The organism is Parachryseolinea silvisoli (assembly GCF_021190955.1).
Lineage (GTDB): Bacteria > Bacteroidota > Bacteroidia > Cytophagales > Cyclobacteriaceae > Ohtaekwangia > Ohtaekwangia silvisoli.
Genome location: NZ_JAIOAO010000002.1, coordinates 1 through 57,671 on the forward strand (window position 1 = coordinate 1; position 57,671 = coordinate 57,671).

37 protein-coding genes (1 of these 37 running past the window's edge) are annotated in these 57,671 nt (G+C 52.7%); 7 read left to right on the forward strand and 30 right to left on the reverse strand.

The window, feature by feature from the left end; genetic code table 11:
* Positions 1–390 precede the first annotated feature (390 nt).
* The 11 genes from K7P01_RS09820 to K7P01_RS09870 all read right to left on the reverse strand — a co-directional run bounded on the left by K7P01_RS09820 (position 391) and on the right by K7P01_RS09870 (position 11,052).
* Positions 391–909, reverse strand: a complete 519-nt coding sequence (locus K7P01_RS09820) for a DUF2480 family protein (protein ID WP_267292412.1) — start codon at positions 907–909, stop codon at positions 391–393.
* Positions 910–930: 21 nt separating this feature from the next.
* Complete coding sequence (tsaB, locus tag K7P01_RS09825; protein ID WP_267292413.1) at positions 931–1,641, reverse strand: tRNA (adenosine(37)-N6)-threonylcarbamoyltransferase complex dimerization subunit type 1 TsaB; 711 nt, start codon at positions 1,639–1,641, stop codon at positions 931–933.
* Positions 1,641–3,290 (reverse strand): S41 family peptidase, encoded by a 1,650-nt coding sequence (locus tag K7P01_RS09830; protein WP_267292415.1) that lies wholly within the window; start codon positions 3,288–3,290, stop codon positions 1,641–1,643. The genes tsaB and K7P01_RS09830 overlap by 1 nt, the downstream gene beginning before the upstream one ends.
* Positions 3,291–3,402: 112 nt before the next feature.
* Positions 3,403–3,780, reverse strand: coding sequence for a ribonuclease P protein component (rnpA, locus tag K7P01_RS09835; RefSeq protein WP_267292418.1), 378 nt, complete (start codon positions 3,778–3,780; stop codon positions 3,403–3,405).
* 51 nt (positions 3,781–3,831) lie between these two features.
* Complete coding sequence (rpmH, locus tag K7P01_RS09840) at positions 3,832–3,993, reverse strand: 50S ribosomal protein L34 (protein ID WP_254084973.1); 162 nt, start codon at positions 3,991–3,993, stop codon at positions 3,832–3,834.
* Between the two features lie 138 nt (positions 3,994–4,131).
* A complete protein-coding gene (locus tag K7P01_RS09845) occupies positions 4,132–5,127 on the reverse strand; it encodes an adenosine kinase (protein ID WP_267292420.1) in 996 nt (331 codons plus the stop codon).
* 262 nt (positions 5,128–5,389) lie between these two features.
* Positions 5,390–6,304, reverse strand: a complete 915-nt coding sequence (locus K7P01_RS09850; RefSeq protein ID WP_267292422.1) for a glycerophosphodiester phosphodiesterase family protein — start codon at positions 6,302–6,304, stop codon at positions 5,390–5,392.
* Between the two features lie 123 nt (positions 6,305–6,427).
* Positions 6,428–8,005, reverse strand: coding sequence for a DHA2 family efflux MFS transporter permease subunit (locus K7P01_RS09855; RefSeq protein ID WP_267292424.1), 1,578 nt, complete (start codon positions 8,003–8,005; stop codon positions 6,428–6,430).
* A gap of 9 nt (positions 8,006–8,014) precedes the next feature.
* Entirely contained in the window at positions 8,015–9,094 is a 1,080-nt protein-coding gene (locus K7P01_RS09860) for an HlyD family secretion protein (protein WP_267292426.1), read from the reverse strand.
* A gap of 25 nt (positions 9,095–9,119) precedes the next feature.
* Positions 9,120–10,442: a TolC family protein gene (locus K7P01_RS09865; protein ID WP_267292428.1), complete on the reverse strand. Its 1,323-nt coding sequence runs from the start codon at positions 10,440–10,442 to the stop codon at positions 9,120–9,122.
* A gap of 19 nt (positions 10,443–10,461) precedes the next feature.
* Positions 10,462–11,052: a TetR family transcriptional regulator gene (locus K7P01_RS09870; protein ID WP_267292430.1), complete on the reverse strand. Its 591-nt coding sequence runs from the start codon at positions 11,050–11,052 to the stop codon at positions 10,462–10,464.
* 246 nt (positions 11,053–11,298) lie between these two features.
* On the opposite strand from K7P01_RS09870, the gene K7P01_RS09875 reads away from it, so the two are divergent.
* Genes K7P01_RS09875 through K7P01_RS09885 form a run of 3 tightly spaced genes read left to right on the forward strand, consistent with a single transcriptional unit; the run spans position 11,299 to position 13,519 of the window.
* Positions 11,299–11,880 (forward strand): RNA polymerase sigma factor, encoded by a 582-nt coding sequence (locus K7P01_RS09875; RefSeq protein WP_267292432.1) that lies wholly within the window; start codon positions 11,299–11,301, stop codon positions 11,878–11,880.
* A complete protein-coding gene (locus K7P01_RS09880) occupies positions 11,877–12,419 on the forward strand; it encodes an anti-sigma factor family protein (protein ID WP_267292434.1) in 543 nt (180 codons plus the stop codon). Before K7P01_RS09875 ends, K7P01_RS09880 begins: the two co-directional genes overlap by 4 nt.
* Complete coding sequence (locus tag K7P01_RS09885; protein WP_267292436.1) at positions 12,416–13,519, forward strand: hypothetical protein; 1,104 nt, start codon at positions 12,416–12,418, stop codon at positions 13,517–13,519. The genes K7P01_RS09880 and K7P01_RS09885 overlap by 4 nt, the downstream gene beginning before the upstream one ends.
* A gap of 79 nt (positions 13,520–13,598) precedes the next feature.
* Here the strand turns inward: K7P01_RS09885 and K7P01_RS09890 are convergent, their stop codons facing one another.
* From K7P01_RS09890 to K7P01_RS09935, 10 genes are all read right to left on the reverse strand, one after another.
* The gene (locus K7P01_RS09890) at positions 13,599–17,936 is read right to left on the reverse strand and encodes a T9SS type A sorting domain-containing protein (protein ID WP_267292438.1); all 4,338 of its coding nucleotides are present in this window, start codon (positions 17,934–17,936) and stop codon (positions 13,599–13,601) included.
* Between the two features lie 48 nt (positions 17,937–17,984).
* Positions 17,985–22,319 (reverse strand): T9SS type A sorting domain-containing protein, encoded by a 4,335-nt coding sequence (locus K7P01_RS09895; RefSeq protein WP_267292440.1) that lies wholly within the window; start codon positions 22,317–22,319, stop codon positions 17,985–17,987.
* 10 nt (positions 22,320–22,329) lie between these two features.
* Positions 22,330–24,405 (reverse strand): fibronectin type III domain-containing protein, encoded by a 2,076-nt coding sequence (locus K7P01_RS09900; RefSeq protein WP_267292442.1) that lies wholly within the window; start codon positions 24,403–24,405, stop codon positions 22,330–22,332.
* Between the two features lie 8 nt (positions 24,406–24,413).
* A complete protein-coding gene (locus tag K7P01_RS09905; RefSeq protein ID WP_267292444.1) occupies positions 24,414–29,039 on the reverse strand; it encodes a hypothetical protein in 4,626 nt (1,541 codons plus the stop codon).
* Positions 29,040–29,073: 34 nt separating this feature from the next.
* On the reverse strand, positions 29,074–30,024 hold the full coding sequence (locus K7P01_RS09910) for a hypothetical protein (protein WP_267292446.1): 951 nt from the start codon (positions 30,022–30,024) through the stop codon (positions 29,074–29,076).
* A gap of 17 nt (positions 30,025–30,041) precedes the next feature.
* Positions 30,042–30,767: a hypothetical protein gene (locus K7P01_RS09915; protein WP_267292448.1), complete on the reverse strand. Its 726-nt coding sequence runs from the start codon at positions 30,765–30,767 to the stop codon at positions 30,042–30,044.
* Between the two features lie 6 nt (positions 30,768–30,773).
* A complete protein-coding gene (locus K7P01_RS09920; protein ID WP_267292450.1) occupies positions 30,774–36,428 on the reverse strand; it encodes a fibronectin type III domain-containing protein in 5,655 nt (1,884 codons plus the stop codon).
* A gap of 43 nt (positions 36,429–36,471) precedes the next feature.
* A complete protein-coding gene (locus K7P01_RS09925) occupies positions 36,472–38,187 on the reverse strand; it encodes an outer membrane beta-barrel family protein (RefSeq protein WP_267292452.1) in 1,716 nt (571 codons plus the stop codon).
* A 272-nt stretch (positions 38,188–38,459) separates the two neighbouring features.
* Positions 38,460–39,581, reverse strand: coding sequence for a hypothetical protein (locus K7P01_RS09930; protein ID WP_267292454.1), 1,122 nt, complete (start codon positions 39,579–39,581; stop codon positions 38,460–38,462).
* Complete coding sequence (locus tag K7P01_RS09935) at positions 39,581–40,210, reverse strand: ABC transporter ATP-binding protein (RefSeq protein WP_267292456.1); 630 nt, start codon at positions 40,208–40,210, stop codon at positions 39,581–39,583. Before K7P01_RS09935 ends, K7P01_RS09930 begins: the two co-directional genes overlap by 1 nt.
* Positions 40,211–40,384: 174 nt before the next feature.
* Between K7P01_RS09935 and K7P01_RS09940 the strand changes: the two genes are divergently transcribed.
* The gene (locus tag K7P01_RS09940; protein WP_267292458.1) at positions 40,385–40,987 is read left to right on the forward strand and encodes a YceI family protein; all 603 of its coding nucleotides are present in this window, start codon (positions 40,385–40,387) and stop codon (positions 40,985–40,987) included.
* A gap of 35 nt (positions 40,988–41,022) precedes the next feature.
* Positions 41,023–42,402 (forward strand): hypothetical protein, encoded by a 1,380-nt coding sequence (locus K7P01_RS09945; RefSeq protein ID WP_267292460.1) that lies wholly within the window; start codon positions 41,023–41,025, stop codon positions 42,400–42,402.
* A 69-nt stretch (positions 42,403–42,471) separates the two neighbouring features.
* Here the strand turns inward: K7P01_RS09945 and K7P01_RS09950 are convergent, their stop codons facing one another.
* From K7P01_RS09950 to K7P01_RS09970, 5 genes are read right to left on the reverse strand one after another with little or no spacing between them, the layout of a single operon-like run.
* Positions 42,472–43,938, reverse strand: coding sequence for a hypothetical protein (locus K7P01_RS09950; protein WP_267292462.1), 1,467 nt, complete (start codon positions 43,936–43,938; stop codon positions 42,472–42,474).
* Between the two features lie 22 nt (positions 43,939–43,960).
* A complete protein-coding gene (locus tag K7P01_RS09955) occupies positions 43,961–46,006 on the reverse strand; it encodes a glycoside hydrolase family 36 protein (protein WP_267292464.1) in 2,046 nt (681 codons plus the stop codon).
* 34 nt (positions 46,007–46,040) lie between these two features.
* Entirely contained in the window at positions 46,041–46,862 is an 822-nt protein-coding gene (locus tag K7P01_RS09960; RefSeq protein ID WP_267292466.1) for a class II fructose-bisphosphate aldolase, read from the reverse strand.
* A 2-nt stretch (positions 46,863–46,864) separates the two neighbouring features.
* Positions 46,865–47,812 carry a carbohydrate kinase family protein gene (locus tag K7P01_RS09965; RefSeq protein ID WP_267292468.1) on the reverse strand — a complete coding sequence of 316 codons (948 nt, stop codon included), beginning with the start codon at positions 47,810–47,812 and terminating at the stop codon, positions 46,865–46,867.
* Between the two features lie 6 nt (positions 47,813–47,818).
* Positions 47,819–48,985, reverse strand: a complete 1,167-nt coding sequence (locus K7P01_RS09970; RefSeq protein WP_267292470.1) for an SIS domain-containing protein — start codon at positions 48,983–48,985, stop codon at positions 47,819–47,821.
* Between the two features lie 198 nt (positions 48,986–49,183).
* On the opposite strand from K7P01_RS09970, the gene agaR reads away from it, so the two are divergent.
* Entirely contained in the window at positions 49,184–49,963 is a 780-nt protein-coding gene (gene agaR, locus K7P01_RS09975; protein ID WP_254085001.1) for a transcriptional repressor AgaR, read from the forward strand.
* Between the two features lie 72 nt (positions 49,964–50,035).
* Here agaR and K7P01_RS09980 read toward each other — a convergent pair whose 3' ends face one another.
* Positions 50,036–51,493, reverse strand: a complete 1,458-nt coding sequence (locus tag K7P01_RS09980) for a RagB/SusD family nutrient uptake outer membrane protein (RefSeq protein WP_267292474.1) — start codon at positions 51,491–51,493, stop codon at positions 50,036–50,038.
* A 12-nt stretch (positions 51,494–51,505) separates the two neighbouring features.
* On the reverse strand, positions 51,506–54,517 hold the full coding sequence (locus tag K7P01_RS09985) for a SusC/RagA family TonB-linked outer membrane protein (protein ID WP_267292476.1): 3,012 nt from the start codon (positions 54,515–54,517) through the stop codon (positions 51,506–51,508).
* A 113-nt stretch (positions 54,518–54,630) separates the two neighbouring features.
* On the opposite strand from K7P01_RS09985, the gene K7P01_RS09990 reads away from it, so the two are divergent.
* Entirely contained in the window at positions 54,631–55,494 is an 864-nt protein-coding gene (locus K7P01_RS09990) for a DMT family transporter (RefSeq protein WP_267292478.1), read from the forward strand.
* A gap of 112 nt (positions 55,495–55,606) precedes the next feature.
* Here K7P01_RS09990 and K7P01_RS09995 read toward each other — a convergent pair whose 3' ends face one another.
* Positions 55,607–56,965: a Gfo/Idh/MocA family protein gene (locus tag K7P01_RS09995; protein WP_267292480.1), complete on the reverse strand. Its 1,359-nt coding sequence runs from the start codon at positions 56,963–56,965 to the stop codon at positions 55,607–55,609.
* A 40-nt stretch (positions 56,966–57,005) separates the two neighbouring features.
* Positions 57,006–57,671, reverse strand: partial view of a PKD domain-containing protein gene (locus K7P01_RS10000; protein ID WP_267292482.1) — the 3' portion only. It continues 216 nt past the right edge of the window; only the last 666 of its 882 coding nucleotides appear in the window; its start codon lies off the right edge, out of view; its stop codon occupies positions 57,006–57,008.

Sequence of the window (57,671 nt, forward strand, 5' to 3'; positions counted from 1 at the left end):
TGGTCGTAAACCTTTCACAGTTTCTTAACCTTTCAATCTCTCTTCGATAACCCTTCCGATTTTCGAAGCCCTCTTTCGTTTTGGGAGTGCAAAGGTAAGAAGCTTTTTTCTCTTTGCAACTTTCTGGTCAAATCTTTTTTTCTTTTTTTAAACCTCTTTCAAAGCCTAATTCACTTCCATTCCAACCAGAATTCCTCAATACGTCAAGTCTATTTTTCTGCTTTCTCAGCCCTCGCCTTCTGCATCCCCGCCGCTCTTCTAGCGATTGGGGATGCAAATGTAGTCCAGGTTTGATAAGATGCAAAACATGGCGCTGAGATTTTATCCACAATACACTTGCGACAACGGCTAAAGTCTGATTGTAAAGAAGTTACACTCCAGTAAATTTTTTCAATTTTTTGGTCGCTTGTAGAGTGGAACTGTACTACACGGCTCACCAAACATTAAACTCGCCGTGAACGGTCTCAATTTGTTGGTTGCCTCCACGTATGCCGCAATGGGAACAGCCACTTTACTGCAGCCTTTTATCACGACTTTTGCATCTTTAAAAACCTGCCAATCGATTTGCGCCAGACGCTCCTGGTACAACGCCACTTCCAATGCTTCTGTCGAACCAAAAAATACGCGCTTTGCATAGGGCTCTAAGGCTACGGCTAACAACATATACGCCCATGTCGGCACAATCGCATCGACAGAACACGTGACGGCTACATACGCGCCTTCGTATTGCTTCCAATCGTGCGCTTTGATGTAATCACGAAAATCCTTTTCCTTCAGGATAAGTCCCTGAAAGAGCTGATCTTTTATGTCGATGAGTACGCGAGGGCCGGGCTGATAATATTCTTCTAAGTCGAAGGTAATCAGGCCGCTGTTGGCCACGCGGTTTACAATTTGTTCTTGTGCTTCCATAGCGTTGTTAAAACATCAGCATCACACCGTTTTGTTCACCGCCGTGGCAATTTCGTGTTTCACTGGCGTTTTGATCATAAATTCTTTCAGGTAGAATGGCTCGAAGGTCACCAGGTCTTCGGTTTCGTTCCGTTGAAATTTTTCCCAGGCCAGTTTGCCGACCGTGTCGGCGGTAGGGTGGACATCTTCCAGGAAAAAAGCATTTTTATGTTGGATCACCCCTTGACATTTGGCGGCGCCATTTCCAAAAAACAATACCGGACCTGCTTCCAGTGGCGCGCGAAAACTTTCTGTATCAATCACTTTGGCTTCGACGGGACTGACTACACCGTACTGCGCATCCAGTAATTGGCAGTACACCTCCATGCGGCGCGCATCGATCATTGGGCAAAGCAAGGCGCTCGACGTATTGAACGGTCCTGCCACCCACGCCAGCGAGTCCAACGCCCCCACCCCGATGAGCGGAATGTTGAGCGCGTAACACAGGCCTTTCGCAGTAGACGTACCGATGCGAAGCCCGGTGTAGGACCCCGGACCGGAGGAAACCGCCACCGCACTGAGTTGAGCCATCGTGACATCGGCCAGCTGCAATACCTGGTCAATGAGTACGGCCAGTTTCGAGGCGTGCGACTGCTCGCGATACGTCACCGCCGAGGCCAGCAACGTACCGTCTGCATGCAGCGCCACCGAGCATACATGGGTAGAAGTTTCAAGGCTAAGAATGATCGACATTACTTCGGAGAAAGAATTTTCTGGTAGGCCGCAGGATTGTTCAGAAGCTTTTGCGCTTCCAGCACCGCCTTGTCACGCGGCAGCGCGTTCAGGGCCTGCCCTTCATTTTGGGTATAGTGAAAAGCAATCTGCTCTTCCAGTACCTGCATAATTTCTTTTTTAAAGCGAACGAGGTCGGATTTTTTGCCGGTCTCTATCTTGGCGCGCAGCGTCGTTAACGGTCCTTCCAATTCACTGTAGTAGCGTTCCTTCCGGGCGGTTTCGGCCAGGTGTTTCGCATTTTCTTCCAGTGGCATGTCGTAGACAAACTTAAACTCATTTAACAGGGCTGAAAACTGGGCATAGTCGTTTTCCGACAACCGGAATGTTTTCAGGTCGGGCATGTGCGGGTTGTACGCACAATACCGTGACGCAAATTCAAAGACCAGCCCCGAGTTGATCAACGCAGCGGTTACACGCCCGAGGGGGTCGAATTCTACTTCTACGTCCGGGTCGAGTCCTGCACCGTCATATACTTTGCGGCCATTGCGGGTGGTGAACTCGCGCTTTAGCGAGTCGGCTACGCGCGCGACTGTGCCGTCGTCTTTGCGGTGGGTATAGTCCAGCGCCTGGATGCAGCGGCCGCTGGGGATGTAATACTTGGCGGTCGTCACTTTCAACTGGGCGTTGTAGGTCAGCGGGCGTGTGGTTTGCACCAGGCCCTTGCCAAAGGTCTTTTTGCCGATCAATACGGCGCGATCGTAGTCTTGTAACGAACCGGCCACGATCTCGGATGCCGAGGCGCTGCCGTCGCTTACCAGTACCACCATGGGTATTTCCGTATCCAGCGGATTGTTGAGTGTGCGGTAGGTTTTGTTCCAGTCCTCTACTTTGCCTTTGGTGGACACCACTTCCTGTCCGCGGGGGACGAAGAGGTTGACGATGTTGATTGCTTCGTGCAATAAGCCCCCGGGGTTCTCGCGCAGATCGAGAATAATTTTTTTGGCACCTTGTGCTTTGAGGGCGGTCAACGCCTCCCCCAGCTCACGGCTGGCGCCCGGCGTAAAGTCATCCAGGCGGATGTACCCGATGCTGGGTTCCACCAGGCCGGTATAGGCCAGGTTGCTGACAGCAATTTTTTCACGGCGGATCTTAAACACCAGGTCATCTTTCAGGCCATAGCGGTGCACGCGAATTTCTACTTCGGTTTTGGGCTTGCCCTTCATCCATGCGCTTACCTCAGACGTTGTTTTGCCTTTCACCAGGTGGCCGTCCACGGAAACGATCTCGTCGCCCACTTTCACACCGGCCAGGTAGGCGGGGAAATCTTTATAGGGAAAGGTGATGATTGTTCTTTTATTAATGATGCCGATCAATGCGCCCACGCCACCGTATTGGCCAGTAGTGGAGATGCGGAACGATTCGATTTCGTCTTCGGGAATGTAGTCGGTGTACGGATCCAGCGACTCGAGCATGCCGTCGATGCCTTTGCGGATCAGTTTTTGAGGCTCTATCTCATCAACATAGTAGGCGTTGACCTCTTTGAAAAGGGTAGCAAAAATATCCAGGCTTTTGGCAACATCGAAGTAACGCTCGGCGGGCTTGCGGAAGGCGACCAGCGCCATCACAGCCGTCGTAAGCAGAATCAACCACGAATATCTTCTCCACATAATCGGTAATATCTGAAATTATACTGGCTACCAGCCCAAGCCCGGCCGGCTTGCCGGGTGAATCATTTTGTTAAATATACGCAAGGATGGGTGTCGCGGCAACCTCTTCTCGTTAAGGCGGGGAAAGGGCCATTTTGCCCAGTTTCACTAACGTTTGCCGCATTTTGCCCTGCAACTCAGCTGATAATAGCGGTTGCTTGTGGGTGTAAATAAAAGCTACGGACAACCGGGGGGTTGCCGGCAAAAATTGCTGCTGCAGCCGGTAGGCCTCGCGCATGCGGCGTTTGATCAGGTTGCGATCAACCGCCCGTTTAAAATTACGCTTGGAGACAGAGATCAGGACCTGGTGCACCGGGCTTGCCGGGTCGGCCTGTGGCAGAAACAATACCTTGAACGGGAACAAATAAAAAGAGGAACCCTTGTCGAAGAGTTCCTGTATCTGCTTTTCTTTCGAGAGTCGTTCTTCCTTCCGGAATGTAAATTTCCCCATGAGATCAAATTACTCAATCTCTCCCAGGGAGCTTACCGACCCCAAAAGCGATTATTTGTGCTTCAATGTCTTCTCGTCAGAAACAGTCAGTTTCTTACGACCTTTCCGGCGGCGTGAAGCCAATACACGACGACCATTGGCAGATGCCATTCTATCACGGAAACCGTGCTTGTTCTTTCTCTTTCTGCGGGAAGGCTGATATGTACGTTTCATAGTATATCCGTTTTACCCTTACTTTTTAAGGGCTGCAAAGATGGCCACTATTTGTCAAATTTACAACTCGCTATCGCGATTTATGCCTCGGACCTGCAAATTCAGCCCAAAAAAGCTGTTTTCAATTCCCCTGGCGGTTTACGCCGTCAATTCTTGTAAGACCTTTTGGGCCTGGGCCGCCTCCAGGCGAGGGCCCCATTGCGACACCACACGCGACGATGCCAGTGACGCCAGCTTGCCTGCCTCCGCATAGCTGTGGCCGTGCGTAATGGCATATAAAAAGGCTCCCGCGAACATGTCGCCTGCGCCGTTCGTATCGACAGCCGTCACTTTGTACGGTTCGATTTGAATAAATGTATCGCCGTCAAAGATCACGGCGCCGTTGGCTCCCAGAGTGATCACGAACCGCTTGGCCACACCGCGCAGTTTTTCGCGTGCTTCGTGTACGGAGTTGGTGCCGGTAAAGAGCATCGCCTCCTCGTCGTTGCAGAACAGCAGGTCTACGCTGGCGCCGACGACCTCGGTCATTTGCTGTGAGAAATATTTCACCATGCTCGGGTCGGAGAACGTCAGGGCGACGTCAACTTTGTTCCGCTCAGCGATGCGTTTGGCTTCTTTCAGAGCCTCCAGACCATGCGGGCTGGGTACCAGGTAGCCTTCCAGGTAGACGTAAGAAGAATTTTTGATGGCGGTTTCGTCCAGGTGTGCTGGCGACAACAGTGAGCTTACGCCCAGAAAAGTATTCATGGTTCGCGAAGCGTCGGGTGAAGTCATTACCAGGCAACGCCCGGAATCGCCCGGAGGGCAGGTCTCGTGGCGCATATTCGTATCTACGCCGCTGCGGCTCAGCTCATCCAGGAAGAATTTGCCCAGCTCGTCGTTGGCAACCAGACACGAATAGAAGCTTTTTCCGCCAAACTGGTTGATGGCCGTTACGGTGTTCCCCGCAGAGCCACCCCCGGTAAGCTTACTTTTTTTCATGTCAATGGCCTTCATCAGCTCTACCTGGCGTTTTTCATCCACCAGGGTCATGACGCCCTTCTCGATACCGTTCTTCTCAAAAAAGTCGTATTCAACTTCTGTTACAATATCCACAATGGCGTTGCCGATGCCATAAACGTCGTATTTCTTCATGCAGGGGAAATTTTGGGCAAGGATACGGAATACGCCGCCATCAAACAAACAGGCCCGCTGGCAGCTTCGCAACTTTCATTCTACTATACTCTCTATAAGGTTACAATAAGGTATCCATAGCTTTGGTATAGGTATGGTAGTAGCTTTGGTATAAGCTCGCCTACTGTGGGTGGCATACCTTTTCCATGCCTTTAGGATGCTCTTAGTATGCTTTACGTACGCTATTGATACGGGTAATCCCCTCTTTTGATGGGATGAAGGGCTACTTTTTCTGCACGTTCATGCCCAGTGTCATCTTGTACCGCCGGGCCCGATCGGGGTAGTCTGTAATAAACCCATCGACGCCCATGCCCTTCAGCGACAGCATGTCCGATGTTTCGTTCACCGTCCAGGGAATGACTCGGATTCTTCGTTTGTGCAGGGCGTCCACTTTCTCTTTGGTGATCAATTTAAAGTACGGACTGTAAATGGCGGGGTTGAACCCGAGGTCGGCCAGGTTGGCGTCTACGGACTTTACGTTTTCCACCAGCGCCGCCAGGCGGATCTCGGGATGTTTTTTATGCCAGTAGCGCAACACCCGGAAATCGAACGACTGGATCACCACCCGCTCCAGCGGAATATATTCATCCAGCATGTTATACACCAGGTCCGAATATTCTTCCACCGTGGGATGAAGTTTCTTGTCGCCGTCGGGCGAACTTTTGATCTCGATGTTATAATCGACCTCATACAGCGTCACACCTTTAATGTGATCCTCTACCGCAATCAACACATCGCGCAGCAAGGGTTTTGTAACCGATATTTTCTGCTGTTCGGGAAAACGCTCGTTGACTTTCGAGCCGCAATCAAAGCGTGCGACCTGGGCATAGGTCATGTCGTAAATAGCATAATGCTTTTCATCCTTCGCCGTAAAGACGTTGCCGGTCGTGTCGAGGCAGATCTCTGACGACATCCACGGTTCGTGCGATAGTACTACCTGGCGGTCTTTGGTGATGACCACATCCATTTCCAATGTCATCACGCCCGAGTCGAGGGCGGTGATAAAGGCGGGAATGGTGTTTTCGGGTTTCAGGCCGCGGGCACCACGGTGACCCTGTACATCAAATTTTGGTGTGTAGATCTGCGCCACCAGCGGAGTGGACGACAGCAAGCATGCAAGGAGGAAGTATCTAAGCATGCCGAAAGATAAAAAGAAAAAAATACGAACATCCGCGTACAGCGCGCGGACCAGGCAACCCCTCTAAAATCCCAGCCCGGCCCTGCGCTGTACGCGGATGTCGTATGTCATTCAGTATCTCAATTAGTGTGCTGCCTGGCTCATGTCTACCTTGCCTTTGGCCGGCTTCAGGATGAGCACGAACGGTACGCATAGCAGGAAAAACAATCCGATGCCCAGGAACACGTCCATGTACGTCAGCAGCGCTGCTTGTTTCATGACTGTGATTTCCATCGCCCGGGTTGCCATTTGCACGGCTTCACCCGCGCTGGCTCCGTGCGACATAAAATTGCTTTCCAGGCCCGACATTCGCTGAGCAACGGCCGGGTCATACGGTGACACGTGCGTGATGAGGTCGGCGCGGTGCTGTACGTTCTGGCGGCTGATGTAGGTACTGATCAGTGCAATGCCAAACGAGCCTCCCAGCTGGCGCACCATGCCGGTGAAGGCGGCACCTTGCCCAATCTCTTTTCCTTTTAGCGAAGAAAGTGCCAATGTCGTGGTGGGCACAAACAGGAAGCCCAGGCCTACGCCACGCAACATCAATATCCAGAAGAAGTCACCTTCACCGGTAAAGGGCGTAATAATCGTGTATGCCCACAGGCTATAGCCGAAGAAGACCGAAAACCCCGCAGCAATGAGATACTTCTGTGAAAACCCTCCTTGTATGGCCCTGCCCACGATCGGCATCATCATGGCCGTCGCGATCGAACTGGGCACCAGCATATTTCCCGATTGCAGGGCGGTCCATCCCAGCGAGTTTTGGGTAAACAGCGGGATGACAAACGTCGAGCCGTAAAGGCCAAACCCCAGGATAAAGGATAGTACCGTACCGATGGCCAGGTTTTTATCCTTTAAGACGCGTAGATCCACGGCCGGATTTTCGGCGGTCAGCTCACGCCAGACGAACATGTATATACCTGAAGCGGCCATGACGGCGAAGATGATGATACTCGTGTCTTCGAACCAGTCATGCTCCTGTCCTTTCTCCAGTACAAGCTGAAGCGAGCCCACCGCCATGATCAGAAAAAGGATACCCCACCAATCGACTTCAGAGAACGATTTTTTACCACCGTAGTTCGGGCTCTTAACGTATGACAACGTCAGCAGCGTAGCAATGACCCCGATCGGTATATTGATATAGAAGATATAAGGCCACGAAAAGTTATCAACAATGTAGCCTCCCAGCGGAGGGCCGAGCGTGGGACCGACGATCACGCCCATGCCGTACAGGGCTTGCGCCATGCCGCGCTTTTCGGGCGGATATACTTCGGTGATAATCGTCTGCGACGTCACCAGCAGCGCACCACCGCCGAGGCCCTGTATAAAGCGGAAAAACACAAGTTCCCAGATGGAGGTGGCGTTGCCGCAAAGGAACGACGACACAGTGAAAATGACGATCGATACGGCAAAGTAGTTACGGCGGCCGAACTGTTGCGAGAGCCAGCTTGTCAGCGGTACAACGATAACGTTGGCAATGGCGTAGGCAGCGATCACCCAGCTGACGTCTGCGAGGGTGGCGCCGAGGTTACCCCGCATTTCGTTCAGCGCCACGTTGACGATGGTCGTGTCGATGATTTCCAGAAGCGCACACATGATCGCCGTGATGGTGATGATGACGCGGTTGAAACCATATTCGACCAGTGATTCCTGCTGTAACATAAATTTCTATTAGTCCAAGTGTACGTCTACGATCACGTTCATGCCGGCGCGCAACAGGGCTGCCTTTTCGGCTTTCTCCGTCAGCACGATTTTTACCGGCACGCGTTGTACGACTTTCACAAAATTACCCGAAGCATTGTCGGCCGGCAACAATGAAAATTTAGCACCGGTCGCAGGCGAGAGAGATTCTACTTTGCCCGAAAATACGTCGCCGGGAAAGGCATCTACCTTGATCTCTACTATCTGGCCTGCTTTCATTTTGTCGAGTTGGGTTTCTTTAAAGTTGGCCACTACCCACTTTTCTTTTTCTGTTACGAGGGCGAACAACGACTGGCCTGCCTGTACGTACTGACCGGGCTGCACGCTCTTGCGCGAGATCACGCCGGTTGCCGGCGCCAGTATATACGAGTACGACAGCTGAAGCCGGGCGAATTGAAGGTCGGCTTCACGTTCTTTCACCACGGTCTGTGCCAGGGCAATATTGCGGTCGCTTACATTGCTTTGGGCTTTGCGCGCCGAAGTTTCCCGGGAAAGGGCTTCGCGTTGACGCCTGGCCACGTCAAGTTGTTTCAAGGCTGCGTCTTTCTCGGCTTCTGCCTGCTCATATTGCTGTTGCGTAACCGAGTTGGTTTTGATCAGCTCCTGATAGCGTTTGAAGTCTTGCTCCGCACGCCTGGCACGTACTTGTGCAATTTCGATACTCGCGTCGGCAGCTTCTGTATTCGAGCGTGATGTTAACACGTTTTCTTGTGATGTAGCATAGCTGGCTTGCGAGGTGGCAAGGCTGGCTTTGGCATTTTCGAGGGCCGCTTCGGCCTGCAGTACTTTCAGCGCCAGGTCACGGTCATCCAGCACCACCAGGGTATCGCCTTCTTTTACAATTTGGTTGTCTTCTACCGACAGGCGCGTTACATAGCCGGATACTTTCGGAATGATCGGATTGATGTCCGCTTCCACCTGTGCATTATCCGTTTCCTCGTGGTGCTGACCGTGGATATACTTCGTAATGCCAAATGCCGCCGCCGCGATTACCAGGCCGCCGAGCACGATGGCAAATGTTTTATTCTTCTTTTTCTTATTGGTTTCCATAAAGGATAAAAGGTGTTAGTTCTGATTATTGAAGGTTTCCGACTGATTCCTGAAGCTCGTAGTAAGCAATCATGCTTTCCGCGCGCGTCGTTGCATAGTTGATGCGTGCCTGCAACAGCGTCAGGTCGGAGTCGAGGTAATCCGACAGGATCACCAGGCCCTGATTATATTTATTGTGTGTGATCTGATGGTTTTCTTCGGCCTGCTCGATGGCGCGCTCGGTAATGGCAAGTCGTTCCACCGATTCCTGGCACTTCAGAAACTTCTGTCGTATGGTAACTTTTACTTCGTCGGTCGCCGCCTGGCGGGCGGCTTCGGCTTGGGCTTGTTGCGCCCTGGCTTCTTGCATGCCGTGGCTGGCATGGAAGGCACCGGTCAGACTATATTTAACAGAGACCCCTGCGTTCATCGCGTTGGTGATGTTGGCGACATTGGGAATGTACGCATTTACATAGCCGGCGCTTAACCCTACCGTCGGCAGCCGGTTGGCTTTGGCGGCACGATAACCTGACTCACCTGCTTTTACCTGGTAGTCGGCTGCCTTCAGCTCGCTGCGATTGGTCAGACCGGCTTGCAGGTATTCGTTCCACGTCGTGAGCGGCATGGGGCCGAACATGTTTGTTGTGTCAAGCTCCAGTGTGGTGTCGTCGGGTAAACCGAGTAACACAATGAGGTTATACTCCGCCAGCTGCACGTTGTTGTTCACTTCCGTCAGCGCCAGCTCGATGTTGTTAGCTTGCAACTCTGCTTTGAGTCGGTCGTTGCGCGCCAGCAAGCCTTGTTTCTCTCTGTCCTGGAATTCTTTCACACGTTGTTGTTCACGCTTCAGGCTTTCCTGGATGGTGCGCCGTGTTTCCAGCAGCTCATAATATTGATAGACGGCCTTCTCGGTGTTCAGCATCACTTTGCTCTTCGCCGTCTGTTCATCATACTTAGCCGCCTCTTCCAGGTATTCGGACATGAGACGGTTGTTTTTGATACGGAAGCCGTTGAAGATCGGCATAGACGCCGACGCTTGCAGCAGTGCGATGTCGTGGAGATCTTCAAACATCGCCAGCGGTGAGCTGCCACTGGTCTCTCCATCGGCTGGCTTTGTTTTAATGTCTACGTTGGGAGTGTTAATGTGCAGGTAGGTTCCGCTTACTCCCACTTCCGGCCACACCTTGTCGCTTGCCTGGGCAGCCTTCGCCTGGGCTTGTTTTACTTTGGCCGACGATACGGCCAGCTCCTTGCTATTCGCCACGCCAAGATCGACTGCCTCCCGAAGGGTCAGCTTTCTGACGGATTGCGCCTGCAGGCTTCCTGCGAGTAGCAGCGCCACCAGGGCCCACGTTATTCTTCTATACATGATAAAATTGGTTCTCGGTTTATTTGATCAGATACCCGGTCAGCAAATCGATCAGGTATTTTCGCGTCCGTTCTTTAAACGCGTTGTCGTCTTCCCCGGGCCGGATCCAACGCTTTTTCAAAACAGCATGGGTAGCCTGGTACATCACGCCAAACAAGGTGGCATTCACCATGTCGACATCGGCTTCTTTCCTAAACTCTTTATTCTTTTGGCCGTCTTCCAGCAGCCTGCGCAGCTCCGCGCTGTTTTTATTGATGATCTTCGTGATCCCATCAACCAGTTCGGGCCGTTGCGTATCTGCCAGCTCCCGTTGGATAAAATGATAGCCGCGACAATTGGTGAAAATCTTTTCCGTGTACATGTCTATAACCTGTAGCAACTTTTCCTTTGAGGGGATATCGGCGTTGTTCAGGTTGTTCAGCTTCATGCGCGACGTGGACACGGTGTCTTCCAGCACCGAGAGAAATAAATTCTCCTTCGACTGAAAGTGGTAGTTGATCAGGGCTACGTTTACTCCTGCCTTGCTGGCGATCTCGCGTACGCTCACGGCATCAAAGCCCCGCTCCATGAAGAGCTCGGCGGCGGCAGACAGTATTTTTTCGCTGGTCATAATTCGATGTGTAAATGTCACTCCGACAGGCCGGAAGGGGGTCGTGGCCGCGTCTACAGTGCCCTGGTGTCTTGTAACGGGCACAAAGTTAAACGGTTGTTTAATATTTAAACAAATGTTTAAGTAAAGAAATTTTGGACGGTATAAAAGCCGATTCGCCACCGGATTTCAAACGGTTGTGGATTCGAAAAAATTTTAATACACTTTTGACTTCGGGCGCCCACCGTCGTATCATGGGTAAATTTGATGATGCCAATTCCACCACCTACCGAAACCATCCTGCGCGCTACCCGCGGCAGCACGCAGGCGTTTCGCGAGGTTGTGGAATGGCTTCAGCCCTATGCGTATTCCGTTGCCTGCCGTTTTACGGGGGATGCCGACGATGCTGAGGATATTGTCCAGGAGGCTTTTGTGCGGCTGTGGCGCCACCTGCCGGACTATAAGCCTGAGATTAAGCTCACCACCTGGCTGTATCGCATTGTCGTCAACCTGTGCTTCGATTTTTTGAAGTCACGCCACCGCCGGCAGCAAAAGAACCGGATCGGACTGGTCGATGGCCACGGCATAGCCGATCCGGGCACACCCGAAAAAGAGCTTCAGCAACGCGAGTTAGTGGACGCCATTCACCGGGCATGCGAAACCTTACCGCCGAAACAACGCGCTGTCTTTATTCTTCGCGACCTCGAAGGGCTCTCTGCCCAGGAAGCGTGCGAAGCATTATCAATGGACCCCGGTGCTTTAAAAAGCAATTTGTTTTATGCCCGTCGGCAGATGGGTGAAAAGCTCCGAGCCTTGTATCAAGACAACACAAACCACTTCTCACTATGAGCTGTGAAAAATACTTACAGGACATTTACCTCTACGATGAGCTCTCTCCGGAAAAGCGGCAGGTCATCGACAAGCACGTACTTACGTGTATGGACTGTCGAACATTGCTGGAGGAAGTACAACAGCAATCAGCGTGGGTGAAGCATGCTTCCCTCGCACCTCCGGAAGCCAGGCATCCACAAAAGCTTACTGACGCTATCCTTGCCCGCATTGAGCGGCCTACGCGGCGCGCGGCCCTTGTGACGACGCTTTTGGCGCCGATGGATTCGCTCTTTGTGCGGTATTCGCTGGCGGCAATATCGGTGGGATTATTGGTGCTTTTTCTTTCAGAGCAGCAAAGTGGTCCTGTAGTTGTTAAAACGATGCATCGTCCAGCAGCATCGGCCACCTTAAATACAAATGATTTTCTACAGCCGTACAAGCTGGAAAAAGAACAACGGCCACCGGCACCTCCGTCATGGTATCAATGCCTGCGCGACGAGTCTTGTGTCGGTACATTCCTGGAAACTCGTAAACAACGAAAACTTTCTTCTCTATGAAATCCCGAATCAACATTATCATAGTAACCCTCTTTCTACTGCCCCTACTTTCCGCCTGCGAGCATGACGTTGCCATGGAGACTACTGTTCATCCCGATGGGTCTTTGGACAAAATGATTCATATTACCAGCGGCGGCTCGTTTCAAAAAATACAGGAGATACACAGGGAATCTGACAAAGCAACTATTATCACGGACAACGACCCACCCCGAAACATACTGGGGCTAAGCGCGGCAAATGGGTGGGCCCTAACCGCCCGGAAGATGCGCGTTGACTCCGCCGCCGAGGGTGATCCAAAGACGATTTACACGTTTCTGCGCCACTTCTCTTCTGCGGAAGAAGCGAATGCCGCGCTCGCAACACCCAGCGATACTTTATTTCGTGTGACCAGCACGTTCGAGAAAAAATTCCGTTGGTTCTATACCTATATTTATTATGCTGATACCTACCATGCGATCAATCGGATGGGCTATCCCGTCACGAACTACACCACCGCAGAAGACTATGCCTTTATCGACCGTCTTCCCGGAGAGGGCAAAAAGATCACATTGGCCGATAGCCTTTACCTCGTGCGGCTCAACGAAAAGCTTTTCGACATCTACGGGGCCCGTGCGTTGTATGAGGAGTACTATGGCGTTAGCATCAAGCTGTTGCAACATCATCATGTCGAGCAACGGTGGTTTGACACCTTGCGGGCTCACAAGGAAAGTCTTTATACACAGGTCATCGACAAGAAGGATATCTTCGAAGATTATATGGCGCACGTACTCGACAGCCTGGGTATCCCAATATCGCATGAAGAAGCATCGAAATGGTTTATTTCCGAGCTCAAGCCGCTGGACGCAAAGTTCGAATTTATCTCCGTGGCAAGCAATGCAAAATATCATCATCAAATCAACATGCCATGGAATATTATCCGAACCAATGCCGATTCCATATCGGGCAAACAGGTTTTCTGGAACCCGCCTTCCATCAAATTTTTGCTAAAGGATTATACTCTTTATGCCGAGTCGCGTCAGTTAAACTATTGGGCGGTCGCGATATCAGGGGTCGTGATTGTACTGACGGTCTTTCTTTTCGTCCGGCACCGCCGGGTGTGATCTGTAACAAATAAAAAGGTCTCTACGTTGAGAGACCTTTTTATATTCAGCTTACTGCTGGAGTGCTAAGACGACTCGATCAATGAATAATGACACGTTGCGTCCGCACTTCATTGCCTACTTCCAGTACAATAAAATACAAGCCAGCCGGTATTTGCTGCAGTGAGGCTGCAAACTCGAAGTCCGTTGCGCTGTGTATCTCCTGATGGATTAACACCGCACCGCCAGAGAAGCTCAACATCCGTACTGTGCCTGAAGTTTCTTCATGGAATGAAGCCCGTATCGTAAACGCCCCGTTGCTCGGGTTGGGAGATACCGTGAAAGCCGATACGACAGACGCTGGCGCTCGGCCGGCTTCCACCGGGCGCTCGCCGAGAATAGTAATGGTCTTGGTGTATTCGTCCAGGCATTCACCCAGGCCTGTGTTGATAGTTACGTTAAAATCACCCGATTCTTTGAACACAATCTCCGCGTAGTCTTCGTGCTCCACCAACATGATTGCTTCCGACGGCAGCACCCACGAGATGCCCTCGGGCAACGGCCAGCTCACATCGACCACCACCACGGTATCACCCCGGTAGGCCTCTGCGGCCATCAGGAAGTCGGCTTGTAGCAGGTCGTTGGAAGTCTTCAGCGCGAAGTTATCCGAGCCAACGCAGCCATTGGCTGTAACAACCTGTAGGGTATAAGTGGCTGGCTGCGACAGCACCACTTCGCGCTCGTCGCTCGTAAAGCCTTCTGACGATGACCAGGTATAGGTGGCATTGTCTTCTTCTGCACGGACTGTCAGCTTCTGCCCCACACAGATGGTACGATCACCTCCTGCATCTACGACAAACAACGGCGGATCCTCGACCGTGATTGGCGTGCCCAGGATACATCCGCGAGAATCCGTTACCGTTACATTGTATTCGCCAGCGCTCAGATCGCTCCGAAGCGTGCCGGTTTCATTGTTATCCCACAGGTAGCTATAGCCGCCAGGGTTCCCACCCGACGCTGCGATCGCAATGTTTCCGTTTTCATCGCCCAAACAAAGAGGCTGCGTTACCGTATAGTCCAGCGCCAGTTTTGCAGGGTAGAGTACATTGTATATTTCCATGCCGCTGCAGCCACGCGCATCACGCACTTCCACCCAATGCTCGCCGCCGGTTACATTCACAATGTCAGTGGTCGTTTCCTGGGTATCCCATAATACCGTGTAGGGCGGCAGCCCCCGGTCGATCGAAATGCCGATGGCCCCATCGTTGCTTTCATAGCAAGTAAGCTCTTTCAGTAGTGTATTAGTAATACGCGGGCCGTCCGAGTCGTTGATCGTAATCGTGATGTTTTTCTGACAGCCGTTGCCATCGGTAGCGAAGGCTTTATACCTGCCGTTTGCCAGCAAACTGGCTGTGGCGCCCTGCGCAATCTGTACGTTCTGCGCATTGTACCAGGTATATAGGAAATTCGCTACACCACCTTCGGCTTCCACTACGGCCGAGCCATTGGCTTTTCCACACGAGGTATCGACCTTCCCTTTCGCCAACAGTGTTATGTCCCCAGGTTGCGTAAGCGTAGCCGGCACCGATGTTGTACAGCCATTTGCGTCGCGCATTTGTACGGTATAATCGGCTGCCTTGAGGCCACCCACTACCGGGCCAGCAGCCCAGTTTGTATTGTCCACAGAATATTCATAGTCGCCCACGCCACCTTCCGGCGTCAGCTCTATCGCACCGGTGGTGCCGTTATAGCATAGGACGTTGGTCAGCGTTTTGACTGTCACGCTTACAGCGGCGGGCTCGATTACCTGTAGGCCAGTGGCCTCCACGGTACAGCGGTGTTTGTCGGTCACCAACACCGAATATGTGCCGGGCGGCAGATTGTTGACATTTTGTGTAGTCGCTGTGTTAGACCATGCGTATACAAAAGGTCCTGTACCTCCGTTTACTGTCAACGCAATGGCCCCGTCGGTTGAGCCGGCACAGTTCACTCCGGCGCCGTTGTATTTGGTAATAACCGGCACCAGCGCCAGCTTACCAGGCTCCCGCAGAGGGTTTTCGAAAGTTTTAAAACATCCTTTGACATCTGTGATCGTCACGGAATACGTGCCGTCTCCTTTACCACTAATGTCTTCTGTCGTTTCGCCCGATGACCACAGGAATGTGAGCGTGCCCGTACCACCTCCGGGTGTGAGGTTCAGCGCACCGTCCCGTTCACCAAAACAACTGATGGGGGTCGCTATGCTGATTGGGCCGGTGATCTCCGGCCGGATGTCGACAAACGCCGGCCTGGTCACCACACAGGCGTTGGCATCACGTGTATAGACTGTATAACTTTTGGTTTTCAACCCACCGAAAATTACGGGATCCGTCTGCGGCCTGTAGGTCTGACCATCGACGGAATATTCCAGGGCGCCTGTTCCCCCGGTGGAAGGCGTAAGCGTGATCATACCGTCTAACTTGTCCTGACAGCTTTCGTCTACGACGGAAGGTGTGGCCATAATGATTTGAGGCTGTTGCGTGATCTCTACCGGTGTCTGCGGCATCTTGCAGCCATTGGCATCGCGGATGGTTACCGTATAGGTACCGGCGACAAGTCCTCCGATCGCGTTGTTTGTGCTATAGTTCACGTCGTTAGTAGAATACTGCAGCGGGGCCACGCCGCCTGTAGCATTTACTACCGTAAGCACACCCGTCGGGTAACCATAACACAGCACATGGGTAGGCTGAATCGACCCGGCCTGGATTGGTAGAGGCTGAGCCAGCGTGATCGGTGCAACCGAGGTCGAGCAGTTCAGATTGTCTTTCACCACAAACGTATAGGCCAGCGTTGCCGACAGTCCCTGGAATATAGGATCCGTGGGCGTACCACCCGACGGGGTCACGGCATTGCCGTTGAGCGTATAGGTAAGCGGCTGCGCAACGTTGGCTACCTGCAGGGTCACCTCGCCATTGGCGCCCCCGAAGCAGGTCACATCCTTAAAACCATTTACCGTCGCGGTGACAGGATCTGGTGGTTGGGTAAGGGGTATGGCGGATAGCGTATTGTCGGTGGTACATCCATTCACGTCTTTTACCGACACGGTATACGACGCTGCCGTCAATGTGGTAAATGTATAGGGTGAAGCGGTGGGTGTACCGTCCACGCCGTTAATCGTAAAGGTATAGGGCGTCTGGCCATTGGTGGTGGTAACGGTAATGGCACCGTTGTTACCACCGTAGCAATTGATGTGGTACCCTCTTACAGACACCGCATTGGCAGAAGCGCTGACGGTAAAGGGATCCGGCACCGGAATGTCGACATATCCCGTGTAATAACAGGGATTGCTGCCACCCTGGTTTTCTATGATAACCTGGTACAAACCAGCGCTGAGGCCGGTAATGGTTTTGGCTTCGCCTGCACCGGTTGCGTTGGCTACAGACGTACCAGGGCAATAGTCGATGTTGTTGACCTTGATCCGTGTAGGACACGTAACACCGGCCCCGGGATCGTAGGGTATAAGTTTGGTTACAGAATAATTATAGGAACCAGTCCCTCCACTTACCGTGGGAACGGAGATCGTACCAGTATTGGGCAAAGCGTTGCAGAATGGTTTTCCCGGTACCAACGCACCGCTGACCACCGGCCCTCCCGGATAGATGGTGTAGGGCGCCGACCACGCGCTTGGAACACCGTTGTAGGGCGAATTACAGGGAACAGTTCCCCCTTGAAGTCTTCCCCGAAAAACCACCTGTTTGTTGACGTACAAATCCGCATTCGCACCCAACGCGGTCTTCAGGTTAAACACGATATTGTTTTGATAAGGTGCGGGTGTTCCATACGGTACTCCCAACCAGGCAACCGAACGGACCTCTGAGACTGCGCCGGTGTTGGCATCGTAAATACCGGCATCGATATAATAAGACGGGCCACTTTGATTGTAATCCATTTTTTCATAACGAATAGGGAAAATAATATCCTGATCCAGGCATTGCGGCGTGTTTGAAAACACCGGCTGCGTACTCTCTGCCGGTGTCAGCGTCACGCTACACTGAATCTGGTGCCCGGGATTAACATTGGTCTGAAATGTATAGGTTCCTCCGCACGCGTTAGAATTGGCGGTCAGGGGAGTATTTACCGTATACTGCTTCGTGCCGCTTTGCGACCCCGAACAAGTATACTTTCCGCTCCAGACGATCGTAGCCGTGCTCGGCAGTTCGCCGGCTACGATTCCAAAGTCTGTTGTATTGTTGGTGTTGACCCCATCGGGAATAGTATAAACGGCATTTCCGATATAAATTTTTGTTCCCTGCATCGTCAGCGTGTAACACCAGTTTGTCGAGTTATTCCGGGCAAACCAGATTTCCACTTTATACTTGGTGATCCGCGGCACAGTCTGCGCAAACGTCAGACCAACCGAAAACACCAACAAGACAACAAGTAAGTAGCGTTTAACCATAACTTTTCAATTTATATTGATAACTGCTTCTGAACTGTATGTTTTAAATCAATGAATGATGACACGTTGTGTACGCACCTCATCTCCTATTTCCAATACGATAAAATATAAGCCCGCCGGTATTTGCTGCAGCGAGGCCGCATACTCGAAGTCGGTTGCGCTATGTATCTCCTGATCTATTAGAGCTGCCCCGCCCGAGAAGCTCAGCATTCGCACCGTGCCGGAAGCCCCTTCATGGAATGTAGCCCGTATGGTAAACCCGCCGTTGCTTGGGTTCGGGAAGACTCTGAAATCCGATACGATGGAGGCCGGTCCGCGGCCGGATTCCACGGGACGTTCGCCCAGGACGGTGATCGTCTTGGTGTATTCGTCGATGCATTCACCCAGGCCTGTATGGAGGGTGACCGTAAAATCGCCCGATTCTTTGAACACAATCTCCGCATAATCTTCGTGCTCCACCAACATGATCGCTTCGTCGGGCAGCGCCCACGAGATGCCTTCCGGTAGCGGCCAGCTCACGTCCACCACCACCACCGTATCACCGCGGTAAGCCTCTGCGGCCATCAGGAAATCGGCTTGTAGCAGGTCGTTGGAAGTCTTCAGCGCAAAATTGTCTCCGCCAACGCAGCCTTTGGCTGTAATCACCTGCAGCGTATACACGGCGGGTTGCGACAGCACCACTTCGCGTTCGCTACTACTAAAGCCTTCTGACGAAGACCATGTATAGGTAGCATTATCTTCTTCTGCACGGATTGTCAGCTTCTGCCCCACGCAGATGGTACGGTCACCTCCTGCGTCTACGACAAACAGCGGTGGATCGGCTACCGTGATCGGCGTGCCCAAGAGACATCCGCGAGGATCCGTTACCGTTACATTGTATTCGCCAGCGCTCAGATCGCTCCGAAGCGTACCGGCTTCATCGTTATCCCATAGGTAGCGATAGCCGCCAGGGTTCCCACCCGACGCTGCGATGGCAATACTTCCATTATCATCACCTACGCAAAATGGCTGGGTCACCGTATAATCCAGCGCCAGTTTTGCAGGAAACAGTACATCGTATATTTCCATGTTGCTGCAGCCGCGCGCATCACGCACTTCTACCCAGTGCTCGCCACCGGTTACATTCACGATGTCGGTGGTCGCTTCCTGGGTATCCCATAATACCGTGTAGGGCGGCAGACCCTTGTCGATAGAAATGCTGATGGCCCCATCGTTGGTTTCATAGCAGGTAAGCTCTTTCAGCAGCGTATTGGTGATTTGCGGGCCGTCTGAGGCGTTGATAATAATCCTGACGTTTTTCTGACAGCCGTTGCCATCGGCAACGAAGGCTTTATACTGGCCATTTGCCAGCGAATCGGCCGTGGCGCCCTGCGCAATCTGTATGTTCTCGTTCTTCGTATTGTACCAGGTATATAGAAAATTCCCTACACCACCTTCGGCCGCCACTTCGGCCGAGCCATTGGCTTTTCCACACGAGGTATCGACCTTCCCTTTCGCCAACAGTGTTATGTCCCCAGGTTGCGTAAGTTTAGCCGGCACCGATGTTGTACAGCCGTTGGCGTCGCGCATTTGTACGGTATACTCAGCCGCCTTGAGGCCGCCCACTACCGGACCAGTAGCCCAGTTTGTATTGTCCACAGAATATTCATAGTCGCCCACGCCACCTTTCGGCGTCAGCTCTATCGCACCGGTGGTGCCGTTATAGCATAGGACGTTGGTCAGCGTTTTGACTGCCACGCTTACAGCGGCGGGCTCGATTACCTGTAGGCCAGTGGCCTCCACGGTACAGCGGTGTTTGTCGGTCACCAACACCGAATACGTGCCGGGCGACAGGTTGTTGATATTTTGTGTGGTCGCTGTGTTAGACCATGCGTAGACAAAAGGCCCTGTGCCACCGTTTACCGTAAGCGCGATGGCCCCGTCGGTTGAGCCGGCACAGTTCACGCCGGCGCCGTTGTATTCGGTAATAACCGGCACCAGCGCCAGCTTACCAGGCTCCCGCAGAGGGTTTTCGAAAGTTTTAAAACATCCTTTGATATCTGTGATCGTCACGGAATACATGCCGTCTCCTTTACCACTAATATCTTCCGTCGTTTCACCCGATGACCATAAAAATGTCAAGGTACCGGTACCCCCACCGGGTGTGAGGTTTAATGCGCCGTCGGCGTCACCGTTGCAGCTGATGGGCTTCGCTACCTGGATAGGACCGGTAATCACCGGGCGTATATTTACAAACACCGGTTTGGGCACCACACAAGCGTTGGCATCGCGTGTATAGGCAGTATAGCTTTTAGATCCCAGAAGACCGTCGAACACCACGGGGTCCGATGCTACCTGCGGCTTGTAGACTACGCCGTCGATAGAATACTCCAGCGCTCCAGTTCCGCCAGAAGACGGCGCAAGCGAGATCACCCCATCTATCTTTTCTGTACAGCTTTGGTCTGTTACCGTCGTCGTACCGAACACAATGGCCGGACGCTGCGTGATCTCCACCGATGGTGTCTGCGGCACCTTGCAACCATTGGCATCCTGGATGGTCACGGTATAGGTACCGGCCGTAAGTCCTCCGATTGCATTGTTGGTGCTATAGCTCACGTCGTTAACAGAATACTGAAGCGGCGCTACACCGCCCCTGGCATTCTTCACCGTCAGCACACCTGTTGCCTTACCGTTGCACAGCACGTGGGTAGGGTCAATGGACCCGGCCTCGATCTTTGCCGGCTGGGCTAACGTAATGGGGGCCACCGATGTACTACAATTCAGATTATCCCGTACCACAAACGTATACGCCTGCGTAGCGATCAACCCTTGAAATACAGGTTCCGTAGCCGTACCGCCTGACGGCGTAACAGCGTTGCCATTGAGCGTATAGGTTAATGGCAGCGCTACGTTGGCTACCTGCAGGGTCACCTCGCCGTTGGCACGCCCGAAGCAAGTTACATCCTTATAACCGTCTACTGCAGCCGAGACAGGGTCCGGAGGCTGGGTAAGGGCAATGCCCGTGATCGGGTTGTCTGTGGTACATCCGTTTGCGTCTTTCACCGACACGGTATACGACGTTGCCATCAATGTGGTAAATGTATACGGCGAAGCGGTGGGTGTACCGGCCGCACTGTTGATGGTAAAGGTATAGGGCGCCTGGCCATTGGTGGTGGTAACCGTAATGGCGCCGTTATTGCCGCCATAGCAGTTGATGTGATATCCCCTTACAGAGAGCGGGTTCGGATAAGCGCTGGCGGTAAACGGATCGGGCGGAGGGACCGTAACGTACCCGGTATAGTAACAGGGATTACCACCACCCTGATTTTCGACGATAACCTGGTAAAAACCAGCGCTCAACCCGGCAATGGTTTTGGCTTCCCCTGCACCGGTTGGGTTGGTCACAGACGTACCCGGACAATACTCGACATTATCAACTTTGATCCGCGGCGCGGCGCATGTAACACCCGCAGCAGGATCATAGCGTACAAGCGGAACAATGGAATAATTATAGGAACCGGTGCCGCCGGTTACCGCAGGAACGGTGATCGCGCCAGTATTGGGCAGCGCGCTGCAAAAGGGTTTGATCGGTACCAACGCACCGTTTACTACGGGACCTCCCGGGTAAATAGTATACGGCGCCGACCAGGCACTGGGCAATCCATCATAGTAAAAATCGCCACCACAACCAAGCGTTTCCCCCGACAACCTTGCGCGGAAAACAACCTGTTTATTGACATATAAATCTGCATTGGCTCCTAGTGCCTGCTTCATATTAACAATAAAATCACCCTGATATGTTACTGGGGGGTCTTGCCAGCGTAAAAACATAGAGCCAATGTTGCGAATGTTGGAAATTCCTGTGGCCGGATCATAAATAGCAGCATCCAAATAATACGAACCGCTTCCCCCGATCCTCACCGGACACACAATGTCCTGGTCCAGGCATTGCGGCGTGTTTGAAAATACCGGCTGCGAGAGCTCCATGGGAGTCATGCGAACCTCACAAAACATCCCTTGCCCCGTATTGACACCTTGATCATAGTTAGTCTGTCCACCACATCCTACCGTATTCGGCAGGGTGACATTTACCGTGTATTGTCTGGTACCGCCCTGACCGCCTGTGCACGTATATTTCCCACTCCAGATTATCGTTGCCGTATTCGGCAGTGGACCTGGTATATTTTCAAAGTAAGTCATGGTATTATATGCAGGGCCTTCAGGCATGCTGTAGGTAACACCACCAATGATAATCTTTGTCCCCTGTAGCGTGAGAGCACCGCACCAATAGCTGTTGCCGGAAATTCGGACGCCAACTTTGTACTTGATGACGTGGGGCGTGGTCTGCGAAAACGCCGTACCGAACAAAAGCAGCAGGAAGACAACGAATAAGTAGCGTTTCATAACTTTGCCATTAATACTGAACAACCACTTCCGAGCTAAACGGCGTTTCCGTCCCATCTTTAAAAATCACTTTGATCCGATAGGTATAGGAAGAGTTGTTATTCACCGAGCTATCCGCGAACCCACGCACCGACGCTCCCAGGCTCTTGAACAGCGTCAGCCCTTCGCCGCCCTGGCTTTTATACACATAAAACTTCTCGACATCGTTCCAGCCCGGATAATCCCAGGCAAGTCGGATGTTCTTCGCTGTGCGGTCGGCCAGGGCCGTCAGCGAGTTGATCGGAACACGGTCATTCTTGCGAAGCGCGACAAGCCGTGCTTCCGGCGAAGGAACCGACGTGTTGCCGGCGTCATCTACCGCCACCAGCTTATAAGTATAGCTGGCTTTATAGGTTACACGGGTGTCCGTGTAGGACACAGAGTCTTTCGGAACCTCCGCATAGGACGTCCAGGCGCCAACGCCTTCCCGGCGGTATAAGATCACTTTTACAGCATCGGTGCTGCTGCTCTTTTTCCAGTTGAGTTTTACACCCAGCGCCGTATTCTGCACCGATGCAAAAACCGGCGGCACCGGAGGTACGACGTCGGGCCGTGTAAGCTGCAGCACAGTCGAGAAGGCCGACTCATTAAAGCGTGTATCGACCGCGGTTATTTTGTAGTAGATATACTCATCGAGCGCCTTCAAATTGATCGAGTCAATAAACGCTGTCTTTTTCAGAAATGTCTTCGTGACCTGCGAAAACTCGTCGTTGCGGAAGTTGGCTTTATAGACACGATATCCCAGCAGATCAGGTTCGTTGTTAGCGCTCCACTGCAGACGCACTACGCCTAGGGAGTCGACCGTACCCTTCGGCGGCGCAGGCATCGCCGGCGGAATGCTGTCGATCAGCTGTACCAGCACCGGGAAGGAGTGGATCTGATCTTTTTGTTTCGTCTCGGCGGTAACACGGTAGTAGGCTGTGGCGCGGGGCGACAGGTCGGTATACCCCGACACCGGTGGCTTGAGCTGATCTTTGACCACCTGGTAGGGGCCGTCTACGGCATTTGCCCGCCATACGCTATAGTGCGAAATGCTATGCAGGTTTTCTTCGGGCGTGGCCTTCCACTCCAGCTTTACCTGCTTGTTGTCGATCACTTCGCTTTTGGTGATTTGCACCTGTACGGTATACCGGCTCACGCCCATGCCCGACACCGACTCCGAGGGCGGTCCCAACTCGCCGAAAGGCGTACGCCCCCGCACACGGTATGTATAGATCTTGTCGTTCTCCGCGAGTGAGTCGACTTTGTACGCGATCGGAACGGACTTATTTCCAGGCTCGGTCATCACAAACGGCAGCTTGTTCACCGGTTGAAAGGTTCTGCCGCCATCCGTGGACTTCTCCAGAATATAGCTGTTGTAGATCCGTTCGTGATAATGAATATCCCAGGTAAGGGCAGCCGCCCGATCCTTAAATTCTGCTTTCAGGTCTAGTGGCTGCGGCAACACTTCACGGTCATCCGAGCCGATGTATACAAACCCGGTATCGATCTTAATTGGCAACGCAGTGGCTGGAAAAATTCGGTACAGGTATTTTTCACCAGGCTTTACGGTCTTGTCTTCCCACGCCAGGCCTGCCGCTTTGGCCACACTGAAAGATTGGTCGGCAGCAAAGAGCAGGAATGAAAAACGAAGCTCCATCTGCCGGCTCAGGTTCATGGTTTCAAGTACGCTTCGGTTGGGATTACGCGTCAGATCAAAATCCTCGCCATAGAGGGCTTGCGCAGCAATAGCGTGATAGTCGCTGCTATCAACCAGTGTCTGCCAGGTTTTGGCAGGCGCCGGCAGCCACGGCCCCGGGGTAAGCATCACCTTTTCCGGCATCGGCAGCACACGACCGTCGCGGATTACGGTTACACGCTGCACCTTCACACCACGCTTGCGCAGGTATTCCCACGCCATGTCGTTGTCAGGCGCCCAGCGTAGCAATATTCGCTTTTCCTGTGCCCGGCCCAGCACCTTGATCGACGCCGGGCGGCTCTGCCCCCAGGCGGTAGTATGCAGGCCTGCCAGCAACAACACGATAGCAATCGGCAAAAAATGTTTCATGGAGGGCATCACGGTTTAACAGTATTGATGATTTGAATTTCCTGCTGAGAAGTCTCGATATCCTTACCCGGCAGCACATAGCTTACCTTCACCCGGTAGTTGCCTTCGGCAATGGGAGAGAAAGACGACGTGAGGTAAGACACCACGCCCGGGTTAGGCGAACCGGCACTGATGTACTTGTTCACCAGCTTGGACTGGATATCCCGGAAATCGTATTCGATGTAGTGCATGATGTCATACACAAAAGCTGCTTCGTTTGTAGCAAAGGAGAATCCGTTGGCTTCGGCGACCTGGTCGGTCATCGAAATGTTAGACGGGTATTGACGAATGTAGGTCGCGTTGCGTACCGGCGGCACACCCATGGCTTGCGGTGTACGCCACGTAATAACGCCACTCGCATCCAGCGGGTACTCGCGGTAAATTTCCGGTACAACAACATTCTCGAAGAAGGTATTGCCGGCAAGAACTGCCTCAAACCGCACAGTCGGCGAAATGTTACCCTTTCCAAAAATCTCCGACTCGCTAAACATCTCAGCGCCATTCAACGTCACACCCAGTTCATGTACGGCATTGCGGATCGGACGGCGCCAGGCGGCCGACTGATTCATTGCGGCAACCTTCGCTGTAAATGTGGGGTACTGGCTGCTCCGCACATAGCTTTGATAGATGGTCTTCTCTTCCAGCATTTCCATCGTACCGGTTGCCTGTTTGGAAGCGATCTCGATGTCGAGCGATTGTCCTTCCGACTGTACCTTGTCGGTCTTGGCAGTGACGTTCTGATCGATGGCCTTTTGTTTTTCGGCCGGTATATTTACCAGCTCCATCTGATACATCTGACCGGTGCGCAGGCCGGCGGGCAGGTCGAAGCTCACTTCGCTGTTGCCATACTGCACATCGAAGTATGCCTGGCTGTCGTCGGTTCCTACAAAGCGTCCTTTTTGAATAAAGCGTTTATCCTCGCCGAACAAGTACGGTTGGCCCTGCTTCAGCTTGATATATCCCTTGTTGTATTCCTGCGCATAGAAGTTCACCTGGTTTATCTCCGGATAGCTATACGCCACGTTGCTCTGCGGGATGTAGTCGGGCGCTTCACCGCTGGTAAAGCTGATGCTTTCGGTTTGGATAACCTTTTTGCCATCGACAATGACCGGGCGCCAGTTGCCAAGCATAAATTCTTCGAAGCTGATCTGTACTTCGGCCTTCAGCTCTTTCTTCGACGGGAAGATATCCGTCGGGCGGAAGGCTACCACGTCGAGGGCATCGTTCCACTCCAGGGTGGCGGGCAGCTCGCGCGCGCCATCTTTCACACGGAAATATTCCAGCTTCACGCGGAAAGTCTTCGGCTGCTCGTCCAGGTCCACCAGGCCGAACTCTCTACCTACGGCAAAGTTGAACAGGGTCTGCGGTGTCGTGAATACATCCACGTCAGAGGTGCCGTTGTCCGGCGTCAGCTGTGCAATGACCTCCAGGTCTTCCACCACACTGCCTCCGCGCTCGATCTCGCACTTGTCACCCAGGGTGACCTGGAACTTGCAATCGCCTTTCACCAATCCTCCCAGCACGCTGAAGTGGCCGCCGACCGTCCCCTGCATCCAGATGGGGTTCGGCAGCTGCGCCTGTAGTAACACGGCCGCACCGATGCTCAGGATGCTGATGTTTCGTTTCATACCAAACACCTTCACCCGTATACCCACGTCGCCGTCGAAATACGCATAGACCTGGCCGTTGGCATACCAACCGTTTATACCGAGGGGGCCGGAGCCTTTACAGCTTACATTGCCATAGTCTTTCAGCATTATATCGAAGCCGAGGCCGGCTTCAAAGCGGGCGTAGAACATGAGGAAGCTCAGATCGCCGGTATTGATGGCCAGGCCCGCACCGAATGCAAAGCCGGCACCGGTTCCCAGGGCGTTGAGGTCTTTCATGTAGTCATAATCGCCACCGCCCAGGATGCGCGTCACCGCTTCCGGCGGCGGCGGGCTGCCGAGGATTTTTGTGCCTACCATGAAGTAACTTGTCGCCGTGGCGCGAATCGGACCAACGCCCAGACTGATGCCGCAACGATCGTCCGGCGTACCGACATATACATACCATTCCGACGGAGCAAAGTGTAATACCGACCAGCCGGCACGACCGTTCGGACCTACACCTTTAATAATACCGCCGGCTACATTGATAAACACCTCGAAGTTTCCGTGCAACACGCGATTCTCGAAGTCGTAGTCGATCATGACCTTCGCCGAGATCTGACCCTTCTGCCCGGCTTTGTCGCCCACCTCACCAAAGATCTCGGTCATCGAGTTTTCGCTGCCGGCGCTTTTCACCAGCCCCATGGTCTTGTCGGCCATCGTGCTTTCCAGTTTTTTTACTACGCCGGTCATCTTGCTGGTAGCAGCCTTTAGCTTGTCCAGGTTTACGTCCAGCCCGGGCGTTACCAGGTAGCCGTTGCCACCAAAGGCAATGTGCCGCACACCGCCGGTCTTAAAGAAGGATATTTCAAACGTCACGTCGGCGTTGAAGGCCTCGGGTTTCGGATACGAGCCGATGCTTACAATGGCCTTGAGACCAAGACCCGCTTTGGTGTCGGGTACATAGACCACACCCGAAGCTGTTCTACCCAGATCGCTGCCCACGCCCTGGTTGTCCATCTTCATGGCGTAGTAAGCGCCACCGCCGAAACCGTAGATGCCCACGCCAGCGAATATGGGTATACCTGTCGGGAAGTTGACCATCGCGTCGGCATACCAGTAACGCATCCGGTTGACGTTACCGAAGATCGCCGTGGCCGTTACCTTCAGTCCCGGTGTGAACTCGGCCTTGACATTGCCATTAAAACCGTCTCCATACATCACGTCGTTGCGGTAAAAGATCAGGTGGCCGTTGATCTTGAAGGCGCCGCCGTCGATGTCGACGTTGATCTCATTTACTTGTATCGTCTTGAACTTCCACCGCTGCAGCCCCTGGCCTTTATCGAGGTTGCCCACCAGGGTCAGCCCGGCATCGGCCGCAAAGGAACCCGAGCTCTCGCCGACCAGGTTGAGCTTGAGCGTAAAGTCAAGTCCTGTTTCCGTGTCAGATATACTCTTCAGACCGATGTCCTGGATGCTGATGGGAAAGCCAGCCATGCGCTGTTGCAGCGCTTCCGAGCCGAATGTAAAGTTCCCAACTTTCAGGTAAGGCTTGACCGACTGGATCTCGAGGTTCTCGAAGGTGATGTTGGCAAGCTCTACACCCTGACCACCTTCGCTCAGCTTGGCGGCGATCGCCATCTGACCGTGCAGGTTTGCCTTCGGCTGGAACTTGCCATTCTGGATTTTAATATCGAGGTAGGAAGCGTCGTAAATCACGACTTTCCCCGCGCCCCAGAGCGGGAACGTCATATCCTCTGCCGGCGATACATTAAAAAGATAATTGCCGCCGGTGTTGATCAGGCCCGTATACTCAAATGGCCGATCTTCTTTACCGATCGGGATGACGATTCCGCCATTGAACTTCGCCTCCACAAGTTGGTTGGCTTCCAGTTCTACGCTAAGCTCTTGTAGAGAGAAGGCCCATCCGTTCATGTCGCCCTGCTCCATGGGGATCAGGTTACGGCCGGTAAACTTGCCACTCAAACCCAGGTTGTCGATCAATACATTTTCTGCGCTAAAGCTTGTACGGCCGGTCGCTCCTTTTTTCTGGAACTCCGGGGGCAGGCTCACCGTCAGCTCACGCAGGAAGAAGCCGCGCCACAAGTTGGCATTTTCGGGCAGCATCTGCGTCGACTGGTAGCCCGCGGGGAATACCACAGCCGGTGCGTTACGCACGTCGCTAAAATCAAATACGGCATCGCGCACGGCGAAGCCTACACCGTTCAGACCTGTTACCTGAAAGGGTGGCAGGTCGAGCTGTACTACCAGGTCGTTCCAGCTGGTCAGCGTTGTCTTAAAGCCAGTTTGTACGTTGCCTTCGGCCACGGTACCGTTGGCATTTTCAGGACGGATCAGGTCGCGCGAGAATTTTACTTCCGCATCGAGCCCCAGCTCGCGGAAACCGTCGCAGTCCATGACTGCATAGCAGCCCTGACCGGAGCTGGTGCCTTTCAGCAACAGCTGCACCTTATTGCCATTGAAGTTTATACCATAGTCGCCCAGCAATTCCAGGCGTGCATCGCCCACGATACCTCCTTGCTTGGTAAATTTTATACCGCGGGCCATGAAGGTCAGCACCTGCTCGTTCTGCGGCACTTTGAACTGCAGGAATACATCCAGCTCGGCATGGGTGGGTTTCAGGCGCATCGCATGAATGGCGATCTCGTATTCGATGCCGCCGATGGAGCGCGAGATGCCGACGGGCAACTCGAATTGCGACGCGTCGTGCAGGTCGGTAATGTAATTTTTTGCCGTGCGTACTTTGTCCATCACGGATCGCGCCAAGTCGATATACCGTTGAATGGAGTCGTTTTCCACCGGCATCATGCCTTCCGTCAGTACATCGGGCGCCTCTCCTATATTCCAGGGAGCGACAGACGATGACTGGAACATGAACACCGAGTCTTTATGGACCCGCAGGCTATCACCGGCAGCAGCGACGGCCCGGAGGCCAGGCACCAGGGCCACAACGAGTAAGGCAACTAAGTATAAACGTTTCTTCATCTTCGTGATTTTATACATCCGACAGGCACTGAACTCAGTACTTGTTTTTATTCACTTTATAACCAGGGTTTGCTTTAAACCAGTCGCGTACGATCTGCAACGCCGCCACGTAGTCTTTTGCATCGATGTCGCCACTGGCATCTACTTTCAGCGGATAGCCCTCGATGGCCGGCGCGAGCATCTCCATCACGCGATAGCCACAGGGTATACGCGCAGGGTGCTCGGCATCGGCCGAGTTGCAATTCGCGTCGGTGCTGTTTAATACCTTTACCAGGTAGTCGATCACTTCCTTGTTCCGGGTATATACCAGGTCAGGAAAGACCTCGTAGACCACTTCATCGTTCACGGGCAGCCGGCGCACACGGCTCATGATATTCTCAAGAGCATAACCATCGCCCATGCGCGCTAACGCCAGCATGGCCGACCAGCGGTCTTTCTTTGATGCGCTGCTTTCCTGGGCTATCGCGCGCAGGTCGTTCCGTACGGTGGCGACCTCCAGGTAGCCGACCAGCCGGGCAATTTTATCCAGGTGTGGGGCTCTTCTCTTCAGCAGGGCCACCAGCGAGTCCTGTGCTGATGACGTAAAATCTTCGCGGAGAAATTCCGGCAGGTAGCCCAGCGCAAGACCGGCATTTCCGGCATTTGTGTCGCGTGCGCCTTGCATCAGTTTCTGCACGGCTTCCTGCCGCAGGTGTGCCTGCCGGGCGTTGATGCCCGCAAGCTGCGCAATAGCATATGCTTTGCCGCGCACCGCCACCGCCGTGTCCGTCAGGAAAGGCGTGAGTGCCGCGAGCGTGGCTTTGCTGTTTTCAGTAATAGAGAGCTGCTTGGGTATAGCGGGATATTTTCCCGAACGCACTTCCGCAAAATACTGTTTCAGCATTTCTCTTTCGTTCTGGGCGAAACCCGATACGACTACGAGCATGCAAACCGTTGTCAGCGCCGCGCTGCAAGTATTTTTCCAAAAAAAACCGATCTCTGTCATAGTCCTTTAAGCTGAGTTTATACGGCCGCTCCTGTAATGACCTCTACTCGGGTGAATGTTTCGAATGATATTCCCATAAGGCCTTGCTGTTCGATCCGGCGCTTGATATTTTCACTCACCATGACTTTCGTACCACCTCCCCACAAAAATTCCCACGGTTCTTCATATACCCATGATAGAGGCTTAACGTACGTGCCTGGAAACTCGCCCGCGGTCTCTGCCGCTATTTGCTGGTACGTCTCATAGGAACGAATCTGTCCCTTCTGAAACGTTCGATAGGTCCTTGACTCGGCATCATCCGCCAGATCGATGACAGCAAAATCAATACTGTTATAAAGCAACTTCGGATAGTGCTGGTCTTTTACATGCAACAGGTGATATATTCTTTCATCGTCCGAGTCATTATAAAAATTGGTCATTCGCATAGTATACAACCCATGCTCCGGCCCCTGGAATTCCTGTAACAATGTCCTCAGCTCAGGCGATATAATTGCCTTACAACCACGCGGCGGCGCGGCCATATCGATGGCGGCATCCTGCATCCAGTCGTGGATGCTACCGTATTTGACGGTAGACTTCAACGCTTGGCGTGAGAGCATTTTCATGGAAATATCGTGCGGGTCACTCCACAGTGTATCGCGTTTAATGTGATGAGAAAGACCTAATCTTTTCTCTTCCGACATCGGCAGCATGGCTACCCAGTCGGTATATTTCTTATCCTGTTGAATGTTGTAGAACTTCATAGTCAATTAAAATATGGAACTGAAGTCGAGGTCATCGATATGCTTGTCCGCTTGCTTGAGGAGGCTATTGGCGTCGATCATGCCCTGATCGACAATAGCGCCTTTTAACTTGTCGCCAAGACTGTTGATCTTTTTATGCAATTCTTCCGCCACAGCTTCTTCTGTGATTCCGGGAGTTTTTTCATACAGTCCTTCCATAAACTCATCCAAGTGTTGCTGAATGCGTTCTGTGTAGTTGGTATGGTTTGTATGCAAACCGGTTCCATGCTTGAACCATTCCACCATAATCGTATTTTTTGGATTTTGCAAAGCATTGAAATCCAGCAAGTCCGCCTTCTTATAGTATTTAAAATAGTGTCGGAAGGCTGAGGACGTTGTAAACAATTCTGCCGGGAAGATATGGTGTGCCTGGAACTTATTAAAGCCCGCCGCCTCGAGGCGATCGAAATACGCTTCCCAGGCTTCTCCCGCTTGTTTCTCCGGGTAACCCGCACGCTTATAGATATCTTTCCAATCGAGCGTACGACGGCGTCCATTGATCACAAGATCTTCCAAGTCCCGGAGGATCTTTAAAGTGTTTTTATTGATGACACCCCGGCCATCCAACGAATTTTTACAGGGCACACAGCCATAGGTGTCCACCATGGCCTGTGCGTTTTTCTTATTCGATGAAACCTTAAAGTCGTCGGCCGGGTTTTCAACGCGTTTGAGATAGTCAATGTCCAGCCGCTTGATGGCTCCGTCGGCATCATATCCGGCCTTACTGCTGACATTGTCCATAAATGTCTTCCAGCGATCGACAACGGTCTCATCAATTTCATTGAGCGCACCACCAAGTACTTTTGTTCTTCCCCACGTTCTGGTAAGGTCATCAAGAAACACGTCGGCATAGCCGGTAGCGTTGATGCGGGCTATCACACGTGGATTAGATAAGAAATCCGACAGATTGGGCAGATTTTTGCCAGCAACCTTTCGGAGTATATCTTCCGAAACCGAAGGGAACTTGGACTTCAATAATTGGAATGTCTCTTCGAGAATCATCTCGGCCGTCCGTACCACAACCACGGAACCATCCGTGAGTTCTGCCAGACCACTGCCGTTGGCGTCGGAAAATATCTTACCCTGCTCATCCTTGATAATCTCCTTAATCCTCAGGATACCATCCTGGAATTGACTGGGATCAATCATAGCAGGTCCCGTAAACACGCGGCCATACGGATCAATCATTTGTGCGCGGACGACCACCCGGTTCCAATCAATTTCCGCGAAGGGTTCCCCCATCCGGGAAGCGATCTTGATGATGAGCTTGCCGCTTTTGAACGTGTATGTAACCACACCCTTAACCGACTGGAAAGCCATCTTGGTAGTAGCGCCAACTATTTTTGTAATCGGATTCAACTTATCGGCGATGGCATCGATACGTTGGACGATTTTTACAAAATTGGCAATCACCTTACCGAAACTTCCTTCAATCGCAGCGGGGTTGATGAAGCAAAGCGCAATACCTACTACGATGCCGCTGCTGTTGTGCGCCAGCTCGCACGGCTTCTGCGGATTGAACATGTCGGTAATGCCATCTTTCAAGGCTCCCATTATGCCCACACTTTTGGTATCGGGATTGTTATAGGTCGAAAGCTGATTATACATTTTGGACATGTCGTCCCATCCTTTCGAGCTGGCCAGTCCAGAGATCAGCTTTAACATTTGCGGAACCCCTGCCACCACATCAACAAGACCATCCCATAACCCACAGATCGCAGCAAGCTCGATCTGTTCCATGTTCTGAAGTTTCTGGAGAAGCGCTGCATTCTGCGGATCGTTCTGCAACAACTGCTTGAACTGTTCCTGCACAATCATGCGAATCGGCTTCAATGGAGCCGTAACCCAACCATACACCGTCGCGTAAATTGATTGGTACTCGTCAGCCTTGTCGCAATTCCAGACGGATTCGGGAATCTTGGCCTTCTCAACGCCCTTTGCCAGCCAATCGAAGAATTCGTACAACGCGGTGGCAATTTTATCCACTTCCGTGTCTTTATACTGGCTAATCAGATCATTAATATCCAGCTTCAGATTGTTCTTCGCATACTCCTGCATCAACTGGTTGGCATTATCCGTAACGCCCGACTGAAGCGTCCACGCCTGCCCGTTGTGGTGAATCCAGATTTTGACCGTGTCCCCCTGAGGTTTGTAGTTCTCTACGTATGCATACCGCTTAGGGTCATCCTTTTTGAGCGCCTCGTCGGTTACGAAAAGTATAGCTTTGGAGAAGTGACGATTACCCGGAGCCGGCTTAAGCCCTGCGAGCAATTTTTGCAGCGATTCGACATTTTGAATTGCCTGTTTGGAATAGTTCCGCACCGTAGCGCCTTCCCCTGCACCACCTTTAGCTCCTTCACAGTCAGAAACGCTTACAATATCGCATACAAATTTCCCGTCCGCCGTCTCCCCGATAATGAACGGCTTACCAATCGTACAGGTCGTTTGAGACGCAATTTTAATCTTGTATGCATCGCCGATATCATACAATGTTACGGCAGAATTTTGCTGGTACTCTTTGGTTTCGCTGGCCTTAAACGTTGTTCCCAAACCGCTCGCCACACAGCTACTGCACATCAGGTTTGCTTCCGCATGGGTAACCTCGCTCGTAACGGTCTTGCCATCGATCTGGACAGGCTGGGCGAGTTTCTTCGTAAAATAGGTGGTACCGACCTGGTATACTTTGCCATCCGAATACGTAACGGCTATCAGATACCGCCCTGACATGTGGAACTTGCGGATGTTTTTAACGATGTCTTCCGACAGAGTGATCAGACGATCTTTCTTGGTTAAGAATGTATAACCGTCGCATATAACGGAAGGTAATGATGCCGCTTCGAGCTGAACACCGTTCGGATCTTCCACAAACTCTTCGAAGGCCTCCATCGTCATCACCGCCAATTCGCCTTCTTCGTCGTCTTCAAACAGCCCCACAACGATGTCCTTGTATCGCAGTTTGTCCCACTGATACTTGTAAAGCTTGTCACCCGCGGGATAGTCCATCAGGTTTTCAGTAGCCCCTTGCGTCAACGTAATGTTAGGCTCCTGGAATGTGTGATGGAGATTGAAGGCTCCGTGCCCAAGTTCGTGAGCCATCGTCCGGACCATGGCTTCGGTATCACCGTTATGTGTACCGAGAAAGATAAAACCAGCCTGCTTGCTGCGCGGCATGTATCCTAATCCTCTTCCACTTTTCGGATTATCGAGTAAGAACAGGTAGAATGTTTCGTCTTGTAAAGCACCAAAGGCCTTGATAACGGCCTTCATATCGGCGGTATAGTTGGTTAACAAACCGCTTTCACCATCGTCAAACGGCGACGGCGGCGTGTGGGGAAGCCGTTCTGCCAGGCTCACATTCCAGCGCACGACGGCCTGTCCATAAATTTTGTTAAGCTCGGCCGAGATCTTATCAACTGTCAGACCTCCGGGCACTGTCACATTGCCCACCGGCACAATGACGACCGATTTGGTGATCTCCGCATACGTCGCTACGTTTAGCTTACCCAGTACCTGGTCTTTCTGTGTAGAATCAGCCGCCGGATAAATGGCCAGCAGGCTTTCGGTGTCGCCGTCAGTTTTGCCTGCTATCGATAGGGTTGTTTCCTGGCCGGTAAAGGGTGGCGCCGACACGGCGTTCCCACCTTGCTCAAACTTGATCTTACTCTTATCAAGCGTCGTGCTTTTCAGTATTGCTGTAACAGGATCGTTGTCATTCACAGCCACGGCCTTCCAGGCTACGCTGTAGTTGTCTTTCAGCTGCTCGTAGTCGCGCGCCAGTGCCGGGTACTTGTTTGCATCAAAACCATGCTTGGCCAGCGGCGCCGGCCCGAAGTTGAGCTCCAGTTTGTATTCACGGCTTCCGGCTTTGCCGGCAACATCGGCCGTTGTCTTATGAATATTACCCTTGGAGTCGATGAGATAACCGTTGCCCGCGTTGTCTTTCACGGCATAGTTGCTCCCCGGCGGCAGTGTTTGCGTGCTACCAGATTTATCTACTACCACAACCGAACCATCGTCATTCTTATAGACAGAATGGATCCCGTCTTTTACCGTAATCAGTGTATCCGCTACAAATCCATCGGGATCAAAGTCTTTCGGCAGGTTCTCTTCGATGGTGGTCAGTGCGGAATCGACAACGTCGAGGACCTCCTCCAGCTTATCCAGACCGTCCAGTAGCTCTTGCGGCACAATGTCTACGCCGCCGCCGGTTACGTTCATGACACCGTTCACCATGCGCATCTCCTTATTGACCGAGATGCTGGTGAACGAGGTACGGATTTTCGCCTTGTTAAAGTAAGGAACTTCGACAACGCCCTCTCCCGAGAACACGCCGTTCGAGCCACTGATCTTTGTCAGCTTTACATTAAAGTCGCCCGCGTCGATTACATCGCCCACCTTCAGCGATCCGGTCAGCTGCGCGGGGTCCAGGTCAAAGGTCTGCATCGGGTTGTTACAGGCATAGGCAGCTTCCGGTAGCTCCATCGTGGTCACTTTACCACTGGTGGCATACTGGCCGTCAAAGAAACCGCACGTGGCCGCTACCTGGTATTCGTACGTGGTGCCGGGCTTCAGCGACGTTATCTGCAGCTCGGGAACGGATACGTTGCTGTCATACCAGGCGGCCGTGCCGACCTCGCGATAGCGTACACGAAAGGCAGTTTGATTGAACGTTCCCTGCCAGGCCACGGTAAACTTGGTGGGGCTGACGGCGCTGACAGAAATACCCGTTGGCAGGTCGCAGGCGTCACCGTATATAAAAGAATATACTTCGCTGTAGCCATTGTTCTTAAAGAGATCAAGCTCGTCTACGCCCGCAATACTTTTAGCCTTGACGCGGAAGGCATAGCGGCGGCCGGGTTCCAGCGGTGTTTCGGCCGGACCATAAATAAAGGTGGTATTGGCCGTGGTGGTTTGAAGAATTGGCGGCGACGTGAGAATGGCATCGTTCGGATTGCGCGTCGAAGGCCAGACCTCTACCATCGTCACTTCGTATTCGGTGGTAAAGGCAGAATTGGGCGACCCGGTGTGACGGGGCGTCCATTGTAAAAGAACGTTCTGCGGGCTTTGCGCCTTCAGCTTTTCATCGCGTCCCGGCAGGTTGATAATGGGCGGATCGTTCAGGATCAGCCAGGCAATGGCACACGCGGTGTTGGAGATCTTGACGCCGCGGTTGTACTCCAGCACTTCAAAACAAAACTGGTAAACGCCTTCCGGCAGCTTACCCCGCTGCTCATACTCGCGCCGGGTTATACCCTGGAAGTTGAGGTTGTTGACATTAAAATAATCCGCCAGGTCCGTACTGATCAGACGCAACGGCACCCCGCCCTGAATGGATACCGGCGCGGGCCTGTATTCCTGTTTTGTCTCAATGGTAATGCCCTGCCCGACGATACGCAAACGGAAACGCACATCCAGTTGTGGCCGCGCAATATCGGCCAGGTATACGTTCAACGCCAGTCGCTCCGAACCGGAAGCGACATAGTCCGCCAGGTATAGCGAGTACGGAGGCGAGAGCTGCGTCGTCGCCTGTACCGGAAACACCTGCGCCCATACGCTGGCAGCAGCCAGGAACAGGAGGAGGAAGAGAAGTGAAACCTTTTTCACAGTAACGTTTTGGTTCATACACATGCTTTAAAAAACAAACGGCTGGCCCGCTTAGGCCCTGTCAACGCCCGAAACTATACGCATACCCCAGCGTGCCGGTAAACTCTGTAAAATCTTGTGAAGCACCCTCCTGTTGCGAGCTGCGGTTTACCCCCACCACGCTCAGGTTGATGTTGTGCTTTTTCTGTACCGTGAGGCCGCCGCCGACGCGTACGTTAATAATCGTATTGATCCGGCTGCTGTTGGCGTATGTTTCATTGTAGGACGACGACAGCGTCGCCCGTAATTTCTTTTCAAAAAAAGATTTGCTGACCGCCAGGGTTGGCCCCAGCGTCTTGGTACTGGCACCGATGCCTTCCGTAATGGTAGCATTAAAGGCGGCCGAAAGCATCACGTTCTTCGGCACGATCGACAGCGCATAGGCGGCGTTTACATTGTAGAATTGACTGCCAGTATTCTGTTCCACGTCTCCCTGCTTGTCGGCTGCGTCCTGGAACGTCAGGTTCACGTTGACTGATTGCCGCTTGTTGGGATTGGCGCCAAAGGTATACATGCCGGTAAGGGTGGCGTTTTGTGATACCTGCATATAGTTCAGCGTATCCAGGTTGTCATACGGAGTAAGTTGATTGATGTCCACGAACTTCGAGCGGATGTTGGTATATGTCTGGAAGTTCGAATAGGAAGCAGTAAGGTTGACTTTCTGCGAGGGCGCATAGCCCACGTTGGCAGAGCCGACAAACCGGCGCATGGTGCTTACTTTCGAGCCGTCCAGGTTGTCTCGCTGGGTACCGGCATTGACCGCCACGTTTACACGCCCGCTCACCATGGCCACTGTACCATTGGCTGTAATGTTCTCCAGGTCGTTGTTAAAGTAATACGAACCGAGCGTACGGTACTGCGGGTCGATCCGCTCATACGCTACGCCAATGGAGTACCCATCGTCCTGGTAATTCAGCGAGGTCTTGAAAGCCTTATAATAGGACGACGACAGCCGGGGCGTATACAAAAAACCGGTTTTAGCCAACGGATGGCTCTGCGAGGTTTTCTCCGTTCGCGTGTCGCGGCTCAACGCACTGGCCGACAGCTCAGCGCGCAGCAGGAAATGCTCGGCAATGGCTTTTCCGCCGCCGATGCTCATGACCAGGTTTTCTTCCGGCAGGATTCCCTCGTCTTCCGGCACATACCGGATGGAGTGCATATCGTCCTTGGCATGGAACATGATGACATCCACAAAATCTTTCCCGTCGCCATAGGTAGCCTTCATGCCATAGCCCATACGCTGAAATGCCGGCGTTACCGGGTTTTCGGCCAGCGTGTCGGGCTCGACAGCCTTTAGAAAACGGCCGTACAGTCCGCTAAACTTAAATTTCCCCTGTTGCGGGGCCACATCTACGCCGGCCCCTAAAAAGATGTGTCCGTTCACGGTATAGGGTGAAAAAGACATGCTGTTATAGCCAAAATGCCCTGTTACAGATTTGTACGTAGGGTGCAGGCTATATTGATTAAAAGGCTGCTGAAATGATGTGTTCTGGTTGGAAACCGAAAAGCTGAGCGGCACATTCCATCCATACAGGGAGAAGTTGATATTTCCCGACGCGTAATACGAGTAGGGGTCCCGTCGCGACTCGATGCCATCGACGGCGTACACAATCTGGCTGAGGGATACTCCGCCGGAAACGGTCAGCGCCTTCTCCCTACCGATGGCCTCCAGGTTCTGGGCCTGGGCACATACGGCGGAGCAACATACACCGACAATAAGGGTAAGCTTTCGTAACAACTTGGGTAAAGGTTAGACCAAATTCCAACTATGGTTAAAATCCAATGTGAAGGTATACCGGAGTTACGCAATCATACCGTGTCATTTGCACACCCTTATTACATACCGGATTTATCCGGTATGTACCCGGGGTGATCGCCGTTTAACGACATAAAATACCATACAACGGACACACTGAACTAGCTGCATTTGTTCCTGCTCACAAAACATACATAACGCACGGCGGCGTGGCAGACCGAAAAGTCCGGGAGGGATCGTGCGCCAGTTCCTTTCTACTGGTATGAGTAGTACCGCCGATAAAATATCGCGGCCGACAGTGTCGACACTGCCAGCATCATCCACCACATGCCACCGGCCAGAATCACCAAAAACATAACCATGAAGCTGTAGAACGCCATGGTTACAAATTTTGCCATCGACAGGGGAATCAAATACAAATAGCTGCGGAGCAGCATAGCCATCGCGATGTTCAATATCAATAACCCGCCGGCAATCATCCCACCGCCTTGAGTCGATAGCCAAATTATTTCAGGCAAGATTAAAAACAGATAAGCCAACAGCAAGTGTACATAGCGCTTCCAACGCGTCCACGGCAGGTTCGGAAGAAAACGGAGGTATGTATTTTCAAACTGCTGCCATTGGTACAAAACCACCAGGTTGCTCAACGCCAGCAACAACATGATCACTCCACCCATGCGCACATCTGCCGTGAGACTGCCAAACAGCAGCATACCCCCCGTCAGGATCATCCAGGAGAACAATTTCGTAATGGCCAGCATAAGCTTCTGCCGGTAGAAGAGCTCGTACAAATACAAACTGAACAATGGCTTCTTCCACCGTCGGGTGAGTGTCGTCATCCACCAACGCCCGGCATCGCCGCCCAGGCGATTTGTATACCCTACATACAACGCCGCGCTCGCCAAAATCACCAACACCCCGTAGACCGCGAGTAAAACCGGAATCAGATAATAATGATAAATAAGCCCGACGATCCAACAGAACAGTGCATATACAAACACGGGCAGCGAGATTACGCCTTGCACCAAACACCAGTCAGCAAACTGTCGCACCTTCGAAGCGGCCGTGACACTATATTTCAGGAATTGTTGCTCCGGCAGTTGTGTTTGTTTCAAAACAAAGCTCCAACTGCGCACGGTATAGATAGCCCATCCCACAAACACCACGATGCTTATGTGCGGTGACGACATAAATGACAGCGTAAAAATGAGATTGTATTTTATCCGGTCTGCTGGCTCGAGGTGGGTTTCGTTCAGCACGTTCATAAAAAAGAAGGACATCACGACTGTCACAAACAGAAACAGGAACAGTCCGGCATTGGCTTTATAGAAGCGGTGCGCAAAGACACGTATCAACACGTGGGCTACAGATCGCATCAGGCCGTGACAGTTACCGTGTGATGTTCAACCAGCAAGTATTGCGACGATAGTCCCTCCACCGTCAGGGGCTGATGCGAAGAGAGCAGAAATGTTGTGCCTTGCCGGGTGTGCTGTTCGTCAATCCACCGATTCAGGACGCCCAGGGCTTGCACATCCAGCGTAATGGCCGGCTCGTCCAGCAAAATGAGCTGTGGGGTGCCCAGGAACGCCAGCACCAGCGAAAGTTTTTTCAACATACCGCTGGAGTATGTGCCGATCGGTTGATGTATATAGGTCTGCATCTGCATACTCTCTATATAGTATTCCTCCTGGCGCCATGCTCCGCCCTTTGCCGTGCGAAAAAGGTCAATCATTTCCATGCCCGTCAGGAACTCCGGGAAAAGCGGTTCTGCCTCTGCGAAGTTTACCACGCGTCGGTACGGCACGGTATCTTTCTTCAGGCGAAGATTATTCCAGGTAATCTCGCCGTGAAAGTGCAGCACACCTGCCATCGAGCGCAACAATGTGCTCTTACCAGAGCCATTCGCGCCCTTCACCCAGTAAATACCGGTGGGCAGTGTAAGCGCATCGATTTGTAAGATCGGAATAGTGCCGTATTGTTTGGCAAAGTGGTCAAACCGTACCATAGCCGTTGCTTTTTACTTGTCTGCTGGCATACGTCGCCCACTTTTATCAGGAATTACAGCGCACCTGACTTACGTCAGGTAACATCCCTGTAAAGATCACCTCGTCAGCAGACCTACGTCAGCCTGGGCGCATTCGGGCCCCGCTACTTTCGTGTCACATTAAAGGACAACGTTATGAACTCAAAACATCTGAATGCCACCCTCGTGGTACTGCTGGCGATCCTCCTGTATCATCCCCTGCACGCACAAAGTACACTTACGGTCAAGTCGGTAAAGGCTTCCATACAAGGCTCGTCGACGTTACACGACTGGGAGTCACAGATCACGCAAATAACCTGCCTCGGCGATTTTCAATCGGACAATACGCTGCTGACGAATATCGCGGACATCAGCGTCAAGATTCCCGTCGCGGGGATTAAAAGCTCCGAGGGTAGGATGATGGATAACAAAACCTACGAAGCCTTTAAGTCCGAAGAGCATCCTTATATAACGTATACCGCGTCGCGCGCGCAGATCACGACCGACGCGGCGAAGAATACTACTATTAAAGTGTCTGGCAACCTCACCATGGCCGGCACTACCAAACCCATCACGATCGAGGCCAAAGGCAAGTCGTTACCCAACGGCGACATGGAAATCTCCATCGCCCGCAAGCTTAAAATGACCGAGTTCAATATGAAACCACCCACCGCTATGATGGGTACTATCAAGGTAGGCGACGAAGTAACAGTTGTGGTGAGTCTCGTGCTCACACAGGCTGCAGCCGCCTCCCGCTAATCATCTTTCTAACTATCCATTTAAACAAACTTCTTATGAAGACTGTCAGCCGCATCACCCTTCTGCGAATACTCCCCGGCTTCCTCCTCCTTACATTCCTGGCACAAATCGCAGCAGCACAGGCACCTATCCAATACTTCCGCCAGTATGACCAGCGTGGCATCGGCGTCTTTGAAACTTCCAAGAACGACACCATACCTTTCAACGACCTCAAGCTGCGCGTGGGCGGCAACTTCACGCAGAGCTTTCAAACCCTCAGCCACAGCAACGACAGCGGTGTGCCGCTCTACGACTTAGGCAATGGTTTCCCGCTTGCACAAGCAAACCTCAACCTTGACTTCCAGCTGGCCGACGGTGTACGCGTGAACCTCATTTCCTACATGTCGTCTCACCACCACAACGAAATGTGGGTGAAGGCCGGCTACTTCCAGATTGACAAGGTATCGTTCCTCAACAGTGAGCTGCTGAACAACCTCTGGAAAAATCTCACCCTGAAGATCGGCCACATGGAGATCAACTACGGCGATGCACACTTCCGCCGCAGCGATGGTGGTAACGCCTTCTGGAATCCCTTCATCGAAAACAATATACTGGACGCCTACACCACCGAGATCGGCGCCGAGCTATACTGGCAAAAGAATGGCTTCTTGCTGATGGGCGGTATGACCAACGGTGAGATCCAGGGCAGTGTGACGGCGCCTGAAAAACGAAGCCCGTCGGTGTATGGTAAAGTTGGTTATGACAAAGTGCTGGCGGAAAGAACCCGCGTACGCCTGACCGGTTCGCTCCTGCGCAAGTCGTCGTCCGTCAACGGAACCTTGTTTCGCGGCGACCGCACCGGCTCTAACTACCAGTTCGTAATGGAACCTGCCACTGCAACCGTAACAGCCAACGCCTTCTCTGGACGCATCAACCCGAATTTCTCCGACGACGTCACCACGTTTGTGATCAATCCCTTTGTACAATTCCGCGGACTGGAATTATTCGGCACCGTAGAATTTGCCGAAGGCAACGCGGCGGTAGAAAATGGTGAGGTGCAATATACCCCGGCCGCCAACGACGCCACGAAGTTCAACAAACTGGAGAAACGGAAATTTGACCAGCTGGCAGTAGACTTACTCTATCGCTTCGGCAAAGCTGACCGGTTCTATGTCGGCGCGCGCTATAATAAAGTGAGTGGCACACAAGTATTCGGCAGCACGACGACTGTGGCAACCGCCGGCGGTATCTCACAAGGCACACGCCTGGACATATCACAAGAACGGACGGCCTTTGGTGGTGGCTGGTTTATCACCCGCAACATCTTGCTGAAAGGTGAATATGTAACACAGAAATTTAATGACTATCCCGCAGGGGACATATTACAGGGCGGTAAGTTCGATGGATTTGTATTCCAGGGTACCATCGCTTTCTAACAATAGCAGTTCAAGCCGACAGCAGGCTTGGGTTCTGGGTGTGGGGGTTGACTCTCCACACCCTTTTTATTACCAGCGCACCAGGATGTCGCCAGTACTTCCCTGCATGTCGGCAGCCTTCACCGTTACGTGCAGATAACCCGATGCCTCGTTGTATTGATATTGCACCACGGCCAGCGCGTGCTCCAACGATTGTACCGTCAAAGGCTTTGGACACCTGATCTTTATTTCCTGCTCGCCATATACCCGCAGATTTGCCGAAAGCCCCTGATCCGATAATTCCACCCGGTATACATTGAACGTTCCGTCGTTGTATACATGCACGGGTGTGACCTCATTGCCTACAGCGTACTGCAGCGTATACACCTGGCGTTCGAGCGGTGGCAGGTATAAAAATCCATACCCCTCATCTTCGAAGGCCACGGCCAGCGGCGCGCCGTCCAGATCAACGGAAGAAATGTGTTGTCCGGGCGCGAGCCTGATCTTCAATACAAGATTGCCTAATCCTTTAAAAGCATAAGCCTTCTCCGGCATCGCCGTATTGTCGATTGTTACTATGCCGGGCGTCTGCTCGGTGACTACGGTGTGTTTGTTGTAAAGCCATTGCGCGTGCAGCTGCTCCGTGTTCTTGGCAATGTACCGGTCGGGAAGTCGCTGCGCCGACTTGTAGTATTCAATCCACTGGGCGGTTACCGCCGGCTGAAGCGGGTCGTCCTGCGCCAGCCAGTTGGGCCAATGGCTTTCGATGATGTCGGTCTTTTGCTCTGCCAGCGGTACTTTGGGCAGCGTTGCCAACGAATACCATACGTTGCCGTAGTTGATGCGGTTGATGACGTGCGTGTTGAAATCAAAGCCTCCGCCGTTTGGTTCCGTAGGCGGGTTCAGCTCGGGTATCTCGCTGAAGTCGGTGTTGGCATATTTTACACCGGCTTCGCTCAGCAGCTTGCCGAGGCTATAGCTGCCGGTGGGATTCCAAAAGTAACTATAAGCACAGGGTACAAAGCTCTCGGGGAAGGAATGTCCGTTCTCCGGACTGAAACCATACTGTGCCATGATGTCTTTAAAACACTGAATGTGCTCACGCAGCGATGCCTCCGGCCACGGTTCTTTGTCGGCCAGATTGTACCACTCGGCACGCTTCTGCGGTTGGCCCGGCGCCCAATATTCATGCCCCGTACCGTGCAGGCCGAACTCCATATATGCGGATTGATCGCGCACAAACTGCATGATGATCTCTTGCTCCGCCGACACGCGGTGGCTGTTGTCCCACTTCTCACGCAGGTAGGTAGTCGTGGGGAAGCGGGCCAGCAGGTTGGTCCGGTCCATCTCACTCAGAATAAATAAACACTGAATCCGTGCACCCACTGCCTTGCCTACATCGATCATGTATTGGTAGTCACTCAACTCAAAGCGGCGCTTTACGCCGGTGCGATACGGACCGGGTACCGGCTTTTCAGAAAGATCGGCACCGTCGACCCAGCCGAGATCATCAACGGCAAAAGCAAACGCACGCGGAAATATTATCTTCTCTGTCATAGACATACTATTCTCAGGTTCACTACCGCGGGTACGCCTCCAGCAGCAGGTGTTGGGTAAACGTCACCGGGAGCTTCGGATTTGCATGCGACACCTCGCCCAGCGTAACATTGTTTACATAGTCGCGTACAGTATATACTTTGTCCTCCAGGCCGCGCAGCTCCACAGCGCCATTCCATTGGTCGCTATAAAAGGCATAGTGCAATGTATCGCCCTTCTGCACCACGTGTGTTTCCGGCAGGTCATAGCCCAACGTATAGAGCTCACCGCGATAGGGCTCTTTCGAAAGCATCTTCCGGTGATACAACATAAACCATTTTTTCCAAAGTTGTTCTTTCTCCGGCGTCAACAGGTTATCTTCTGTTACCGCCGGGTTTTCTTTGGGCCAGGTAAACTTCGTCCCCAGCACTGCGCCAATGCCAAACGATGACGCAAAGTCCTTACGGCCATCACTGAGCTCCACATGGTCGCCGAAGTACGCGGTCTTCCCAATCAACGCTTTATACGCTCGCCCCTTCAACCGCACCTGCCAGCTGTTGAGTGGATCAGACGCTACCGCCTGATTCATATAGGGCATATTAAAGACCGACATGCACGTGCCACACGGACAGTTTTGAATAAGCGCATGCGGATTGATATGTTTTGCTTCCTGCCAAATGGTATGAAAGAACTGTGGCAGGTCGCGCACGGCTTGCTCGGGGTCCGTGCCACCAAGGTGTGTATTGTAATCCGGCGGCACCGCATTCATATGCTGGCCGTCCATCTTCAAGCCGTCAAAGCCCCACTGCCGCATAAACAGGTCGACGGTCTCCTTTGTGTATTTTAATGTACCGGTATATCCCGGCGACAGATACCAGGCATCCCACCAGGTAATCTGCTGTGGTTTCCCCTCGGCATTGATCAGCCGCAGGTCCGGATGCGCTTGGATTACCTGGCTGCTGCTATCGGCGGCCAGCGGTGCCCACCATAACATGGCCTTCATGCCTTGTGCATGGATCTCATCCACCAATGCTTTCATCTGCGCATCGCCCCCGGGAAACTTGTTGGTGTTTACATGCCAGTCGCCTTCGGCTTGTTGGAAGCCGTCATCGATGGTCACCCATTTTATACCCAGTGATTTTACTTTCGGAAACGTGCCGCGGATTTCGTCGAGCGTCACTTCGCGCATATACCCCCACGCGCACCACGAAGATTCAAAAGCGCCTTCCTCCGGCTCGGGGAATGTCAGGCCACGCGCCTGCAACAAAGTGCCGTATTGTTTCAGCGCGGTATAATAATCGCCGTGGTGTATCAGCACGAACGTTTCATCTGTGTGCAGTGTATCGCCCGGTGCCAGGGGATACGGTTGGTCATAGGTCCTGGATATTTGTACCGTTGTCTGCCCCGCCGCGTCGACTGACACCGGCAACTCCACCAGCCGCGGCGCCAGCTCCACGTGTCCCACGGCCAGACCGTGATCGGCGTGCCACACATCCGTTACGGGAATGCCGCCACCATAGTCGGAGTTGTTCATGCCCATATAGTTCCGTTGGTAGAAGCCTGGCTTCAACGGCAATACCCAGTCGCGCCGCTCACCGGTCGACTCCCCCTGGAAGGACCAGCCTACGACGGTATCCTGAACCGGTAAAAGTGTATAATGATGATTAACCCATTGCCGGATCCGCACGGGCTTATCCGCTTCGTTTACGTACGCGGCTTGCAGCAACATCAGATCGGGAAAAGCACTGTATACCTTGAGCGTGACAATCTTTCTGATCGTATGACCCGCTGTATCGGCTACCCCTTGAATAACCCACCGGGTACCAGCGCCAATCTGATCGGAAAAAGCTGCTGATTCCTTTTTATCGATGCGAAAGTCCCGCAGCGTGTCCGTCGCCGTCACGAGATACTCGGTAGCGGCTGTTCCTGTCGTAAAGGGTTTGGACTGCGCGGCCGCGGATTGCACTGCCACGTGCAGTTTGTCATTCACCGATACCTGCAGGTTGCCATGCTGCCACGACAACGGCGTCTCACGGCAGGCGACCACGACCAGGCATACAAGAAAGGCTGCAACGATACGGCAGGGCATAGGTAGTAAAAGGTTTAAGGTTAAAAACTGTGCCTTATCGCGGCGATACAACGTCCAGCTTTTCCTCGATCAATTTCCTGACCGACGCTGTCGCCACGGGAAACACCTTGCGTAAATCAATCTCGTCGTTGTCGCGCAACGTCGACTGCAAGGTTTTCATAAACATATTCTTGGTTTCGGTGGCCAGGTTCACTTTTGTAATGCCATTCTTCACCGCCTGTATGAGCTGATCATCCGGAATGCCCGAGCTGCCGTGCAGCACCAACGCTGCCGGTGTGGCCTGGTGAATCGACAGCAACAAGTCCAATTGTAGCTTCGGCGTCTCCTTGTAAAAACCGTGCGCCGAACCAATCGCAATCGCGAGCGCGCTGACACCCGTTTCCTCCACAAACCGTTGGGCTTCGTCGGGCTGAGTGTATTGGCTGGGCTGCTGTACTTGTCCCAGTTTGGCCACGTAACCCAGCTCAGCCTCTACGTTGGCATTATACGAAGCGGCCAGCTTCACCACTTCACGGCTGATCTTTACGTTCTCATCAAACGACTTTTCGCTGGCGTCGATCATGACCGAATCAAACCCCGCGTCCAGACATTGGTGCACAACGTCGCGCGAGCTTCCGTGATCCAGGTGCAGCCAACCTTCCACGCCGTAAGCCTTCAGCGCTTCACGCGCCATCGCCGCCGCCAGGTTTATCCCCAGGTATTGCAGCGAGCTTTCCGACAATTGAAGAATGATCGATTTGTTCCGCGCCCGGGCCGCCTGCAATACACCCGACAAGGTTTCGAAGTTGTAAAAGTTGGTGGCCAGCAAAGCTTTTCCTTCGCGGCTACAGGTGCTCAGTTTTTCCTGTAAGGTCATGATTAGAATGAATAGTTGAATGTTGTTGCGGCAATGGTCTTCACCAATGCCAGACTTTCAAAAGCGCCCGTGCCACCGGGACGTGTTGTATTGATCGCACCGGTCAGTGCGCCAAACTCGAGACAGGTCTGGTCGCTGGCGCCTGCGATAAACCGGTGTATAAAGCCCGAGTCAAAGCTGTCGCCTGCCCCAATGCTATCGACTACATCTTTATTTAAAAACGCCGGCTGGTGCAGTAATTCCTTCCCGTTCCACAGGTAGGCGCCTTCACTACCATGCTTCACCACCACTTTGCGGGCAAAGGGTTTGATAACATTCAGCGCCGTCGTGAGGTTGTCCTGGTGTGTAAAAGCTTTCAGCTCATTGATGTTCGGCATAAAGACATCGACGTGGGGCAGCAGCTGTTGCAGGTTCACATCCCACTGCTCGGCCGGATCCCACTGCGGATCCAGGGATGTTGTCAGTCCTGCATCTTTCGCGTTTTTAAACAGCGCAACAATATCTTTCCTAAGCCCTGCCTGCAGAAACACCGAGCTGAGATGCAGGTGTCGTGCCTTTTGTAATGCTTCGGCCGTGATGTCTGGCAGCGTAAGGTGACTCATGGCGCCAGGGTAAGTCACCATAGCACGGTCTTCCCCAAAGTTGAGGACGATAGTAGCGCCCGTGTTATGTGTCGTCGCCCGTAGTATATGCGAAGTGTCAACACCACGCGCCTGCAAACTTGATAGTATGAGGTCGCCAAAGTTGTCATGGCCCAACCGCCCGAGGAACGCCACACGCGAGCCCACCGTGCTTAGGTTGCTGGCGAAGATCGCCGAGCTGCTGCCCATCGTCAGGGTCATGTTGTCGGCCAGTACTTCCTTGCCGACCTCGGGAAACTTATCGATCTGGTTGAGGATCAAATCAACGTTCAATTCTCCGACAACCAGTACATCAAAAGGTTTGCTCATGATACGTTAGCGGGTTCCGTTCAACGCATAGATTTGTACTCCTTCCACCACACGCGTAATCGCGCCTGTGGCCGACGGCGCATCGGGCTTCAACCCCAGTTGCAGCGACTTGAAAAACCCCAGCAACTGTGCCGGCACGATTGCCGCTACCGTCAGAAACTCTTCACCGACACTAGCCGCTCCGTTCGACAGGGTGATCAGGTGATCGAGTGTTATACCTTTCGGCGCTGTTTCGGCAATGCCGATCTCCGCGAGCGGAGGCGTGCCCTTCTTCATCGCGACCACCAGGTCTTTTTCATATTGCTGCGCGTGCGGGTTGTTGGAAAATGTATAGACTACCAGGGTTTGCGAATCGATCACCGCCTTCGGCCCATGCCGAAAGCCCAGGTACGAATCGTTTTTACAAATCACCTGACCGTCGGTCAGCTCTTGTAACTTCAGGTGCCCTTCGGTCGCCGTACCGTACAGCGGTCCCCCGCCCAGGAACACCGCCCGCTGAAAGTCCAGCGCGGCGATCGCTTTCAGCTCGGGTATATCTTTTGTTATTACCTTCTCGGCATAACGCGCCAGTGTCACCACCGTGGCTTGCTGATCCGCAACGGTCTCTATAGTCGCCAGCAGCTTACCCGCCAGCAACATACCGGAATAGCTACTGGTCATTGCCAGACTCTGATCATTTGCCTCCGCCGGCAACGTATATACATATTTAGGATTGGGGGATGGGGACATTGCCAGTAATCCTTCCGGATTACAGGTAATCACCAAATGAAAGCATTGCTGACAGATCTCGTCCGCTAACCGCACGGCGGCGGCACTCTCCGGACTGTTGCCGGACCGCGCAAAAGATACCAGCAACGTAGGTACCTCCGGCAGCAGGTAGTCCTGTGGATGCGACACGAGGTCGGTTGTCGAGATGGCCTCCGTGAGGATCCCCCGGCCGCGCTGAAATGCACCGCGAAGCGACAAGCCAATAAAGGCACTTGTGCCCGCCCCGGTCAGAATGATGCGGCGAACGCTCTTGGTTGCCTGAAAAAACTGTTCAATCTCCGGCCGACGGGTATTCGCCTCTTCCCAGATTTTCAGCCAGAGCGCAGGCTGCTGGGAAATTTCCCTGGCCGTGTGAATAGCCCCCAGGCGGGTCAATTCGTCAACGGGGAAATCCAAGTATTTCATAGCTTTTATTTAAAAGTGTTCGACGCCAAAGGTAGAGGAAGTTAAACTAATATTCTTTCGTTTCGTTATTTTAATTTATAGTAATCTTTCTTTTTATTACAATTCACAGACACAGATTAATTCTGAGGCTTTCCGGCAGAGCGGCTACTTAATTTATTACTTTTATTTGTTCAAAAAACCCTTTTAATCGAAACCATAATGTCCAGAAACCAAGACTCCACTGTGTCCCGACGCAAGGAAATCCTTCATATCCTTTCAGATAAAGGGGAAGTGTTCGTCGAGGACCTGGTCGAGCGTTTTAAAGTGAGCGGTGTCACCGTCCGCAACGACCTGGACCAGCTCGAACAAAAGAATCTCTTGATCCGTGCGCGCGGCGGCGCCATCAAAATGGAAACCGGTGTTGCGATTGATCAGCGTGTCGTTGACAAGAACCGCATCAATTTCCAGGAGAAATCCCGCATCGGTCGCAAAGCCTCGCAGTTGGTGGTCGAATCCGACACCATCATTATCGACTCGGGCTCCACCACCGCCGAAATGGTACGCAACCTCCCCGAGCTGCAAGACCTGACCGTGATTACAAACGCGATGAACATTGCCAACCAGCTGATCACACGGCCGAACATCAACGTCATCATTCCCGGTGGCTACCTGCGCAAAAACTCGCTCTCCCTCGTCGGTCCCCAGGCAGAAAAGAGCCTGCGCAACTTCAATGTCGACAAAGCCTTTCTCGGCGTCGACGGCTTCGACACCAAACACGGCATCTATACCCCCAACGTAGAAGAAGCACGCCTGAACGAGATCATGATTGAAATCTCTAAGGAAGTGATTTTATTAGCCGACTCCAGCAAATTCACCCGCCGTAGTTTTGCCTTTATCTGCTCCATTGATCAGATCAATAAGGTCATTACGGATAATGGTATCAAGCCAGATGATAAGAAGCGGTTGGAGGATGCGGGCGTGCAAGTGATCATCGTCTAAACGGTGGAGCAAGAAATAACTGTACCCTAAACACAGTTACTTCTTAGCTCCAACAAACCAAATCTTACTCCATTAGTCATTCTGCTCCGCCAACGGATTTGCCAGGCGTTCATCCTGCGGTATAAAATATATATTCCGGGCGGCATCCCAATTCACTACTTCATGCGGCTGCACCCCGGGGAAATTCCGATCCATTGGCAATTTATTCCGGAATAAATCAACGGTCCGGTGGCCTTCATACGCCAGCTCCATTCGCCGCTCTTGCAACACCGCGCCTAAAACCGATGTGGCACCCTGAAGATCCCCCAGGGTATACAGATCGCCCGCTGCTATACCAGCCCGCGTACGAATGACATTGATATCATCCAACGCCAGCTGATCCTGCCCCTTCTTCGCGTACGCTTCCGCGCGGTTCAAATACATCTCTGCTAAGCGCACTACATGCGGCGAGCTCAGCGTTACAATACCATCCTGATAAGAGAACTTCGTAATAAAGTATTTGGGAATCCCGTTGCGCTCGGCGACCGTTACACCGTCTTCTTCATACTGCGGCCTGATCAACGTGTTGCGAACATCTTCCGGATGCTGCTCCAACAACAACCGCAGCGGCTCCGACACATAGACCTCTCCCCAGCCTTTGACATCGGTCAGGTACATCGACCCGATAGATCCGTCACCCAGATCATCCTGCAACGCGTGCTTTATCACGAAGATTGACTCTGAATACTTTGGTGTATTCCAAAACATATCCACGTAATTTTCCTTCGGCGTCAGCGCCACCAATGGCGAGGCGATAGTCTTATTAGCATATTCAATCGCTTTATCATATTGATCCATGTACAGGTACACACGCGACAGCAATGCCCAGGCGGCTTCTTTAGAAGCATATTCCACGCCGCGACGCTCACCGTTCTCCATCAGCGCGGCAGCTTTCTCCAGGTCGGCCACCACCTGGTCATACGACTCACCTACCGTGGCCCGCGGCATCTTGGCGGGGTCTGTACTGGTGAGCCTCAGCACGACGCCGTTGTTACCTGTACCCTGCGTATAGGGTTTCGCGAAAAGCCGCAGCAGATCGGTATAGGCCATTGCCCGCAGGAAGTAGTTCTCTCCCAACAGATAGTCATTGGCAGGATCCTGTCCTTCCGTGACCGATTCGATATTCTGGTTCACCGAGTTGATGATCTTATACGCTACGTACCACACATACGTCGCATTTTCCATCCCTGCATAGTGCTGCCGCGTGGCAGATAAGAACAGCGGGTCTTCGGTGGTGCCGCTTAGCGTGACGTTATCGCTGGAGTATTCCAGCATCATGTGCAGGTTGCGCGCGTACGTACTACGAAAGTCGAACGCTCCTTTGTACTCCAGCTGGTCTTTCATGAGCGAGTAGGCGCCGTCGGTGGCATACTTCAACGCATTGGGTACGGAGGGCAGGTTGTCTTTGGTAACGCCGTTGAAAGGATCGACCTGCAGGTCGCAGGCGCTGAGCGTCAGCAGCGCGGCAGCAAAATATAGTTTGAGTTTCATGTGGGTTCGGGGTTAAAAGCTGATCTGAATACCTACGAGATACTGTTTGCTGATGGGATACTTGAAATACGACAAGCCAGCCGTGATGCCACGGGCATTGTCAGAATAACCTGCCACTTCCGGGTCAAGCCCCGAGAATTTGGTGAAGGTAAACAGGTTGTCGCCCGAGACATAGATGTTGGCACCCGACAGTTTCAGCTTTGACAGCAGCGTTGCCGGCAGGTTGTAGTTGAGGGTGATGTTTCGAATACGCCAGAAACCCCCGTCCTCCAGATAACGCGACGACGCTTTATTAGAGTTGTTATTACCACCAAACATAGGTTTAGGATGTGTGGCAATATCGCCGGGGTTGCGCCAACGCGACCAGCCATCGTCGAGCTTCATCATATTAAAATTGAACATAGCACCATCAGCATCGACAAACTCACGGGTGCTGTGGTAAACGTCGTTGCCATATTGATACGACGACGATACGCTGAGCGTAAACGCTTGATACGTGAGCGTCGTACTGAGACCACCAAACACCTTGGGTGTAGCCGAGCCAACAATCTGCAGGTTCTCCGACCGCGACGCTACATCGTATTGGTTGGTAACGCCATAGCCTACAATGTTACCATCCGCATCGCGCTCGGTCGTCTGCCACTGCGGATCACCATTCTCCGGATTCACGCCTACCCACTTGGGCAGATACCAGGAGTTGACGTCTTCCCCGACTTGTATGACTTGTTTCACACCGTCGTTGCTGACGAAAATCTGTGTGACGCCATCATCCGCCAATGCCTTAACCTCGTTGGCGGCAGTGCCGATGTTAAAGGCTACATTCCAGCGAAAGTCGCCTGTACGGACCATATCACCGTCGATGCCAAGCTCAATACCCCGGGTCTTCAGGCGACCAGCATTGCGCAACACACGCGCAATACCTTGGGAAGGTGGCTGCTGCACCCACAACAAAAGGCGGTCGGTATCCTTCATATACCCATCGATCGCCACGTTGATCCTGTTAAACAATCCTACTTCGAGACCGACATCATACGTCTTGGTCTGTTCCCACGCCAAAACCGGGTTGGGTATATTGACGGGATAGCCTGCCGTGCCACCGTTGTACTGATACGAGAAGTCGTATACACCGACATCATTGTTGGGGGGAACGTTATCGTTCCCCACGATGCCATAGCTGCCGCGGAGCTTGGCGAACGTTACCTGGTCTTTAATGCCACTAAAGAACTCTTCGCCGCTGATAATCCAGGAGGCCGATACAGCGCCAAAAGATCCCCAGCGCTTATCGATCGCAAACACAGAAGCACCGTCGCGGCGAAAAGAGCCTGTCAGGAAATATTTGTCTTTATAGTCATAATTGACCTCGGCCAGATACGACATCGCCCGACCTTCAGAATGCATGCCGTTGATATCTTGCGGCGTACCCACCGCCGAGGGAACCTTAATGCCTGAAGGTACACCAATGCCATTGCCGGCAGCATTTTCAGATTCTGAGTATTGTCCTTCAAAACCGACGAAGCCACCGAGGTGGTGCTCGCCGAAATCGTGCTGCAGCCGGATGAGGTTTGTCGAAATGAGGCTGTACGAGTCGGATATGTCGTATGCCAGGGCTCCATCATAGGCAGCGCCTTCAATCGTCTTTACATCTTCGTAGGTGTCGCTGCGGTAGCTGGCATAGGCAAAGCGGTTCCGGGATTGCAACGTCAGCCAGGGCGTAATGGTCGCTGTCAGAATCGCATCACCGTTCAGGCTGAAGCTTTTGCCCGTATAGTCATTATACTGCGCGCTCTGTAAAATATTGTTTTTATCACGCGACAGGAAACCTGGTGTGGTAGCATCGACATAGCGGATGTTGCCATTCTCGTCGTATGGCGAATCGTACGGCAGGTATAAAAAGGGCTGATAGGGCCACCGCCAATGAGAGTTATTGGTCTTGTCGCGGGTAATGTTGAGATTCGTCGTGAGCTTTACTTTATTGGACAACTCGAAATCGAGGTTGGAACGGAAGTTGAACCGTTTATAGCCTGTAGTAAGCAAGGTGCCTTCTTCGTCATAGAAGTCGCCGGCGAGGTAGTATCCTACCTTGCCTGATTTGCCACGGGCTGAAATATTGTGGTTCTGCACGAAGGCATCCTTATAAGAAAGATCTACCCAGTCATAATCTCGCTCCAGTAGCGTCCGTGGACGCAGTGCCAGGAACTGGGCTGAGCCGGGAAACATGGCACGCTCGGTTTCGTAGAGCTCTTCGGTGTTCATCATTTCGAAATTGCCCGTGGTGATCCTTCGCGTACCCAACGTGGTTTTGTATGTGATAACCGGCTTTTCAGAAATACCTTTTTTAGTGGTTATGATCAATACACCCGAGTTTGCGCGCGACCCGTAGAGGGCCGTTGCACCGGCATCTTTCAACAGGGTGATACTTTCCACATCGTTGGGATTATAGGCACCGCCGACAATGCCATCTACCACCACCAGCGCCCCACGGCTGGCGCCCATGGACGATGCGCCGCGGACCTGCACCTGTGGTATGCTTCCGGGCGCGCCCGACAGCGTCGATACCTGCACGCCCGCTACTTTTCCCTGGAGTAAACTCTCGACACTCGACGTGGTCACACTCTTCAGCTTTTCACTGGAAAGATTCACGACGGCGCCGGTAATCTCCTGTTTGGTTTTTTCAGAGTAGCCTACTACCACAATCTCTGTCAGCTCGTCCACGGATTGGGTCAACGCAATGTCTACTGCGGTCTGTTGTCCGACCGTCACCTCTTCCGACTGATAGCCGATAAACGAAAAGACCAACACGTCGGCATCACTCCCTACCTCCAGCGAATAGGCGCCATTGGCATCCGTGGTCGTTCCCTTTATCGTACCTTTTATCAACACGTTGACACCCGGCAAGGGACTGTTGTCGTCAATAGACCGGACAGTCCCCCGGACGGTCCTGACCTGAGCCTGCGCAGCAAATGCCGCCAGCAGGCAAAAGCAAAACACTCCCCAGGGAAGTTTTTTTAGTAAAAGAATAGGCATAGGAATTGGGTTTTGTAAGTTTAAGTAAATGTATAAACTTTCGAAATATTACAAAAACACAAATTAAAATTTCCTATTATTACCAATAACCTCATTTTCATTTTTAAAACCTTATGATTCTAAAACAACCCTGGTTTCGATACGCACTCGTCACCACCCTCTTTTGGGGTGTCTGGGGCGCCTTTATCGAGATTCCGGAAAAGGCCGGTTTTCCCGCCACACTGGGCTATGTAGCCTGGGCCATCTCCATGATTCCCTGCGCATTAGTAGCACTTTACGGCATTCGCTGGAAGCTCGAAACCGACCTGCGATCCGTAGGTTTGGGCATGCTTGTAGGCCTCCTGGGCGCGGGGGGGCAGCTGATCCTCTTCCTGGCCCTTCGCGAAGGCCCTGCTTATATTGTTTTTCCTTTCATTTCGTTATTTCCCATCGTTACGATCCTGTTGTCCACCCTTCTGCTCCGCGAACGCGGCAACACCCGCCAGTGGGCCGGCATCGCCATTGCCCTGGTCGCTATTTTCTTTCTTTCCTATTCACCCCAAGCCACCGGCACAGCCTCGGGCACCCGCTGGATCTGGCTGGCATTGATTGTTTTTATCATGTGGGGCGTGCAGGCATACGCGATGAAATTCTCCAATGCCACGATGCAATCCGAAAGCATCTTCTTTTATATGACCATCAGCGCCCTGGTCCTCGTTCCCCTCGCCATCGGCATGACCGATCTTACCCAGCCGATCTTCTGGGGCTGGAAAGGGCCGTACCTGGCCGGAGGTGTGCACGTATTAAATTCTATTGGCGCGCTGACGCTGGTGTATGCGTTGCGCTATGGCAAGGCGATTATTGTGGTGCCGCTCACGGGGCTGTCGCCTATCCTGACCGTGATTCTGTCGCTGATTGTATATTCCGTTATTCCGGGCCCGAGCCTGCTGTTCGGGATCGTGCTGGCGCTGGTCGCGATCTATCTTTTATCGGAATAACATCATAAAAGCAAAACGCCAGTCGGGAGACTGGCGGCAGTTTCCGGCACAAGTACCGCACCTCCGCTAACGCTTGGTGCTAATACTTGCGCCAGATACTCCATTCATTTATTTAATAGTCATCATTTCTTGCAAACTCATTCTTCCGATACATCCACTGCCCCTGCGTAAAGTCCGGGATCTCGACTGTCTCACCACCCAGCCGTATCGATGTCTCCGACAACGGCGTGATAGCACTCCACGTCACCGCATCGTAAACATCCTGCGGTGTATTGGTCTTCCGCTTCACGGCTTCGATAAACGCATTGATCACAAACCAATCCATACCACCGTGCCCCGCACCCGAGGCGTCGTTGCCATATTTCTTCCACAGCGGGTGATCATATTTATCCAGCCACGACTGCGCATCATCCCACTCGTGCGGTTTGCTTTTCCCTTCGACATAGATGGAGTTATTGACATCCATCCACAATCCATTTGTTCCCTGCACGCGGAAACCCAAGGAGTACGGCCGTGGCAGATTGGTATCGTGCTGTAGCAGGATCGTCTCGCCGCGCGCACACTTGATCATCGTGGTAACAATATCGCCGAGCTTAAATCCTACTTTGGCATTGGGGTGATTTTCGCCCGCGTTCTTTACAATATAGTCATGCAGCCCACGGCCCTTTGATGAATACGACACCAGCTCCGTCAGGCGGTTGCCGCGGTTGATGTCGATCATCATGGCTACCGGCCCCAGTCCATGCGTAGGGTATAGATCACCGTCGCGCAGGACGGAGTGCTGCGTGCGCCAGGAGGCTTCCGAGAAGGCCTTCTCGCCAAACTCTACACCGCCACCATACGGGTCCTTGCCATTGTTAAACTTCACCGCGCGCAGGTCGTGTTGATAACCGCCTTGCAGGTGTATTACTTCTCCAAACACATTCTGGCGCACCATATTCAGTACGGCCATCACGTCGCGGCGATAACATACGTTCTCCAGCATCATCAACGGCATGCCCGTGCGCTCGGAGGTATGCACCAATTCCCAGCACTCTTCAACGGTCATACCCGTAATCACTTCGCAGCCTACATACTTTTTGGCGTTCATCGCATCCAGGCACATCACGGTGTGCCATTCCCAGGGCGTAGCAATAATGACGGCGTCGATATCTTTCCGTTCCAACAGCTTTTTATAGCCGTACGGTCCATCAAAGAAAATCTGCGGCATCGGCTTGCCCGACTTCGTAATGAGCTCCTTGCTCATGTCGATCATACGTTGTTGGATATCGCAGATCGCGACGACGTCCACGTCGGCACGGTGTAATGCCAATTCCAGGTGTCCCTGCCCCCGCAGGCCTACACCAATAAATCCCAAACGTACTTTGGCCGGATCTTTCTCCTTCGACAGCAGTGCCGACGGCAGCAACGTCAGTCCTGCTCCCGCCATCGCCGCCTGCCTGATAAAATTTCTACGCGACAAACTATTCATGCTCGAATCCCTGATTTCCTGAATATACTATAAATACTTCTTATTTCGTCAGATCGACAAATTGTGTTACGTTACCCGCTCCGGCGACAGGTGCACTGCCCACCGAACCCCAGTTTAACAGGTCGTGGATGCCGTACGTAAAGCCGCTGGGAGACAAGCCCACGAGCGTCGACCGCATCATGGAAAACTCAATCGCTTTCCCGCCATCGATAACCTTGACGTCAGACGCCAACAAGAAACCCGATCCGATGTCCGCGGCGACCAGCCATGCAAAGGTGTCGTTATTGCCAGAGCTATAGTCATAACCAAACAAACCCGCATCATGGTCATTGGCGAAATCGCCTTCAATCAGGTACTCGGCGCCAATACCGTTCTGCCAGTCGCCTGTATTAAAGGCTGTACTAAAATCATTGTCGACATTGAGGTATAGATCAAAAAATCCCTGCAAATCCGATGTGCCCTCTACATAGAAATAAAGCTTCAAACCATCGTAGTCTACTTTCACCTTTGTAATGGAACCTTCGGCCAGCTCTGTCGATACCGGTATATCCGCCCAATCATCAAAGTTTCCATCGATCACAACGTCCGAGCTTTTGGCCAATATCATCTCGTCCGGCAAGGACAGTGTTTCGCCACCGGGGCCGGTGGCCGTCAGATACGCTGTGTAAACACCGAAGGCAGGGTACTCATGCACCGGATTCTCCTC

Coding starts and splice junctions, on each gene's coding strand:
- K7P01_RS09820 (WP_267292412.1), bottom strand. CDS start 909: ATGGAAGCACAAGAACAAATTGTAAACCGCGTGGCCAACAGCGGCCTG.
- tsaB (WP_267292413.1), bottom strand. CDS start 1,641: ATGTCGATCATTCTTAGCCTTGAAACTTCTACCCATGTATGCTCGGTG.
- K7P01_RS09830 (WP_267292415.1), bottom strand. CDS start 3,290: ATGTGGAGAAGATATTCGTGGTTGATTCTGCTTACGACGGCTGTGATG.
- rnpA (WP_267292418.1), bottom strand. CDS start 3,780: ATGGGGAAATTTACATTCCGGAAGGAAGAACGACTCTCGAAAGAAAAG.
- rpmH (WP_254084973.1), bottom strand. CDS start 3,993: ATGAAACGTACATATCAGCCTTCCCGCAGAAAGAGAAAGAACAAGCAC.
- K7P01_RS09845 (WP_267292420.1), bottom strand. CDS start 5,127: ATGAAGAAATACGACGTTTATGGCATCGGCAACGCCATTGTGGATATT.
- K7P01_RS09850 (WP_267292422.1), bottom strand. CDS start 6,304: ATGCTTAGATACTTCCTCCTTGCATGCTTGCTGTCGTCCACTCCGCTG.
- K7P01_RS09855 (WP_267292424.1), bottom strand. CDS start 8,005: ATGTTACAGCAGGAATCACTGGTCGAATATGGTTTCAACCGCGTCATC.
- K7P01_RS09860 (WP_267292426.1), bottom strand. CDS start 9,094: ATGGAAACCAATAAGAAAAAGAAGAATAAAACATTTGCCATCGTGCTC.
- K7P01_RS09865 (WP_267292428.1), bottom strand. CDS start 10,442: ATGTATAGAAGAATAACGTGGGCCCTGGTGGCGCTGCTACTCGCAGGA.
- K7P01_RS09870 (WP_267292430.1), bottom strand. CDS start 11,052: ATGACCAGCGAAAAAATACTGTCTGCCGCCGCCGAGCTCTTCATGGAG.
- K7P01_RS09875 (WP_267292432.1), top strand. CDS start 11,299: ATGATGCCAATTCCACCACCTACCGAAACCATCCTGCGCGCTACCCGC.
- K7P01_RS09880 (WP_267292434.1), top strand. CDS start 11,877: ATGAGCTGTGAAAAATACTTACAGGACATTTACCTCTACGATGAGCTC.
- K7P01_RS09885 (WP_267292436.1), top strand. CDS start 12,416: ATGAAATCCCGAATCAACATTATCATAGTAACCCTCTTTCTACTGCCC.
- K7P01_RS09890 (WP_267292438.1), bottom strand. CDS start 17,936: ATGGTTAAACGCTACTTACTTGTTGTCTTGTTGGTGTTTTCGGTTGGT.
- K7P01_RS09895 (WP_267292440.1), bottom strand. CDS start 22,319: ATGAAACGCTACTTATTCGTTGTCTTCCTGCTGCTTTTGTTCGGTACG.
- K7P01_RS09900 (WP_267292442.1), bottom strand. CDS start 24,405: ATGAAACATTTTTTGCCGATTGCTATCGTGTTGTTGCTGGCAGGCCTG.
- K7P01_RS09905 (WP_267292444.1), bottom strand. CDS start 29,039: ATGAAGAAACGTTTATACTTAGTTGCCTTACTCGTTGTGGCCCTGGTG.
- K7P01_RS09910 (WP_267292446.1), bottom strand. CDS start 30,024: ATGACAGAGATCGGTTTTTTTTGGAAAAATACTTGCAGCGCGGCGCTG.
- K7P01_RS09915 (WP_267292448.1), bottom strand. CDS start 30,767: ATGAAGTTCTACAACATTCAACAGGATAAGAAATATACCGACTGGGTA.
- K7P01_RS09920 (WP_267292450.1), bottom strand. CDS start 36,428: ATGAACCAAAACGTTACTGTGAAAAAGGTTTCACTTCTCTTCCTCCTC.
- K7P01_RS09930 (WP_267292454.1), bottom strand. CDS start 39,581: ATGCGATCTGTAGCCCACGTGTTGATACGTGTCTTTGCGCACCGCTTC.
- K7P01_RS09935 (WP_267292456.1), bottom strand. CDS start 40,210: ATGGTACGGTTTGACCACTTTGCCAAACAATACGGCACTATTCCGATC.
- K7P01_RS09940 (WP_267292458.1), top strand. CDS start 40,385: ATGAACTCAAAACATCTGAATGCCACCCTCGTGGTACTGCTGGCGATC.
- K7P01_RS09945 (WP_267292460.1), top strand. CDS start 41,023: ATGAAGACTGTCAGCCGCATCACCCTTCTGCGAATACTCCCCGGCTTC.
- K7P01_RS09950 (WP_267292462.1), bottom strand. CDS start 43,938: ATGACAGAGAAGATAATATTTCCGCGTGCGTTTGCTTTTGCCGTTGAT.
- K7P01_RS09955 (WP_267292464.1), bottom strand. CDS start 46,006: ATGCCCTGCCGTATCGTTGCAGCCTTTCTTGTATGCCTGGTCGTGGTC.
- K7P01_RS09960 (WP_267292466.1), bottom strand. CDS start 46,862: ATGACCTTACAGGAAAAACTGAGCACCTGTAGCCGCGAAGGAAAAGCT.
- K7P01_RS09965 (WP_267292468.1), bottom strand. CDS start 47,812: ATGAGCAAACCTTTTGATGTACTGGTTGTCGGAGAATTGAACGTTGAT.
- K7P01_RS09970 (WP_267292470.1), bottom strand. CDS start 48,985: ATGAAATACTTGGATTTCCCCGTTGACGAATTGACCCGCCTGGGGGCT.
- agaR (WP_254085001.1), top strand. CDS start 49,184: ATGTCCAGAAACCAAGACTCCACTGTGTCCCGACGCAAGGAAATCCTT.
- K7P01_RS09980 (WP_267292474.1), bottom strand. CDS start 51,493: ATGAAACTCAAACTATATTTTGCTGCCGCGCTGCTGACGCTCAGCGCC.
- K7P01_RS09985 (WP_267292476.1), bottom strand. CDS start 54,517: ATGCCTATTCTTTTACTAAAAAAACTTCCCTGGGGAGTGTTTTGCTTT.
- K7P01_RS09990 (WP_267292478.1), top strand. CDS start 54,631: ATGATTCTAAAACAACCCTGGTTTCGATACGCACTCGTCACCACCCTC.
- K7P01_RS09995 (WP_267292480.1), bottom strand. CDS start 56,965: ATGAATAGTTTGTCGCGTAGAAATTTTATCAGGCAGGCGGCGATGGCG.